We start from the raw sequence: 45,335 nt of genomic DNA on the forward strand, positions 1-45,335 counted from the left end.
GGATCACCTCGGCTTCCGCGAGGCCGTGCGCCGCGTCGAGGCCGCGGGGCTCGGCGGCCCCGCCCGCCGTCTGATCACGGCCACCACCGACGCCGAGGTCATCGCCGCGGTCCGCGAGGCCGACGAGGCCGGAACCCCGCTGCTGATCATCGGCGGCGGCAGCAACCTCGTCATCTCCGACAAGGGCTTCGACGGCACCGCCCTGCGCATCGCCACCACCGGCTTCACCCTCGACGGCACCGCTCTCGAACTGGCCGCCGGCGAGAACTGGTCCGACGCCGTCGCCCGCACCGTGGAAGCCGGCCTCGCCGGCATCGAGTGCCTCGCCGGCATCCCCGGCTCCGCCGGCGCCACCCCCATCCAGAACGTCGGCGCCTACGGCCAGGACGTCTCCCAGACGATCACCGAAGTGATCGCCTACGACCGCCGCACCGGCGAGACCGTGACGATCTCCAACGCCGACTGCGCCTTCTCCTACCGCCACAGCCGCTTCAAGCAGGACCCCGCCCGCTACGTCGTGCTCCGCGTCCGCTTCGCGCTGGAGGACGCGGACGGCCTGTCCGCGCCCATCCGCTACCCCGAGACCGCCCGCGTCCTCGGCGTCGAGGCCGGCGACCGCGTCCCCGCGGCCCGCGCCCGCGAGACGGTCCTCAAGCTGCGCGCCGGCAAGGGCATGGTCCTCGACCCGGAGGACCACGACACGTGGTCGGCGGGCTCGTTCTTCTGCAACCCGATCCTGACCGAGGCGGAGCACGCGGCGTTCCTGGCCCGGGTGGCGGAACGGCTCGGAGCCGAGGTCACGCCGCCCGCCTACCCGGCGGGGGAGGGCTTCGTGAAGACCTCCGCGGCGTGGCTGATCGACAAGGCGGGGTTCACGAAGGGGTACGGGGCGGGGCCGGCGCGCATCTCCACCAAGCACACGCTGGCTCTTACGAACCGGGGTTCGGCCACCACGGAGGATCTCCTCGCTCTCGCCCGGGAGGTCCGGGCCGGTGTTCACGCGGCGTTCGGGGTGACCCTGGTGAACGAGCCGGTCACGGTTGGCGTGGCGCTGTAGCCGCTGGCTGAGGTCTCGTGACCAGGTGCGGGCCGGTGGCTCGGTTGTGCCCACCCGTCCCGCCCTGCGGGACGCCTGCCCACAACCGGGGTGGGGAGAGAGCCATGGCGCGCAGCCTCAGGCCGCGGCCAGCCACTCGTCAATGCGCCGCAGCAGCCCCGCCCGGATCGGTGCCGGCGCAGCCGACCCCCGTACCGACTGTCTCGCCAGCTCCGCCAGCTCCGCGTCCGTGAAGCCGTGGTGCTCCCGCGCCAGCTCGTACTGCGCGGCGAGCCGCGAGCCGAAGAGCAGGGGGTCGTCCGCGCCGAGCGCTATCGGCACGCCGGCGTCCCACAACGTCCGCAGCGGCACGTCGCCCGGCTTCTCGTAGACGCCCAGGGCGACGTTCGAGGACGGGCAGACCTCGCAGGTCACGCCCCGTTCCGCGAGCTTCCGCAGCAGTCGCGGGTCCTCCGCGGCCCGCACGCCGTGCCCGACCCGCGACGCGTGGAGGTCGTCGAGGCAGTCGCGGACGCTGCCCGGGCCGGAGAGCTCGCCGCCGTGCGGCGCGGCCAGGAGCCCGCCCTCACGCGCGATCTCGAACGCACGGTCGAAGTCGCGCGCGAGCCCGCGCCGCTCGTCGTTGGAGAGCCCGAAGCCGACCACGCCCCGGTCGGCGTAGCGCACGGCGAGCCGCGCCAGCGTCCGCGCGTCCAGGGGGTGCTTCATGCGGTTGGCGGCGACGAGCACCCGCATGCCCAGCCCGGTCTCCTTCGAAGCCTCCTCGACCGCATCCAGGATGATCTCCAGAGCGGGGATGAGCCCGCCCAGCCGAGGCGCGTACGACGTCGGGTCGACCTGGATCTCCAGCCACCCGCTTCCGTCCCGGACGTCCTCCTCCGCGGCCTCCCGCACCAGCCGCCGGATGTCGTCGGGCTCCCGCAGGCACGACCGCGCGATGTCGTAGAGCCGCTGGAACCGGAACCAGCCCCGCTCGTCCGTGGCCCGCAATTTCGGCGGCTCGCCGCTGCTCAGCGCCTCGGGGAGGTGCACCCCGTACTTGTCGGCGAGCTCCAGCAGGGTGGAAGGCCGCATCGACCCGGTGAAGTGCAGGTGCAGATGGGCTTTCGGCAGCAGACGGACGTCACGAACACTCTCCATTCGCAGATCCTGCCGCACGCACCACGTCAACCGGAAGGGACTTTCGCTCAACGGACGCCATCGGGCGCCGCCCCGAAAACGCAACCGAAACGAATACGGGCCCCCGGCACAAGCCGGGGACCCGTACGCCGAACGGCGGCAGCGCTCAGTGCCGCGCTCAGTCCCGCGCCTCCGCAAGCAGCTTCTGGATCCGCGAGACGCCCTCGACCAGGTCCTCGTCACCCAGCGCGTAGGACAGCCGCAGGTACCCCGGCGTGCCGAACGCCTCGCCCGGCACCACCGCGACCTCGACCTCCTCCAGGATCAGCGCGGCGAGCTCCACGGACGTGGCGGGCCGCTTGCCGCGGATCTCCTTGCCGAGCAGCTCCTTGACCGACGGGTAGGCGTAGAACGCGCCCTCCGGCTCCGGGCAGAAGACGCCGTCGATCTCGTTGAGCATGCGCACGATCGTGCGGCGGCGGCGGTCGAAGGCGGTCTTCATCTCGTCGACGGCGGACAGGTCGCCGGAGACGGCCGCGATCGCCGCGCGCTGTGCGACGTTGGACACGTTCGACGTGGCGTGCGACTGCAGGTTCGTCGCGGCCTTGATCACGTCCTGCGGGGCGATGACCCACCCGACCCGCCAGCCGGTCATGGCGTACGTCTTGGCGACGCCGTTGACGACGATGCACTTGTCACGCAGCTCCGGCACCACGACCGGCAGCGACGAGAACTCGGCGTCGCCGTACACCAGGTGCTCGTAGATCTCGTCCGTGAGGACCCACAGCCCGTGCTCCGCGGCCCAGCGGCCCACCGCCTCGACCTGCTCGCGCGAGTACACCGCGCCCGTCGGGTTCGACGGGGAGACGAAGAGCAGCACCTTCGTGCGCTCCGTGCGGGCGGCCTCCAGCTGCTCCACCGAGACGCGGTAGCCGGTGGTCTCGTCGGCGACGACCTCGACCGGGACGCCGCCGGCCAGCCGGATGGACTCGGGGTAGGTGGTCCAGTACGGGGCCGGGACGATGACCTCGTCGCCCGGGTCGAGGATCGCGGCGAAGGCCTCGTAGATGGCCTGCTTGCCGCCGTTGGTGACCAGCACCTGCGAGGCCTCGACCTGGTAGCCGGAGTCGCGCAGCGTCTTCGCGGCGATCGCGGCCTTCAGCTCGGGCAGGCCGCCGGCGGGCGTGTAGCGGTGGTTCTTCGGGTCGCGGCAGGCCTCGACCGCGGCCTCGACGATGTAGCCGGGGGTGGGGAAGTCGGGCTCGCCGGCGCCGAAACCGATCACCGGGCGCCCGGCGGCCTTGAGGGCCTTGGCCTTGGCGTCGACGGCGAGGGTCGCGGACTCGGAGATCGAGCCGATGCGGGCGGAGACCCGGCGCTCGGTGGGGGACTGGACGGGGGGCTCGGAAGGAGTCGCAGAGCTCATGGGGGCATCGTTGCAGACGGGGAACGAAGGGGGCACACCCGTTTCACGTACGGCCCGGAGCCGTCCGGACGAGGGTCCGGCGGAGGGCGGAATACGACCTTCCGGACCGGCTCCGGCCACAAGCTGTTCGACGCACGCCCCAGGACCACGTACACTCATCCACCGTTGGCCCTCACCGGCCGCGATCCGGCTCCGCACACACCGTGCGAGCGCCCGGATGCGGTACGTTGGGGAACCACAAAGGGTCGTAGCTCAATTGGTAGAGCACTGGTCTCCAAAACCAGCGGTTGGGGGTTCAAGTCCCTTCGGCCCTGCTACACGCATCGTCACCAGGGTGCGTGCGTGCGTACGTACTGAAATGCACCGCCGTGCGGCTCAACCGGGCGCGGCACGGTCACGACCCGGATTCAGGTGAGGACGTAGTGACGGAAGCCCTTGGCTCCACCGCGACGCCTGAGAGCGGTCGTCCCGAGGACGAGGTGGCCGCCAGGAAGGGCCGCCGTGGCGGGAAGCGCGGGAAGAAGGGCCCCTTCGGCCGCCTCGCGCTCTTCTACCGCCAGATCGTCGCAGAGCTCCGCAAGGTCGTCTGGCCCACCCGGGGCCAGCTGTCGACGTACACCACCGTGGTGATCGTCTTTGTCGTCATCGTCATTGGCCTGGTCACCGTGATTGACTATGGGTTCACCAACGCCGTCAAGTACGTCTTCGGCTGAATCCGCGGGTAGGGCGGCTGCCGTGAGGCGAGCCGCCCCTTTCGCACGTTCCACCCCTTGTAGCCAGGAAGAAGCAGCCACGTGTCTGACCCGAACCTGAACGACGCCGTCGAGCCCGTCGAGGCGGCAGAGGCCGACGTGGATGCCACCGCTGCCTCGGCCGAGGTCGAGGGCGACGACACCCCGCAGGAGATCGTCGAGGGCGCCGACGCCGCCGACGAGCTCGACGCCGAGGAAGCCGCCGCCGGCGAGCCGGCCGAGGAGGCCGCCCTCCACGTCGAGAGCGACAGCGACGAGGCCGCCGAGGGCGACGAGTCCGCCGCCGAGGAGGCCGAGGAGGCCGCCGAGGAGGAGCCCGCCGCCGACCCGGTCGCCGCCCTTCGCGAGGAGCTCCGCGGCCTGCCCGGCGAGTGGTACGTCATCCACACCTACGCCGGTTACGAGAACCGCGTGAAGACCAACCTCGAGCAGCGCGCCGTCTCGCTCAACGTCGAGGACTACATCTTCCAGGCCGAGGTGCCGCAGGAGGAGGTCGTCCAGATCAAGAACGGCGACCGCCGCACCGTCCGCCAGAACAAGCTCCCGGGCTACGTCCTGGTGCGCATGGACCTGACGAACGAGTCCTGGGGCGTCGTCCGCAACACCCCGGGCGTCACCGGCTTCGTCGGCAACGCCTACGACCCCTACCCGCTGACGCTGGACGAGATCGTCAAGATGCTCGCCCCGGAGGCCGAGGAGAAGGCCGCCCGCGAGGCCGCCGAGGCCGAGGGCAAGCCGGCGCCGCAGCGCAAGGTCGAGGTCCAGGTCCTGGACTTCGAGGTGGGCGACTCGGTCACCGTCACCGACGGCCCGTTCGCGACCCTGCAGGCCACGATCAACGAGATCAACGCCGACTCGAAGAAGGTCAAGGGCCTCGTCGAGATCTTCGGCCGCGAGACCCCGGTCGAGCTGAGCTTCGACCAGATCCAGAAGAACTGACGCCTTCGGGCACACCTTCTGGCGTAAACGCCTCCGAACAGGTCAGACCGGCTCCCAGAGCTCGTCTGACCTGTCGGTTTTTGGCCCGGCCACGTTACCCGTTATCGTGGTGCGGTATGCCTGCGCGCAGTGTGCGCCGGCAAAAAAACTCTCACTAGGACCCGGAGAGAGCAATGCCTCCCAAGAAGAAGAAGGTCACGGGGCTTATCAAGCTCCAGATCCAGGCCGGTGCCGCGAACCCGGCTCCGCCGGTCGGCCCCGCGCTGGGTCAGCACGGCGTCAACATCATGGAGTTCTGCAAGGCCTACAACGCCGCGACCGAGTCGCAGCGTGGCATGGTCGTGCCGGTGGAGATCACGGTCTACGAGGACCGCTCCTTCACCTTCGTGACCAAGACTCCGCCGGCCGCGAAGCTGATCCTCAAGGCCGCGGGTGTGGAGAAGGGCTCCGGCGAGCCGCACAAGACCAAGGTCGCCAAGATCACCGAGGCGCAGGTCCGCGAGATCGCCACCACCAAGATGCCCGACCTGAACGCCAACGACCTGGATGCCGCCGCGAAGATCATCGCCGGCACCGCCCGCTCCATGGGCATCACGGTCGAGGGCTGATCAGCCACCCCCAAGCAGTACCCGTGGAAGGGCCGGCGCGGCCCGCACCACGACTCCAATCCTGAGGAGAAGCAGTGAAGCGCAGCAAGACTCTTCGCAACGTGGACGCGAAGATCGACCGGGAGCGTCTGTACGCCCCGCTCGAGGCCGTCCGCCTGGCGAAGGAGACGTCCTCCGTCAAGTTCGACGCGACCGTCGAGGTTGCCATGCGTCTGGGTGTCGACCCGCGCAAGGCCGACCAGATGGTCCGCGGCACCGTGAACCTTCCGCACGGCACCGGTAAGACCGCCCGGGTCCTGGTCTTCGCGACCGGCGACCGTGCCGAGGCCGCGCGTGCCGCGGGTGCCGACATCGTCGGCGCCGACGAGCTGATCGACGAGGTCGCGAAGGGCCGTCTGGACTTCGACGCCGTCGTCGCCACCCCGGACCTCATGGGCAAGGTCGGCCGCCTCGGCCGCGTGCTCGGTCCCCGTGGTCTGATGCCGAACCCGAAGACCGGCACCGTCACCCCGGACACGGCCAAGGCCGTGACCGACATCAAGGGCGGCAAGATCGAGTTCCGCGTCGACAAGCACTCGAACCTGCACTTCATCATCGGCAAGGTCTCCTTCGACGAGGCCAAGCTGGTGGAGAACTACGCCGCCGCGCTTGAGGAGATCACCCGTCTCAAGCCGTCCGCCGCGAAGGGCCGCTACATCAAGAAGGCGACCCTGACCACCACCATGGGCGCCGGCATCCCGCTGGACACCAACCGCACCCGCAACCTCCTGGTGGAGGACGAGACCGTCTGATCCTGACCGGATCACGACGCCTCGGCGCGAGAGCGAACGGGCAGGCCCGCATCTCCTTGTGAGATGCGGGCCTGCCCGCGTTTTACCGGCTGCTTTGACCCGGCTGCGTTTTAACGGGGACTTTGCGCAGGGCGGCCCACTCTGCACCGGTGGTGAACTAGCGTTCACATTGATCGCTTTTGAGCAGAGGGGGGCAAGGACATGCAGAAGTCCGCCTGGAAGCGCCTGAGCGTCTCGGTGACGGCCGTGGCGCTGCTGGCCGGTGTCGCGGCCTGTGGGGGCGACAAGAAGGACGACAAGGCCGCTGAGGGCTCCGCAGGGCCCGGCAAGCCGGCCGCCGCGGGGAAGCCGGCCGAGGCCGTGAACGCGGCCTTCGAGAAGACGCAGTCCGCGAAGTCGGCCAAGTTCGAGATGACCATGAAGATGCCGGGGCTCGGCGGCGAGCCCCTGACCCTCCGGTCGTCCGGTGTCATGGGCTGGAACCCCACCGTCGTGGACCAGCGCATGACCGGGCTGCCCGGCAAGGACGGCGCCGCGGCCGAGACCCGTTCCGTGACGATCGGCACCGCCACGTACACCGACATCGGGCCGGAGGGCGCCGCCAAGAACGACGGGAAGCGCTGGGTGAAGCTCGACCTCGCGGCCATGGCGAAGGAGTCCGGCAACGACTCCAAGGGGCTCCAGCAGCTCCTGGGCGGCGGCCAGGGGCAGAGCCAGGACCCGGCCCAGCAGATGGCGCTCCTGAAGGCCTCTCCCAACGTCAAGCTGGTCGGCGAGGAGACGGTCGCGGGGAAGCGGGCCCAGCACTACAAGGGCACGCTGACCGTGGACGAGGCCCTGAAGTCCAACAAGGGCCTCGAAGGGCTGAGCGAGCAGGACCGGCAGCAGCTGCTCGGCACCGTCAAGCAGATGGGCATCACGCAGTACGACATGGACGTCTGGATCGACTCCGGCGACCTCCCGGTGAAGCTGGACATGACCATGGACACCGGCAAGGGCCGGATGGAGATCAGCGAGACCCTGACCGACTACGGCACGCCCGCCGATGTCCAGGCGCCGCCCGCGGACCAGACGACCGACCTGCTGGAGAAGATCAAGAAGATGAAGGAGTCCGGCGGCGGCATCCCGTCGATGGCCTCCTGATCTCCTCCTCTCCCGGTCTCCCGGCCTTTCTCACCCCGGCCTCACCCGCCGGAACATGCGCCCGGATGCCGATTTGCATCCGGGCGCCCCGTTCACGTACCTTCTTGCAGAAGCCAAAGACCGCTGGTCGTTGCTATGCCTCCTTCGCGGAGGTGTGGTGGCCGAAGGATCCGCTAGCTGCGGGCGACCTGCGCAGGTGATTTGAGGAAGCACTCCCGCGACGACTTCGGGTCGAAGCGGTCGAGTTACGCCCCGAGCGCCTGCGCCGGGGCGTTTCGTTTTGCCCAGGTCCCTTCGCATAGCGGTCCCGAATCACCCGGAAGGAGGCCGAGGCTCATGGCGACGTCCGCCAAGGCTGCTGCGGTTGCCGAGCTGACGGACAAGTTCCGTAGCTCGAACGCCGCTGTGCTGACCGAGTACCGCGGTCTCACCGTGGCGCAGCTCAAGACGCTGCGCCGTTCGCTCGGTGAGAACGCGCAGTACGCCGTGGTGAAGAACACGCTGACCCAGATCGCGGCCCGTGAGGCCGGGATCACGCTGGAGGACCAGCTCTTCGCTGGCCCGACGGCGGTTGCCTTCGTCACCGGTGACCCGGTGGAGTCGGCGAAGGGTCTCCGTGACTTCGCCAAGGAGAACCCCAACCTCATCATCAAGGGCGGTGTCCTTGACGGTAAGGCGCTCTCCGCTGATGAGATCAAGAAGCTTGCGGACCTCGAGTCCCGCGAGGTTCTGCTCAGCAAGCTGGCCGGTGCCATGAAGGGCAAGCAGTCCCAGGCTGCCTCGCTCTTCCAGGCGCTGCCGACGAAGCTCGTCCGCACTGCGGACGCGCTGCGCGCCAAGCTCGCCGAGCAGGGCGGTGCCGAGTAATTCGGCTCGCGCATTGATCGGTGCCGCACAAGGGCGGCGCTGATCGCAGCGGGCCGCACGCCCGCCGACATGTACATCCGGCACCTGCCGATTTAGTGGAAGGACCCGCCATCATGGCGAAGCTGACCCAGGACGAGCTGCTCGCGCAGTTCGAGGAGATGACCCTCATCGAGCTCGCGGCCTTCGTGTCCGCGTTCGAGGAGAAGTTCGACGTCACCGCCGCCGCCGCCGCGCCGGTCGTCGTTGCCGGTGGTGCCGCTGGCGGCGCCGCTGAGGCCGTCGAGGAGAAGGACGAGTTCGACGTCATCCTCACCGCCGCCGGTGACAAGAAGATCCAGGTCATCAAGGTCGTCCGTGAGCTGACCTCCCTGGGCCTGAAGGAGGCCAAGGACCTCGTCGACGGCACCCCGAAGCCGGTCCTCGAGAAGGTCGCCAAGGACGCCGCGGAGAAGGCCGCCGAGGCCCTCAAGGGCGCCGGCGCCTCCGTCGAGGTCAAGTAAGGCCTCGCGAGTCGTCTGACTCTTTTCGCCGGCGGTTGCCGGTAGCAGGCGGGCGATCACCCATGCGGGTGGTCGCCCGTCGGCGTTTCCCCGCCAGGGCTGCGCGGAGCACGTCCCGGGGGCGAGTATGGTGATCTTCGTTGCCCTCCCGGACGGGCCGTGGGCCTTGACGAACGCGACGGGGCGCGCAATTCTCAGGACGCGTCGCCACATCGGTCCACCGTCCGAGGCATGGATCGAAGGCGAACTGGGAAGTCTTGCGTCAGGCGATGCCCTCGGGCGTCCGCCGCACGGCGAGGGACACAACAGGATCCCGGAGGGAGAGATTGGTATCGCACCGGTCTCCGCACATCCGCTCTGGACATCAGTGGGCCAAGTGGCTACACTGACCCTTTGCGCTGCCTGTTAGCTGCTCCCTGCCCGTCACCAGGGGCATGCCCACTATCGAGCACAGCCGATGGAAACCCGCTGACCTGGGATTTCTTTCGATGCACGGAGTGGGGCCGGTACGCGCGTAGTGAGTCCGAGCCCTCGGAAGGACCCCCTCTTGGCCGCCTCGCGCAACGCCTCGACTGCCAATACGAACAACGGCGCCAGCACCGCCCCGCTGCGCATCTCTTTTGCGAAGATCAAGGAGCCCCTCGAGGTTCCGAACCTCCTCGCGCTGCAGACCGAGAGCTTCGACTGGCTGCTCGGCAATGCCGCCTGGAAGGCTCGCGTCGAGGCTGCGCTGGAGTCCGGTCAGGACGTCCCCACCAAGTCCGGTCTGGAGGAGATCTTCGAGGAGATCTCCCCGATCGAGGACTTCAGCGGGTCGATGTCGCTGACCTTCCGCGACCACCGCTTCGAGCCCCCGAAGAACTCGATCGACGAGTGCAAGGAGCGCGACTTCACGTACGCGGCCCCGCTCTTCGTCACGGCCGAGTTCACCAACAACGAGACCGGTGAGATCAAGTCTCAGACGGTCTTCATGGGCGACTTCCCGCTCATGACCAACAAGGGCACCTTCTGCATCAACGGCACCGAGCGTGTCGTCGTCTCGCAGCTGGTCCGCTCGCCCGGCGTCTACTTCGACTCCGCCATCGACAAGACGTCCGACAAGGACATCTTCACGGCCAAGATCATCCCGTCCCGGGGTGCCTGGCTGGAGATGGAGGTCGACAAGCGCGACATGGTCGGCGTCCGCATCGACCGTAAGCGCAAGCAGTCCGTCACCGTCCTCCTGAAGGCGCTCGGCTGGACCACCGAGCAGATCCTCGAGGAGTTCGGCGAGTACGAGTCCATGCGCGCCACCCTGGAGAAGGACCACACCCAGGGCCAGGACGACGCGCTGCTCGACATCTACCGCAAGCTGCGCCCGGGCGAGCCCCCGACGCGTGAGGCCGCGCAGACGCTGCTCGAGAACCTCTACTTCAACCCCAAGCGCTACGACCTCGCGAAGGTCGGCCGCTACAAGGTCAACAAGAAGCTGGGCGCCGACGCCCCGCTCGACGCCGGTGTGCTGACCGTCGACGACATCATCGCGACGATCAAGTACCTGGTGAAGCTGCACGCCGGTGAGCTGGAGACCGTCGGCGAGAACGGCACGGAGATCGTCGTCGAGACCGACGACATCGACCACTTCGGCAACCGTCGTCTGCGCAACGTCGGCGAGCTCATCCAGAACCAGGTCCGTACGGGTCTGGCCCGCATGGAGCGCGTCGTCCGGGAGCGGATGACCACCCAGGACGTCGAGGCGATCACGCCGCAGACCCTGATCAACATCCGGCCGGTCGTCGCCTCCATCAAGGAGTTCTTCGGCACCAGCCAGCTGTCCCAGTTCATGGACCAGACCAACCCGCTGTCGGGTCTGACCCACAAGCGCCGTCTGTCGGCGCTGGGTCCGGGCGGTCTCTCCCGTGAGCGGGCCGGCTTCGAGGTCCGAGACGTCCACCCGTCGCACTACGGCCGCATGTGCCCGATCGAGACGCCCGAAGGCCCGAACATCGGTCTGATCGGCTCGCTCGCCTCCTACGGCCGCGTCAACGCGTTCGGCTTCGTGGAGACCCCCTACCGCAAGGTCGTCGACGGCCAGGTCACCGACGAGGTGCACTACCTGACTGCCGACGAGGAGGACCGCTTCGTCATCGCCCAGGCGAACGCCGCCCTGGGCGAGGACATGCGCTTCGCCGAGGCCCGCGTGCTGGTCCGCCGCCGTGGCGGCGAGATCGACTACATCGCGCCGGACGAGGTCGACTACATGGACGTCTCGCCGCGCCAGATGGTGTCGGTCGCGACCGCCATGATCCCCTTCCTCGAGCACGACGACGCCAACCGCGCGCTCATGGGATCGAACATGATGCGCCAGGCCGTTCCGCTGATCAAGGCCGAGGCGCCGCTGGTCGGCACCGGCATGGAGTACCGCTGCGCGGTCGACGCCGGCGACGTCATCAAGGCCGAGAAGGACGGTGTCGTCCAGGAGGTCTCCGCCGACTACGTGACGGTGGCCAACGACGACGGCACGTACAACACCTACCGCGTCGCGAAGTTCTCGCGCTCCAACCAGGGCACGTCCTTCAACCAGAAGGTCGTCGTCGACGAGGGCGCCCGCGTCGTCGCCGGCCAGGTGCTCGCCGACGGCCCGTCCACCGAGAACGGTGAGATGGCGCTCGGCAAGAACCTGCTCGTGGCGTTCATGCCGTGGGAGGGTCACAACTACGAGGACGCGATCATCCTGTCGCAGCGCCTCGTCCAGGACGACGTCCTCTCCTCGATCCACATCGAGGAGCACGAGGTCGACGCCCGTGACACCAAGCTCGGCCCGGAGGAGATCACCCGGGACATCCCGAACGTCTCCGAGGAGGTCCTCGCCGACCTCGACGAGCGCGGCATCATCCGCATCGGTGCCGAGGTCGTCGCCGGCGACATCCTCGTCGGCAAGGTCACCCCGAAGGGTGAGACCGAGCTGACGCCGGAGGAGCGCCTGCTCCGCGCGATCTTCGGTGAGAAGGCCCGTGAGGTCCGTGACACCTCGCTGAAGGTCCCGCACGGCGAGATCGGCAAGGTCATCGGCGTCCGCGTCTTCGACCGCGAGGAGGGCGACGAGCTTCCCCCGGGCGTGAACCAGCTGGTCCGCGTCTACGTCGCCCAGAAGCGCAAGATCACCGACGGTGACAAGCTCGCCGGCCGTCACGGCAACAAGGGTGTTATCTCCAAGATTCTCCCGGTCGAGGACATGCCGTTCCTCGAGGACGGCACCCCGGTCGACATCATCCTCAACCCGCTCGGTGTCCCGTCCCGAATGAACCCGGGACAGGTCCTCGAGATCCACCTCGGCTGGCTCGCCAGCCGCGGCTGGAAGGTTGAGGGCGACGAGGAGTGGATGAAGCGCCTGCAGGCCATCGGCGCCGACGACGTCGCGCCGGGCACCAACGTCGCGACCCCGGTCTTCGACGGCGCCCGCGAGGACGAGATCGCCGGTCTCTTCGAGTCCACGATCCCCAACCGCGACGGCGAGCGCATGGTGCTCCCCTCCGGTAAGGCCCGGATGTTCGACGGCCGCTCCGGCGAGCCGTTCCCGGACCCGATCTCCGTCGGGTACATGTACATCCTCAAGCTGCACCACCTGGTCGACGACAAGCTGCACGCCCGTTCGACCGGTCCGTACTCCATGATCACCCAGCAGCCGCTGGGTGGTAAGGCTCAGTTCGGTGGCCAGCGCTTCGGTGAGATGGAGGTGTGGGCGCTGGAGGCTTACGGCGCCGCCTACGCCCTCCAGGAGCTGCTGACCATCAAGTCCGACGACGTCACCGGCCGCGTGAAGGTCTACGAGGCCATCGTCAAGGGCGAGAACATCCCCGAGCCCGGCATTCCCGAGTCCTTCAAGGTGCTCATCAAGGAAATGCAGTCCCTCTGCCTCAACGTGGAGGTGCTGTCCTCGGACGGCATGTCCATCGAGATGCGCGACACGGACGAGGACGTCTTCCGCGCTGCGGAAGAGCTCGGTATCGACCTGTCCCGGCGCGAGCCGAGCAGCGTCGAAGAGGTCTGACGGGTCTGACCGGGGCCTCCTCACCGGAGGCCCCGGTCGTCCCCGGACCCTTTCAGACCACTGATGTAGAGCCCGATATCTCGCTGACGCGAGGGGCACGACCCTGAAAGAGGGATTGACGAACAGTGCTCGACGTCAACTTCTTCGACGAGCTGCGGATCGGCCTGGCGACCGCGGACGACATCCGAACCTGGTCCCACGGCGAGGTCAAGAAGCCGGAGACCATCAACTACCGCACCCTGAAGCCCGAAAAGGACGGACTCTTCTGCGAGAAGATCTTCGGTCCGACCCGGGACTGGGAGTGCTACTGCGGCAAGTACAAGCGTGTCCGCTTCAAGGGCATCATCTGTGAGCGCTGTGGCGTCGAGGTCACCCGCGCCAAGGTGCGCCGTGAGCGGATGGGCCACATCGAGCTGGCCGCTCCCGTCACCCACATCTGGTACTTCAAGGGCGTCCCGTCGCGTCTGGGCTACCTGCTCGACCTCGCCCCGAAGGACCTCGAGAAGGTCATCTACTTCGCCGCCTACATGATCACGTGGGTGGACGAGGAGCGCCGCACGCGCGACCTGCCCTCGCTGGAGGCCCACGTCTCCGTCGAGCGCCAGCAGATCGAGCAGCGCCGCGACGCCGACCTGGAGGCCCGCGCCAAGAAGCTCGAGGCCGACCTGGCCGAGCTGGAGGCCGAGGGTGCCAAGGCCGACGTGCGCCGCAAGGTGCGCGAGGGCGCCGAGCGCGAGATGAAGCAGCTGCGCGACCGCGCGCAGCGCGAGATCGACCGCCTCGACGAGGTCTGGAACCGCTTCAAGAACCTCAAGGTCCAGGACCTCGAGGGCGACGAGCTGCTCTACCGCGAGCTGCGCGACCGCTTCGGCACCTACTTCATGGGTGCGATGGGCGCCGCCGCGCTGCAGAAGCGCCTGGAGTCCTTCGACCTGGACGAGGAGGCCGAGCGCCTCCGCGAGATCATCCGCACCGGCAAGGGCCAGAAGAAGACCCGTGCGCTCAAGCGCCTCAAGGTCGTCTCCGCCTTCCTGCAGACCCGCAACAGCCCCAGCGGCATGGTGCTGGACTGCATCCCGGTGATCCCGCCGGACCTGCGTCCGATGGTGCAGCTGGACGGTGGCCGCTTCGCGACCTCCGACCTGAACGACCTGTACCGCCGTGTGATCAACCGCAACAACCGCCTCAAGCGACTCCTTGACCTCGGTGCCCCCGAGATCATCGTGAACAACGAGAAGCGCATGCTTCAGGAGGCCGTCGACGCGCTCTTCGACAACGGCCGTCGTGGTCGCCCGGTCACGGGCCCCGGCAACCGTCCGCTGAAGTCGCTGTCCGACATGCTCAAGGGCAAGCAGGGTCGCTTCCGTCAGAACCTGCTCGGTAAGCGCGTCGACTACTCGGCCCGTTCCGTCATCGTCGTCGGTCCGCAGCTGAAGCTGCACCAGTGCGGTCTGCCCAAGGCCATGGCGCTGGAGCTCTTCAAGCCGTTCGTGATGAAGCGCCTGGTCGACCTGAACCACGCGCAGAACATCAAGTCGGCCAAGCGCATGGTCGAGCGCGGCCGCACCGTGGTGTACGACGTCCTCGAAGAGGTCATCGCCGAGCACCCGGTGCTGCTGAACCGTGCGCCCACCCTGCACCGCCTCGGCATCCAGGCCTTCGAGCCGCAGCTGGTCGAGGGCAAGGCCATCCAGATCCACCCGCTCGTCTGCACCGCGTTCAACGCGGACTTCGACGGTGACCAGATGGCCGTCCACCTGCCGCTCTCCGCGGAGGCGCAGGCCGAGGCCCGCATCCTGATGCTGTCCTCGAACAACATCCTCAAGCCGGCCGACGGCCGTCCGGTCACCATGCCGACCCAGGACATGGTGCTCGGTCTGTTCTTCCTCACCACCGACGAGGAGGAGCGCGAGGTCGTGGGCGAGGGCCGGTCCTTCGGCTCCGTCGCCGAGGCGATCATGGCGTTCGACGCCCGGGAGCTCTCGCTCCAGGCGAAGGTCGACATCCGCTTCCCGATCGGCACCGTCCCGCCGCGCGGCTGGACCCCGCCGGCGGTCGAAGAGGGCGAGCCGGAGTGGCAGCAGGGCGACAGCTTCCGCCTGCGCACCACCCTGGGCCGCGCGCTCTTCAACGAGCTGCTGCCCGAGGACTACCCGTTCGTCGACTACTCGGTGGGCAAGAAGCAGCTCTCCGAGATCGTCAACGACCTGGCCGAGCGCTACCCCAAGGTCATCGTGGCGGCGACGCTCGACAACCTGAAGGCGGCCGGCTTCCACTGGGCGACCCGTTCCGGCGTCACCGTGGCCATCTCCGACGTCGTGGTCCCCGAGGCCAAGAAGGAGATCGTCCGCGGCTACGAGGCCCAGGACGAGAAGGTCCAGAAGCAGTACGAGCGCGGTCTGATCACCAAGGACGAGCGCACGCAGGAGCTCATCGCGATCTGGACCAAGGCGACCAACGAGGTCGCCGAGGCGATGAACGCGAACTTCCCCAAGACGAACCCCATCTTCATGATGGTTGACTCGGGTGCCCGAGGAAACATGATGCAGATGCGGCAGATCGCCGGTATGCGTGGTCTGGTGTCGAACGCGAAGAACGAGACCATTCCGCGACCCATTAAGGCGTCGTTCCGTGAGGGTCTCTCCGTGCTGGAGTACTTCATCTCCACCCACGGTGCCCGTAAGGGTCTCGCGGACACCGCTCTGCGTACCGCCGACTCGGGTTACCTGACCCGTCGTCTCGTGGACGTCTCGCAGGACGTGATCATCCGCGAGGAGGACTGCGGCACCGAGCGCGGTCTGAAGCTGCAGATCGCCTCCCGCGGCGCCGACGGCGTGCTGCGCAAGGCCGACGACGTCGAGACCAGCGTCTACGCCCGCATGCTGGCCGAGGACGTCGTCGTCGACGGCAAGGTCATCGCGCCGGCCAACGTCGACCTCGGTGACGTGCTCATCGACCAGCTCGTTGCCAACGGCGTCGAGACGGTCAAGACCCGTTCGGTCCTCACCTGTGAGTCCGCGGTCGGCACCTGTGCCTACTGCTACGGCCGCTCGCTGGCGACCGGCAAGCTGGTGGACATCGGCGAGGCCGTCGGCATCATCGCCGCCCAGTCCATCGGTGAGCCCGGTACCCAGCTGACGATGCGTACCTTCCACACCGGTGGTGTGGCCGGTGACGACATCACCCAGGGTCTGCCCCGTGTCGTCGAGCTCTTCGAGGCCCGTACGCCCAAGGGTGTCGCCCCGATCTCCGAGGCCGCCGGCCGCGTGCGGATCGAGGAGACCGAGAAGACCAAGAAGATCGTCGTCACCCCGGACGACGGCTCCGAGGAGACCTCGTACGCGATCTCCAAGCGTGCCCGTCTGCTGGTCAGCGAGGGCGAGCACGTCGAGGTGGGCCAGAAGCTCACCGTGGGTGCCACCAACCCGCACGACGTGCTGCGCATCCTGGGCCAGCGCGCCGTCCAGGTCCACCTGGTCGGCGAGGTCCAGAAGGTCTACAACTCGCAGGGCGTGTCGATCCACGACAAGCACATCGAGATCATCATCCGGCAGATGCTGCGCCGCGTGACGATCATCGAGTCCGGCGACGCGGAGCTGCTGCCGGGCGAGCTCGTGGAGCGCTCGCGCTTCGAGGGCGAGAACCGTCGTGTGGTCACCGAGGGCGGTCACCCCGCCTCCGGCCGTCCGCAGCTGATGGGTATCACCAAGGCCTCGCTGGCGACGGAGTCCTGGCTGTCGGCCGCCTCCTTCCAGGAGACGACCCGAGTGCTGACGGACGCGGCGATCAACGCCAAGTCCGACTCGCTCATCGGCCTCAAGGAGAACGTCATCATCGGTAAGCTCATCCCGGCCGGTACGGGCCTGTCCCGCTACCGCAACATCCGGGTGGAGCCCACCGAGGAGGCCAAGGCCGCGATGTACTCGGCCGTCGGTTACGACGACATCGACTACTCGCCCTTCGGCACCGGCTCCGGCCAGGCGGTCCCGCTGGAGGACTACGACTACGGTCCGTACAACCAGTAAGCCGCAAGCGGTACGGCCGCTTCGTCCACAGGGCGGTCACCCCATCGGGGGTGGCCGCCCTGCGGCGTACCGGGGGAGTGCCGGCCGCGTGATTTCACCCATACGCGCGACTCCGGCCTCCCACGGCCCTGGCAAAACGTGACATATGCAGCACATCGGGGTGTCCTCCGCGTGTGCATTTGTTTTGACCGCAGCCCATGCGCTAGGTAGGCTCTGACCTTGTGCCTGGGGTGTCCCTGGGCTCTCGTGCGTGCCCACAGTCCGCGCGGGAGACCGGACCTCTCGGATCTTCTCGGTCCGAAGCGGTCGACGACACCGAATTCCGCGCCCTTTCCACCATCGGCAGGGGTATGCGGCCTTCGACACGCCCGACCGCGTGGGTCGGCGGGTTTCAGGTTAGTTTTATCGAGATCACAGAAACCGGAGAAACGGTGCCTACGATCCAGCAGCTGGTCCGGAAGGGCCGGCAGGACAAGGTCGAGAAGAACAAGACGCCCGCACTCGAGGGTTCGCCCCAGCGCCGCGGCGTCTGCACGCGTGTGTTCACGACCACCCCGAAGAAGCCGAACTCGGCGCTCCGTAAGGTCGCGCGTGTGCGCCTGACCTCCGGCATCGAGGTCACCGCTTACATTCCGGGTGAGGGCCACAACCTGCAGGAGCACTCGATCGTGCTCGTCCGCGGTGGCCGTGTGAAGGACCTGCCGGGCGTTCGCTACAAGATCATCCGTGGCTCGCTCGACACCCAGGGCGTCAAGAACCGCAAGCAGGCTCGCAGCCGCTACGGCGCCAAGAAGGAGAAGTAAGAATGCCTCGTAAGGGCCCCGCCCCGAAGCGCCCGGTCATCATCGACCCGGTTTACGGCTCCCCCCTGGTGACGTCGCTGATCAACAAGATCCTCCTGCACGGCAAGCGCTCCACCGCCGAGCGCATCGTGTACGGCGCCATGGAGGGTCTGCGCGAGAAGACCGGCAACGACCCGGTCATCACCCTCAAGCGCGCTCTCGAGAACGTGAAGCCGGCTCTCGAGGTCAAGTCCCGCCGCGTCGGTGGCGCCACCTACCAGGTGCCGGTCGAGGTCCGTCCGGGCCGCGCCTCCACCCTGGCGCTGCGCTGGCTGGTCGGTTACTCCCGCGCCCGTCGCGAGAAGACCATGACCGAGCGCCTCATGAACGAGCTGCTGGACGCCTCGAACGGTCTCGGCGCCTCGGTCAAGAAGCGTGAGGACACGCACAAGATGGCCGAGTCCAACAAGGCCTTCGCGCACTACCGCTGGTAGTCGCTACCCCCATCGAGAACCGAGAGAAGACTGAGCCATATGGCCACCACTTCGCTTGACCTGGCCAAGGTCCGCAACATCGGGATCATGGCCCACATCGACGCGGGCAAGACGACCACCACCGAGCGGATCCTGTTCTACACCGGCGTTTCGTACAAGATCGGTGAGGTCCACGACGGCGCTGCCACGATGGACTGGATGGAGCAGGAGCAGGAGCGCGGCATCACCATCACGTCCGCCGCGACGACCTGCCACTGGCCGCTCGAGAACGTCGATCACACGATCAACATCATCGACACGCCGGGCCACGTCGACTTCACCGTCGAGGTGGAGCGTTCGCTGCGCGTGCTCGACGGTGCCGTGACCGTGTTCGACGGTGTCGCCGGTGTCGAGCCGCAGTCCGAGACGGTGTGGCGTCAGGCCGACCGTTACGGCGTGCCGCGCATCTGCTTCGTCAACAAGCTCGACCGCACCGGTGCCGAGTTCCACCGCTGCGTCGACATGATCGTGGACCGCCTCGGCGCGACCCCGATCGTCATGCAGCTCCCGATCGGCACCGAGGCCGACTTCAAGGGCGTCGTGGACCTGGTCCGCATGAAGGCCCTGGTCTGGTCCGCCGAGGCCGCCAAGGGCGAGATGTACGACGTCGTCGACATCCCGGACACCCACACCGAGGCTGCCGAGGAGTGGCGCGGCAAGCTGCTCGAGGCCGTCGCCGAGAACGACGAAGAGATGATGGAGCTCTTCCTCGAGGGCACCGAGCCCACCGAGGAGCAGCTGTACGCGGCCATCCGCCGCATCACCATCAACTCCGGCAAGGGTGGCAGCACCACCGTCACCCCGGTGTTCTGTGGTACCGCGTTCAAGAACAAGGGCGTTCAGCCCCTGCTCGACGCCGTGGTCCGCTACCTGCCGTCGCCGCTCGACATCGAGGCCATCGAGGGCCACGCCGTCAACGACGCCGACGAGGTCGTCAGGCGCAAGCCGAGCGACGAGGAGCCGTTCTCCGGTCTTGCCTTCAAGATCATGAGCGACCCGCACCTCGGCAAGCTCACCTTCGTCCGGGTCTACTCGGGCCGCATGGAGGCCGGCACCCAGGTGCAGAACTCCGTGAAGGGCAAGAAGGAGCGCATCGGCAAGATCTACCGGATGCACGCGAACAAGCGTGAGGAGATCGACTCGGTGGGTGCCGGCGACATCGTCGCCGTCATGGGTCTGAAGCAGACCACCACCGGTGAGACCCTCTGCGACGCGTCCAACCCGGTGATCCTGGAGTCGATGGACTTCCCGGCTCCGGTCATCCAGGTCGCCATCGAGCCCAAGTCGAAGGGCGACCAGGAGAAGCTGGGCGTTGCCATCCAGCGCCTCGCCGAGGAGGACCCGTCCTTCCAGGTCCACACGGACGAGGAGACGGGCCAGACCATCATCGCGGGTATGGGCGAGCTGCACCTCGACGTGCTGGTCGACCGTATGAAGCGCGAGTTCAAGGTCGAGGCCAACGTCGGCAAGCCGCAGGTCGCGTACCGCGAGACGATCCGCAAGGCCGTCGAGCGCATCGACTACACCCACAAGAAGCAGACTGGTGGTTCCGGCCAGTTCGCGAAGGTGCAGATCGCGATCGAGCCCCTCGAGGGCGACGGCTACGAGTTCGAGAACAAGGTCACCGGTGGCCGCATCCCGCGGGAGTACATCCCGTCCGTGGACGCGGGTTGCCAGGAGGCCATGGAGTTCGGTGTTCTGGCCGGCTACCCGCTGACCGGCGTCAAGGTGACGCTGCTCGACGGTGCCTTCCACGACGTCGACTCCTCCGAGCTCGCGTTCAAGATCGCCGGCTCCATGGCGTTCAAGGAGGGTGCTCGCAAGGCGTCGCCGGCTCTGCTGGAGCCGATGATGTCGGTCGAGGTCACCACCCCCGAGGACTACATGGGTGACGTCATCGGTGACATCAACTCCCGCCGTGGCCAGATCCAGGCCATGGAGGACCGTCACGGCGCCAAGCTCGTCAAGGGCCTGGTTCCGCTGTCGGAGATGTTCGGCTACGTCGGCGACCTCCGCAGCAAGACTTCGGGTCGCGCAAGCTACTCGATGCAGTTCGACTCCTACGCCGAGGTTCCGCGGAACGTCGCCGAGGAGATCATCGCGAAGGCCAAGGGCGAGTAACGAGCTCCGTCTCCACAGACGAGGCTCACGCCTTAGGCTTGACACCGACTGTCGGGGCATACCACGGCAAACCGTGAGGTTTCGCTGTGGATGCCCCGGTGGACGGCACCCCAGCAAAGATCCCTGGCGCCGACCCAATCCAGGCGTACAGAACCACTCCACAGGAGGACCCCAGTGGCGAAGGCGAAGTTCGAGCGGACTAAGCCGCACGTCAACATCGGCACCATCGGTCACGTCGACCACGGTAAGACGACCCTTACCGCGGCGATCACCAAGGTGCTGCACGACGCGTACCCGGACCTGAACCCCTTCACGCCGTTCGACGAGATCGACAAGGCGCCGGAGGAGCGTCAGCGCGGTATCACCATCTCCATCGCGCACGTCGAGTACCAGACCGAGGCGCGTCACTACGCCCACGTCGACTGCCCGGGTCACGCGGACTACATCAAGAACATGATCACCGGTGCCGCCCAGATGGACGGCGCGATCCTCGTGGTCGCCGCGACCGACGGTCCGATGCCGCAGACCAAGGAGCACGTGCTCCTGGCCCGCCAGTCCGGCGTTCCGTACATCGTTGTCGCCCTGAACAAGGCCGACATGGTGGACGACGAGGAGATCCTGGAGCTCGTCGAGCTCGAGGTCCGTGAGCTCCTCAACGAGTACGAGTTCGACGGCGACAACGCTCCGGTCGTCAAGGTCTCGGCGCTGAAGGCGCTCGAGGGCGACAAGGAGTGGGGCGAGAAGCTCCTCGGCCTGATGAAGGCTGTCGACGAGAACATCCCGCAGCCCGAGCGTGACGTCGACAAGCCGTTCCTGATGCCGATCGAGGACGTCTTCACGATCACCGGTCGTGGCACCGTCGTCACCGGTCGTATCGAGCGTGGTGTCCTGAAGGTCAACGAGACCGTCGACATCATCGGCATCAAGACCGAGAAGACCTCGACCACCGTCACCGGTATCGAGATGTTCCGCAAGCTGCTCGACGAGGGCCAGGCCGGTGAGAACGTCGGTCTGCTGCTCCGCGGCATCAAGCGCGAGGACGTCGAGCGCGGCCAGTGCATCATCAAGCCGGGTTCGGTCACCCCGCACACCGAGTTCGAGGCCACGGCGTACATCCTCTCCAAGGACGAGGGCGGCCGCCACACCCCGTTCTTCAACAACTACCGTCCGCAGTTCTACTTCCGTACGACTGACGTGACCGGTGTTGTGACCCTCAAGGAGGGCACGGAGATGGTCATGCCCGGCGACAACGCCGAGATGTCCGTCTCCCTCATCCAGCCCGTCGCGATGGAGGAGGGCCTGCGCTTCACCATCCGTGAGGGTGGCCGCACCGTCGGCGCCGGCCAGGTCACCAAGATCAACAAGTAAGTTCTCGCTTGCTTGAAGGTCTAAAGACCTGAAGAAGGCCCGCACATCTTCGGATGTGCGGGCCTTCTCGCGTTCGCGCCGCGCTGCCGTGTCGTGCGCGCGGGTTTTTCAGCCGTACGGATGAACCGGATGAACTAGGTGTGCGGCATCTCCGGCCGCCAGAGCCACGGGGTCGCGTCCGGGCTCATCCCCGCGACGCACAGCCGGTGGCCGGCGTCGGTGGTCATCGAGGAGGTGCCCACGGGCACGAGGGCGGCGTCCGAGCGCACCGTCTCGAAGTCTCCGGAGGCGTCGGTGAGCTGTATCTCGCCGTTCACCGCCCGCCCGAGCGCCAGGACCGCGTCCCGGCCGCCGCGGGCGGCCAGGGTGTGCGCGGCGAGCGGCCCGTAGCCGGCGAAGTCCTGCAGCTCGGTGCTGCGGACCTCGCCCGTGCCGTCGGACCCCGGCGTGAAGACGTGGGCGGCCGGCTGGACGGCCGCGGGGGAGCGGTAGACGAGGGTCAGGGCGCCCTCCGGGCCGAGGGCCGCACCAGGGAGCCCGCCCGGCTGCGGCAGGCCCTTCAGGGGCACGTGGCGGACCGGCTTGCCGGGGGCCTCCTGCGTCCAGTGGTGGACGGTGTCGCGGCCGGTGCCGAAGACGTGGACGCGCTTGTCCGCGTCCAGCACGGCGACCAGGCCGTCCTGGATCTCCTGGCCGTGCAGGCTCTGCCACTTCCCCCAGGTGCCGTCGGCCTCGCGCACCCGGCTGGAGACGCCCTTGCCGGCGTTGCGGACGAAGAGGTGGACGCGCCCGTCGGGGGCGGCGACGGCGGCCGGCATGCCGACGCGGCGGCCGCGGTCGGGCCGGTGCTCGGGGTTGCCGAGGCCCTTCCAGGCGTTGAAGCCGCCGCCGGGGGAGCGCTCCTCCAGGACGACGATCTCGCGGGTGTCGGGGTGCCCCTGCCCGGCGAGGGCGGAGAAGCGCAGGGCGAACAGCAGCCGGCGGCCGGCGGAGTCCTGGACGGCCGCCAGGGCGGGCGCGAGCGGGCCGCCGCCCAGGTTGGCCGGCTCGCCCCAGCGGCCGCTGCCGGGCCGGGTCTCCTGCCAGCGCACGGCCTGGGTGCCCAGCACGCCGAAGGCCTCCAGCCGGCCGCGCTTGTCGGTGCCGAGGAGGGTGGTCGGGCCCGTGTAGCGGTAGTGGGTGGAGCGGATCCAGCCCTTGCGGTTCTTCAGCGGGCGGTCGCCGCCCTGGCCGTAGTCGCCGCAGCCGGCGGGGTTGCCGCACTCCCACGAGGGGTCGCCGCCGTACGCCTCGACCAGGCGGTGCTTCTGCTCGATCACCTCGGGCGGCAGGTTGTGCGGCCAGCGCTGGTTGTAGTAGCCGCGGAAGGCCGTGGTCACGAAGCGGGGCGGGTGGCCGTCGCGCTCGGTGGTGTCGGCTACCCACTGCGAGAGCGCCTTCCAGGTGAAGAGCGCGGTGGGGGTGTGGTCGCGGTGGTCGGAGCAGGCCCCGTAGTCGTTGTCCTTGGGGTGGGTGGCGTCGTGGACCTGGTAGTCGGGGTCCGGGTCCATGGTGTGGATCACCGTGGGCCGGAACCGGTCCATGATCGTGGCCAGGGTGTCCACGAGCGTGGCGTGCCGGTAGGTGCTGGAGACCGTGCACGGCGAGCCCGTGGCGACGAGCGACTGCATCTCGCCCTCCGGCCGCTCCCACAGCAGGGGCAGCCGCATCTCGCCGGCCGAGAGCATGGCGATGTTGAGGAAGATCAGCTGGGCTCTGCGGTCGCCGTTGGCGAGCTCGTTCGTCTCCGCCTTGACGCCGTTGCCCAGGTCCAGGACGGACTTCTTCCAGCCCGTGAACCGGTCGAGGCCGATCATCTCGGCGTAGGCCTGGCGCAGGCCCTGGTGGCGCGCGGAGGAGTAGGCGGCCTTGTCGGGCTCGCCCTTGGGCATGCCCTCGACCCAGTTCTGCCCGACGGCCTCGCCGGCCGTGACGTAGACCGAGACGACGGGGACCCCGGCGCGCACGATGTGCTCGGCGTCGGGGTTCATAAAGTAGAGATCGTCGTCGGGGTGCGCCATGACCTGCAGCAACAGGGATTTGCCGGCGTTGTTGAACGACTGCGTGGCGCTGGGGTCCACCGCTCTCGCGGAGCCGGGGGAGGCCTTGGGCTTCTTCCTCCCGCCCTCCCCGCTGCACCCCGCCGCGACGGCCGCGGTCGTCGCGGCCAGCCCGGCGAGGGCGGCCCGGCGGGATATCACCATGCGCTGTGAGATGTTCAACTACATGACTCCGTCCCGTTGTGCAGCACGCAGTTCCCTGCCCCTGCTGCCCCAGCGTGATAGGGGACGATCGAGGGGGCGCGGCGGTTGCCCGGCCCTCGGCAAACCCCGGCAAAAGCCGGATTTCCCGGGCCACCGGCGGCCTGTGCGTGAGTGACCCGGGGGACCGGAGCGGCGGTCGAGGTGTAAGAGCCATAGTGTCCCGTATGTCGGCGGGGTGGTTTGACAACTGAGCCGCCCGGGGTACGGTCTTTGGCTTCGATTGGCGCCTCCTCGGCCGCATATGGCACACTGTTCAGGTTGCTCGGTTGAGTGCCGATGCTGCGCGCCTCCCGCCGGGAGGACTGGAAGCGAGTCCCGCAGTACTCGTCGCCTCTTATGAGGGGCGGAAGTACGGGAATCTTCCGGGAAGTGTCAGCGGGGCCCCAGCCAGGCACTCGGTGGGTGTCTTTCCCCCACAACCCCCTTCACCAGGGAATTTCCTTAGGGAAATCTGCTGGAAGGGGCGCGACACGCCCGACCGCGTGGGTCGGAGGTGGAGCGGGGAGGGACGGCGTTCGGAGGCGATTTCCGGGCGCAGCCGGCCGAGTCCCAGAGCGTTACGAGAGACAGGACTACGAAGTAGCCATGGCGGGACAGAAGATCCGCATCCGGCTCAAGGCCTACGACCACGAGGTCATCGACTCCTCGGCGAAGAAGATCGTCGAGACGGTGACCCGCACTGGTGCGTCGGTCGCGGGCCCGGTGCCGCTGCCCACTGAGAAGAACGTGTACTGCGTCATCAAGTCGCCGCACAAGTACAAGGACTCGCGCGAGCACTTCGAGATGCGCACGCACAAGCGCCTCATCGACATCCTCGACCCCACGCCGAAGACGGTTGACTCGCTGATGCGTCTCGACCTGCCGGCCGGCGTCGACATCGAGATCAAGCTCTGAGGTGACGCGCGAGATGGCTAAGCAGATCAAGGGCGTCCTGGGCGAGAAGCTCGGCATGACGCAGGTCTGGGACGAGAACAACCGTGTCGTCCCGGTCACCGTTGTCAAGGCCGGTCCCTGCGTCGTGACGCAGGTCCGCACCAACGACGCCGACGGCTACGAGTCGGTCCAGATCGCCTTCGGCGAGATCGACCCGCGCAAGGTGAACAAGCCCCTCAAGGGCCACTTCGCCAAGGCCGACGTGACCCCCCGCCGCCACCTGGTGGAGATCCGCACCTCCGACGCCGCCGAGTACACCCTCGGCCAGGAGATCACCGCGGACGTGTTCGAGGCCGGCGTCAAGGTTGACGTCACGGGCAAGAGCAAGGGCAAGGGCTTCGCCGGTGTCATGAAGCGCCACAACTTCCGTGGCCTCGGCGCCGGGCACGGCACCCAGCGCAAGCACCGCTCCCCCGGTTCCATCGGTGGCTGCGCCACCCCGGGCCGTGTGTTCAAGGGCCTCCGCATGGCGGGCCGCATGGGCAACGAGCGGGTCACCACCCAGAACCTGACCGTCCACGCCGTTGACGCGGAGAAGGGCCTGCTCCTGATCAAGGGCGCGGTTCCTGGTCCGAACGGCGGCCTCGTCCTGGTCCGTACCGCGGCCAAGGGGGCCTGAGGTAACCGATGAGCACCATTGACATCCTTTCGCCGGCAGGCGACAAGGCCGGGACCGTCGAGCTCCCCGCGGAGATCTTCGACGCGAAGGTCAGCGTTCCGCTGATCCACCAGGTCGTCGTCGCGCAGCTGGCCGCTGCCCGTCAGGGCACGCACAAGACCAAGACCCGTGGCGAGGTCCGCGGCGGTGGCAAGAAGCCGTACCGCCAGAAGGGCACCGGTCGCGCCCGTCAGGGTTCGACCCGCGCGCCGCAGTTCGCCGGTGGTGGCGTCGTGCACGGTCCCGTGCCGCGTGACTACTCGCAGCGCACCCCGAAGAAGATGAAGGCCGCCGCCCTGCGCGGTGCCCTCTCGGACCGCGCGCGTCACTCCCGCATCCACGTCGTCTCCGGCGTGGTCGAGGGTGCGGTTTCCACCAAGGCCGCCAAGACCCTGTTCGGCAAGATCTCGGAGCGCAAGAACCTGCTCCTGGTCGCCGACCGGTCCGACGAGGCCGCGTGGCTCTCCGCCCGCAACCTGCCCCAGGTCCACATCCTGGAGCCGGGCCAGCTGAACACGTACGACGTGCTCGTCTCCGACGACGTGGTCTTCACCAAGGCCGCCTTCGAGTCCTTCGTGTCTGGCCCCAAGGCCGCTGAGACCGAAGGGAGCGAGGCCTGATGACTGAGGCCGTCGTCACCAGCAAGACGTTCTCGGACCCGCGCGACCTCCTGGTCAAGCCGGTCGTCTCCGAGAAGAGCTACGCGCTGCTGGACGAGAACAAGTACACGTTCATCGTCGACCCGCGCGCCAACAAGACCCAGATCAAGCAGGCCGTCGAGGCGGTCTTCTCGGTCAAGGTCACCGGGGTCAACACGATCAACCGCCAGGGCAAGCGCAAGCGCACCCGCACCGGTTTCGGCAAGCGCGCCAACACCAAGCGCGCCATCGTGACCCTCGCCGAGGGCGACCGTATCGACATCTTCGGCGGCCCGGTCTCCTAACGGAGTCCGAGTCGTCCGGAATCGGACGAGGACTGAGAAATGGGTATCCGCAAGTACAAGCCGACGACCCCGGGCCGTCGTGGCTCCAGCGTCGCCGACTTTGTCGAGATCACGCGGTCCACGCCGGAGAAGTCGCTGGTCCGCCCGCTGCACAGCAAGGGCGGCCGTAACAACGCCGGTCGTGTGACCGTTCGCCACCAGGGCGGTGGCCACAAGCGCGCCTACCGCGTGATCGACTTCCGTCGTCACGACAAGGACGGCGTGCCGGCCAAGGTCGCTCACATCGAGTACGACCCGAACCGCACCGCGCGCATCGCGCTCCTGCACTACGCAGACGGCGAGAAGCGCTACATCATCGCCCCGGCCAAGCTGAACCAGGGCGACCGGATTGAGAACGGCCCGGGCGCCGACATCAAGCCGGGCAACAACCTCCCGCTCCGCAACATCCCGGTCGGTACCACGATCCACGCGATCGAGCTCCGTCCCGGTGGTGGCGCCAAGTTCGCCCGCTCTGCCGGTTCCTCCGTGCAGCTGCTGGCGAAGGAGGGCCAGTACGCCCACCTGCGTATGCCGTCCGGCGAGGTCCGCCTGGTCGACGTCCGCTGCCGCGCCACGGTCGGCGAGGTCGGCAACGCCGAGCAGTCGAACATCAACTGGGGCAAGGCCGGCCGCATGCGCTGGAAGGGCGTCCGCCCGACCGTCCGCGGTGTCGCGATGAACCCGGTTGACCACCCGCACGGTGGTGGTGAGGGCAAGACCTCCGGTGGTCGCCACCCGGTCTCCCCGTGGGGTCAGAAGGAGGGTCGTACTCGTTCTCCCAAGAAGGCGAGCAACAAGTACATCGTCCGCCGCCGCAAGACGAACAAGAAGCGCTAGGAGCGGGTTTAGATGCCGCGTAGTCTCAAGAAGGGACCCTTCGTCGACGACCACCTCATCAAGAAGGTGGACGCTCAGAACGAAGCCGGTACCAAGAACGTCATCAAGACCTGGTCCCGCCGCTCCATGATCGTGCCGGCCATGCTCGGCCACACGCTCGCGGTGCACAACGGCAAGACGCACGTCCCGGTGTTCGTCACCGAGTCGATGGTCGGCCACAAGCTCGGCGAGTTCTCGCCGACCCGCACCTTCCGCGGCCACGTCAAGGACGACCGCAAGTCGAAGCGCCGCTAAGCGGGGTGCGAACGACTATGACTGACACCGAAGGGACAACCATGGAAGCCAGGGCCCAGGCGCGGTACATCCGCGTCACGCCCATGAAGGCCCGCCGCGTGGTGGACCTCATCCGTGGCATGGACGCCACGGAGGCTCAGGCGGTCCTGCGTTTCGCCCCGCAGGCCGCGAGCGTGCCGGTCGGCAAGGTGCTGGACAGCGCCATCGCCAACGCCGCGCACAACTACGACCACACCGACGTCGACAGCCTCTACATCTCCGAGGCCTACGTCGACGAGGGCCCGACCCTGAAGCGGTTCCGTCCGCGCGCCCAGGGTCGCGCCTACCGGATCCGCAAGCGGACCAGCCACATCACCGTGGTCGTCAGCAGCAAGGAAGGAACCCGGTAATGGGCCAGAAGGTTAACCCGCACGGGTTCCGGCTCGGTGTGACCACGGACTTCAAGTCCCGCTGGTACGCCGACAAGCTGTACAAGGACTACGTCAAGGAAGACGTTGCCATTCGTCGCATGATGACGAAGGGCATGGAGCGCGCCGGTATCTCGAAGGTTGAGATCGAGCGCACCCGCGACCGCGTCCGCGTTGACATCCACACCGCTCGTCCGGGCATCGTCATCGGCCGCCGCGGCGCCGAGGCCGACCGCATCCGCGGTGAGCTGGAGAAGCTGACCGGCAAGCAGGTCCAGCTGAACATCCTCGAGGTCAAGAACCCCGAGGTCGACGCCCAGCTGGTGGCCCAGGCCGTCGCCGAGCAGCTGTCCTCCCGCGTCTCCTTCCGTCGCGCCATGCGCAAGAGCATGCAGTCGACGATGAAGGCCGGCGCCAAGGGCATCAAGATCCAGTGCGGTGGCCGTCTCGGCGGCGCCGAGATGTCCCGCTCGGAGTTCTACCGCGAGGGCCGTGTGCCCCTGCACACGCTCCGCGCGAACGTCGACTACGGCTTCTTCGAGGCCAAGACCACCTTCGGCCGCATCGGCGTGAAGGTCTGGATCTACAAGGGCGACGTCAAGAACATCGCCGAGGTCCGCGCCGAGAACGCCGCCGCGCGTGCGGGCAACCGCCCGTCCCGTGGCGCCGGCGACCGTCCGGCCCGTGGTGGCCGTGGCGGCGAGCGCGGTGGCCGCGGCCGCAAGCCGCAGCAGGCTGCCGAGGCCCCCAAGGCCGAGGCCACCGCTGCTCCGGCTGAGACCACCGGAACGGAGGCCTGACCGACATGCTGATCCCTCGCAGGGTCAAGCACCGCAAGCAGCACCACCCCAAGCGGAACGGCATGGCCAAGGGTGGTACCGAGCTCGCCTTCGGTGAGTACGGCATTCAGGCCCTGACCCCGGCCTATGTGACGAACCGGCAGATCGAGTCCGCTCGTATCGCCATGACCCGTCACATCAAGCGTGGCGGCAAGGTGTGGATCAACATCTACCCGGACCGTCCGCTCACGAAGAAGCCCGCCGAGACCCGCATGGGTTCCGGTAAGGGTTCCCCGGAGTGGTGGGTCGCGAACGTCAAGCCCGGTCGGGTGATGTTCGAGCTGTCCTTCCCGAACGAGAAGGTTGCGCGTGAGGCGCTCACCCGAGCCGCCCACAAGCTTCCGATGAAGTGCCGCATTGTTCGGCGCGAGGCAGGTGAGTCGTGATGGCTGCCGGTACCAAGGCGACCGAGCTGCGTGAGCTGAACAACGAGGACCTCGTTGCCAAGCTCCGTGAGGCCAAGGAAGAGCTGTTCAACCTCCGCTTCCAGGCGGCGACCGGACAGCTTGAGAACCACGGCCGGCTGAAGGCCGTCCGCAAGGACATCGCCCGGATCTACACCCTGATGCGGGAGCGCGAGCTCGGCATCGAGACGGTGGAGAACGCCTGATGAGCGAGAAGAACGTGACTGAGAAGACCGAGCGCGGTTTCCGCAAGACCCGTGAGGGTCTGGTCGTCAGCGACAAGATGGACAAGACCGTCGTCGTCGCCGTCGAGGACCGTGTCAAGCACGCGCTGTACGGCAAGGTCATCCGCCGTACCAACAAGCTCAAGGCGCACGACGAGCAGAACGCCGCCGGTGTCGGCGACCGCGTCCTCCTGATGGAGACCCGGCCGCTGTCCGCCACCAAGCGCTGGCGCGTCGTCGAGATCCTCGAGAAGGCCAAGTAATTCCTGAGGGGAATCCCTCAGGACAGTTCCGCCAGGCTCGGCAGGGGCTCCTCGGAGCCCCTGCCGGGAACCGGCAGACAATCAGGAGATAGACGTGATCCAGCAGGAGTCGCGACTGCGCGTCGCCGACAACACTGGTGCCAAGGAGATCCTTTGCATCCGTGTTCTCGGTGGCTCGGGTCGCCGCTACGCGGGCATCGGTGACGTGATCGTCGCCACCGTGAAGGACGCGATCCCCGGCGGCAACGTGAAGAAGGGTGACGTCGTCAAGGCCGTCATCGTTCGCACCGTCAAGGAGCGCCGCCGTCCGGACGGCTCGTACATCCGCTTCGACGAGAACGCGGCCGTCATCCTCAAGAACGACGGTGACCCCCGCGGCACCCGTATCTTCGGCCCCGTGGGCCGAGAGCTGCGCGAGAAGAAGTTCATGAAGATCGTCTCGCTCGCGCCGGAGGTGCTGTAACCGATGAAGATCAAGAAGGGCGACCTGGTTCAGGTCATCACCGGCAAGGACAAGGGCAAGCAGGGCAAGGTCATCCAGGCCTTCCCCGCTGAGGACCGTGTTCTCGTCGAGGGTGTCAACCGGGTCAAGAAGCACACCAAGGCCGGCCAGACCGCCCGTGGTTCCAAGACCGGTGGCATTGTCACGACCGAGGCCCCGATTCACGTGAGCAACGTCCAGCTCATCGTGGAGAAGGACGGCAAGAAGGTCGTCACGCGCGTCGGCTACCGCTTCGACGAGAACGGCAACAAGATCCGCGTTGCCAAGCGGACGGGTGAGGACATCTGATGGCTACCACTCCGCGTCTCAAGACGAAGTACCGCGAGGAGATCCAGGGCAAGCTGCGTGAGGAGTTCTCCTACGAGAACGTCATGCAGGTCCCCGGCCTCACGAAGATCGTGGTCAACATGGGTGTGGGCGACGCCGCCCGCGACTCCAAGCTGATCGAGGGCGCCATCCGCGACCTCACCACGATCACCGGCCAGAAGCCGGCCGTCACCAAGGCTCGCAAGTCCATCGCGCAGTTCAAGCTGCGTGAGGGCCAGCCGATCGGTGCCCACGTCACCCTCCGTGGCGACCGCATGTGGGAGTTCCTGGACCGCACCCTGTCGCTCGCGCTCCCGCGCATCCGCGACTTCCGTGGTCTGTCCCCGAAGCAGTTCGACGGTCGGGGTAACTACACCTTCGGTCTCACGGAGCAGGTCATGTTCCACGAGATCGACCAGGACAAGATCGACCGCGTCCGGGGTATGGACATCACCGTGGTGACCACGGCGACCAACGACGACGAGGGCCGCGCCCTCCTTCGTCACCTCGGCTTCCCCTTCAAGGAGGCGTAAGCGAGATGGCGAAGAAGTCTCTGATTGCCAAGGCTGCTCGCAAGCCCAAGTTCGGTGTGCGTGCGTACACCCGCTGCCAGCGCTGCGGCCGCCCGCACTCCGTGTACCGCAAGTTCGGCCTCTGCCGCGTGTGCCTTCGTGAGATGGCTCACCGTGGCGAGCTGCCGGGCGTGACCAAGAGCTCCTGGTAACAACCCACTTGGGTTGACCAGGGCTCTCGGTAAGCATCAAGGACGGTGGGGCCCGATCCTTCGGCTCGCGTAGAGTTGAAGGGTTGGGTGCCCGCCGCCCATGACCGTCTTACTACGCCGTAGGTCCCCGCGCCGCACCCGCCCCGACCCAGTTCGGGGAGAGGGATGGCGCAGATAGGAAACCCCGGCGAGAGAGGCCGAAGGCCAAACATGACCATGACCGATCCGATCGCAGACATGCTGACCCGTCTGCGGAACGCGAACTCGGCTTACCACGACTCCGTGGCCATGCCCCACAGCAAGATCAAGGCGCACATCGCCGAGATCCTGCAGCAGGAGGGCTACATCGCCGGCTGGAAGGTCGAGGACGCCGAGGTCGGCAAGAGCCTCGTCATCGACCTGAAGTTCGGTCCGAACCGCGAGCGCTCCATCGCCGGGATCAAGCGGATCTCGAAGCCGGGCCTGCGGGTCTACGCAAAGTCCACCAACCTGCCGAAGGTCCTCGGCGGCCTGGGCGTGGCGATCATCTCCACGTCCCACGGTCTCCTGACCGGCCAGCAGGCCAGCAAGAAGGGCGTGGGTGGGGAAGTCCTCGCCTACGTCTGGTAACCAGGGAACGGAGGAATAGCCAATGTCGCGTATTGGACGGCTGCCCATCCAGGTTCCCGCTGGTGTGGACGTCACCATCGATGGCCGTACGGTGCACGTGAAGGGCCCCAAGGGTTCCCTCACGCACGCTGTCGCCGCGCCCATCGAGATCGCTAAGGCCGAGGACGGCACCCTTGTCGTCTCTCGTCCGAACGACGAGCGTCAGAACAAGGCCCTGCACGGCCTGTCCCGCACGCTGGTGGCGAACATGATCACCGGCGTGACCCAGGGCTACAGCAAGGCTCTTGAGATCAGCGGTGTCGGTTACCGCGTCCAGGCGAAGGGCTCCAACCTGGAGTTCTCCCTGGGCTACAGCCACCCGATCCTGGTCGAGGCCCCGGAGGGCATCACCTTCAAGGTGGAGTCCCCCACCAAGCTGAGCGTCGAGGGCATCGACAAGCAGAAGGTCGGCGAGGTCGCCGCCAACATCCGCAAGCTTCGCAAGCCCGACCCCTACAAGGCCAAGGGTGTGAAGTACGCGGGTGAGGTCATCCGCCGCAAGGTCGGAAAGGCTGGTAAGTAAGCCATGGCATACGGTGTGAAGATCGCCAAGGGCGACGCGTACAAGCGCGCTGCCAAGGCGCGCCGCCACATCCGCATCCGCAAGAACCTGTCGGGTACGGCCGAGCGCCCGCGTCTCGTCGTGACGCGCTCGAACCGTGGCATCACCGCTCAGGTCATCGACGACCTCAAGGGCCACACCCTGGCGTCGGCCTCCCACCTGGACGCTTCGATCCGTGGTGGCGAGGGCGACAAGAGCGCCGTGGCGAAGAAGGTCGGCGCCCTGGTCGCCGAGCGTGCCAAGGCCGCCGGTGTCGAGGCCGTCGTGTTCGACCGCGGTGGCAACCAGTACGCCGGGCGCATCGCCGCTCTGGCGGACGCCGCCCGCGAAGCCGGGCTGAAGTTCTAAGCCCCGGTTCCGGAGCTAGCGGACGTAACAGAGAGAGGTAAATCCAATGGCTGGACCCCAGCGCCGCGGAAGCGGTGCCGGTGGCGGCGAGCGGCGGGACCGGAAGGGCCGTGACGGTGGCGCTGCCGCCGAGAAGACCGCGTACGTTGAGCGCGTAGTCGCGATCAACCGCGTCGCCAAGGTTGTCAAGGGTGGTCGTCGCTTCAGCTTCACCGCGCTGGTCGTGGTGGGCGACGGTGACGGCACCGTGGGTGTCGGTTACGGCAAGGCCAAGGAAGTTCCGGCTGCCATCGCCAAGGGCGTGGAAGAGGCCAAGAAGAACTTCTTCAAGGTCCCCCGTATCCAGGGCACCATCCCGCACCCGATCCAGGGCGAGAAGGCCGCGGGCGTCGTCCTGCTCAAGCCGGCTTCCCCCGGTACCGGTGTTATCGCCGGTGGCCCGGTGCGTGCCGTGCTCGAGTGCGCCGGCGTTCACGACATCCTGTCGAAGTCGCTCGGTTCGTCGAACCCGATCAACATCGTGCACGCCACGGTGGAGGCCCTCAAGGGACTGTCCCGTCCCGAGGAGATCGCCGCCCGTCGTGGTCTGCCGCTGGAGGACGTTGCTCCCGCCGCTCTGCTGCGGGCGCGTGCAGGGGTGGGTGCGTAATGGCTCGCCTCAAGGTCACGCAGGTCAAGTCCTACATCGGCAGCAAGCAGAACCACCGCGACACCCTGCGTTCGCTCGGGCTCAAGCGCCTGAACGACGTGGTTGTCAAGGAGGACCGTCCCGAGATCCGCGGCATGGTGCACACCGTCCGCCACCTCGTGACGGTCGAGGAGGTCGACTGACATGGCGGAGCAGAACCCGCTGAAGGTCCACAACCTCCGTCCCGCCCCCGGCGCCAAGACCGCCAAGACCCGTGTCGGTCGTGGTGAGGCGTCGAAGGGTAAGACGGCCGGTCGTGGTACCAAGGGCACCAAGGCCCGCTACCAGGTTCCGGAGCGCTTCGAGGGTGGGCAGATGCCCCTCCACATGCGCCTCCCGAAGCTGAAGGGCTTCAAGAACCCCTTCCGCACCGAGTTCCAGGTCGTGAACCTGGACAAGCTGGCCGCGCTCTACCCGCAGGGTGGCGAGGTCACGGTGGCCGACCTGGTCGCCAAGGGCGCGGTGCGCAAGAACCAGCTCGTCAAGGTCCTGGGCCAGGGCGAGATCTCCGTGGCGCTGCAGGTGACGGTCGACGCCGTCTCCGCCTCCGCCAAGGAGAAGATCGCCGCTGCCGGCGGCACCGTCACCGAGCTCGTCTGAGCTCGTTGAACTGACAACCGGGGATGTCCCAAAAGGGGCATCCCCGGTTGGTCGTTCCAAGGGGGGCACGGTCGCCGGTAAGGTGGCGTGCACTGTTAATCTCCGCGCGGCCCCTGTGCCCGCGGATTTTGGCTGATAAGTATTCGTCGATCCTCAAGACCGTCACCTCTCGCGTGGCTGCGTGAGAGGCGCAGGAGGCACCGTGCTCACCGCGTTCGCCCGGGCGTTCAAGACGCCCGACCTGCGCAAGAAGCTGCTGTTCACGCTGGGCATCATGGTGCTCTTCCGGCTCGGTGCTCATGTGCCGGTGCCGGGCGTCGACTACCGCAATGTCCAGATGTGCATGGACCAGACCAAGAGCGGTCAGGGCCTCTTCGGCCTCGTGAACATGTTCAGCGGTGGCGCGCTGCTGCAGATCACGATCTTTGCGCTCGGGATCATGCCGTACATCACGGCGAGCATCATCCTGCAGCTCCTGACCGTCGTGATTCCACGGCTGGAAGCCCTCAAGAAGGAGGGCCAGTCGGGGCAGGCAAAGATCACGCAGTACACGCGTTATCTGACCGTGGCTCTTGCCGTCCTCCAGGGCACCGGCCTGGTGGCCACTGCCCGCAGCGGTGCCTTGTTCGGGGGCTGCACCGTCGGGAACCAGATCGTTCCCAACCAGTCGATCTTCACGACCGTCGTCATGGTCATCACCATGACCGCCGGCACCTGTCTGATCATGTGGCTCGGTGAGCTCATCACCGACCGCGGCATCGGCAACGGCATGTCGATCCTGATGTTCACCTCCATCGCCGCCGGCTTCCCGACCGCCCTCTGGGCGATCAAGCTGCAGGGCAGCCTGATGGGCGGCTGGCTGGAGTTCTCGCTGGTCATCCTCTGCGGCCTGGCGATGGTCGCGCTCGTGGTCTTCGTCGAGCAGGCCCAGCGCCGGATCCCCGTGCAGTACGCCAAGCGCATGATCGGCCGTCGTTCCTACGGCGGCACGTCCACCTACATCCCGCTCAAGGTGAACCAGGCGGGTGTGATTCCCGTCATCTTCGCCTCGTCGCTGCTCTACATTCCGGCCCTGCTCGTGCAGTTCACCGGCTCCAAGGCCGACTGGGCGGAATGGATCCAGCGCAACCTGGTCAAGGGTGACCACCCGATCTACATGGTCACCTACTTCCTGCTGATCGTGTTCTTCGCGTTCTTCTACGTCGCCATCTCCTTCAACCCCGAAGAAGTTGCCGACAACATGAAGAAGTATGGTGGGTTCATCCCGGGTATCCGGGCCGGTCGTCCCACCGCGGAGTACCTGAGCTACGTGCTGAACCGCATCACGTGGCCGGGCTCTCTCTACCTGGGCCTGATCGCCCTGGTGCCCACGGTGGCACTGGTCACACTCAACGCAAACCAGAACTTCCCGTTCGGGGGAACCAGCATCCTGATCATCGTGGGTGTCGGTCTGGAGACTGTGAAGCAGATCGAGAGCCAGCTTCAGCAGCGCAACTACGAAGGGTTCCTCCGCTGATGCGAATCGTCCTCGTCGGGCCGCCCGGCGCCGGCAAGGGTACGCAGGCCGCGTACCTCGCCAAGAACCTCGCGATCCCGCACATCTCGACGGGCGACCTCTTCCGGGCGAACATCAGCCAGGGCACGCCCCTGGGGCAGAAGGCCCAGGAGTACATGCGGGCCGGCCAACTCGTGCCGGACGAGGTCACCATCGGCATGGCCAAGGACCGCATGGACCAGGCGGACGCCGCCGGCGGCTTCCTGCTCGACGGCTTCCCGCGGAACCTGGCCCAGGCGGAGGCGCTGGACGCCATCCTCAAGGCCGACGACCTCAAGCTGGACGCCGTCCTGGACCTGGAGGTCCCGGAGGACGAGGTGGTCAAGCGGATCGCCGGCCGCCGGATGTGCCGCAAGGACAGCAGCCACATCTTCCACGTGATCTACAACCCGCCGGCCGCGGAGGGCGTCTGCGACGCCTGCGGCGGCGAGCTGTACCAGCGCGAGGACGACAGCGAGGAGACCGTCCGCCGCCGGCTGGAGGTCTACCACAGCGAGACCGAGCCGATCATCGACTACTACAAGGCCCAGGGCCTCGTGGTGACGATCTCGGCCCTCGGCAAGGTCAACGAGGTCACGGAGCGCGCGATGGCGGCTCTCTCCAGCGACTGAGCCTTTTGCAGCCATGAGCCACGGCCGCGGCGCCCCGCAGGGGCACCGCGGCCGTAGTGTTGTTACCCGAGTCGGACCGCAGTCCCCAGAAAGGCACCCCATGGTCGAGATCAAGACCCCCGAGCAGATCGCGAAGATGCGCGAGGCGGGGCTGGTCGTCGCCGCCATCCACGCGGCCACCCGGGAGGCGGCCGTGCCCGGTGCCACGACCAAGGACCTGGACGAGGTCGCCCGCAAGGTCATCGCCGAGCACGGCGCCAAGTCGAACTTCCTCGGCTACGGCGGCTTCCCCGCCACGATCTGCACCTCGGTGAACGAGGTCGTCGTCCACGGCATCCCGGACGAGAAGACGGTCCTCAAGGACGGGGACATCATCTCGATCGACGCGGGCGCCATCGTGGACGGCTGGCACGGCGACGCCGCCTTCACGGCCTTCGTGGGCACCGGTCACGCTCCCGAGCTGATCGAGCTCTCCCGGGTGACCGAGGAGTCCATGTGGGCCGGCATCGCCGCCGTGAAGAACGGCAACCGCCTGGTGGACATCTCCAAGGCCATCGAGGGCTACATCCGCCGCCAGCCCCGCCCGGCCACCGGCAAGTACGGGATCATCGAGGACTACGGCGGCCACGGCATCGGCTCCGAGATGCACATGGATCCGCACCTGCTGAACTACGTCTCCCGCAAGCGCGGCAAGGGCCCCAAGCTGGTCCCGGGCTTCTGCATCGCCATCGAGCCCATGGTGAGCCTCGGCACGGCCCGTACGCACGTCCTGGAGGACGACTGGACGGTCCTCACGGACGACATGTCCTGGTCCTCCCACTGGGAGCACTCCGTCGCTCTGACGGAGGAGGGGCCGCTGGTCCTGACGGCGGTCGACGGCGGTAAGGCGAAGCTGGCGGAATACGGCGTCACGGCGGCCCCGGACCCGCTGGCCTGACCTCCGCTTAAGGATCACTGCGGCGGGGCAGTCACCCCTGGATTAGTCTTTCGGGTTGCCCTGACGTAGACTGACGCGTCGGCTCTCGTGTATCCGCATGCCTTCGTGCCGTTGGTACGCACATACGAGAGTTGATCAAGGTAGCCGATTCGAAAGGCGAAGCGTGGCCAAGAAGCAAGGTGCCATCGAGATCGAGGGCACCGTGATCGAGTCTCTGCCGAACGCGATGTTCAAGGTGGAGCTCCAGAACGGTCACAAGGTCCTCGCGCACATCAGCGGCAAGATGCGGATGCACTACATCCGCATCCTTCCGGATGACCGGGTCGTCGTGGAGCTCTCTCCGTACGACCTGACGCGTGGCCGGATCGTCTACCGCTACAAGTAGATCTTGTCGGCGCCCCACGCCCGTGGGGTGACGGCACTGACCCGGAGAACCTCACACCCATGAAGGTCAAGCCGAGCGTCAAGAAGATCTGCGACAAGTGCAAGGTGATCCGCCGCCACGGCCGGGTCATGGTCATCTGCGACAACCTGCGCCACAAGCAGCGCCAGGGCTGACGCAGAACCTGCACTCCGCAGTTTCTTCGCGCGACGCGAGCAAAAAACGTACATACGCAGAGCCCGTCCGGTGATCGATCACCGACGGCACCTCCGGTGGGGGCCGGGGACCCGGGACGTACCTAGTACGGCGACCGGGAGCGGCTCTGTGTCAGACCCCCGAGAACATCTGGAGCCATTGAATGGCACGCGTTTCCGGTGTTGACATCCCGCGCGACAAGCGCGTGGAGATCGCACTCACCTACGTCTTCGGTATCGGCCGTACCCAGTCGCAGACGATCCTCGCCGCGACCGGTGTGAACCCGAACACCCGCGTTCGTGACCTGGTCGAGGAGGACCTGGTCAAGATCCGCGAGTACGTGGACGCCAACCTCAAGACCGAGGGTGACCTCCGTCGCGAGATCCAGGCCGACATCCGCCGCAAGGTTGAGATCGGCTGCTACCAGGGTCTGCGTCACCGCCGTGGCCTGCCCGTTCACGGTCAGCGCACCAGCACGAACGCTCGTACCCGCAAGGGCCCGCGTCGCGCCATCGCCGGCAAGAAGAAGCCGGGCAAGAAGTAGTCCGCAGCGGACGCCGCGGGTTTTCGGGGGACCACCCCCGGAACCCCCGCAATCCAGCGGTCTTCGCTGTAGGACCGACCACCTCCCTCCATCAGGAGTAAGACATGCCCCCCAAGGGTCGTCAGGGCGCTGCCAAGAAGGTGCGCCGCAAGGAAAAGAAGAACGTCGCTCACGGCCACGCGCACATCAAGAGCACGTTCAACAACACCATCGTTTCGATCACCGACCCCACGGGCAACGTGATCTCCTGGGCCTCCGCCGGCCACGTCGGCTTCAAGGGCTCGCGCAAGTCCACCCCCTTCGCCGCGCAGATGGCCGCCGAGTCGGCCGCGCGTCGCGCGCAGGAGCACGGCATGCGCAAGGTTGACGTCTTCGTCAAGGGCCCGGGCTCCGGTCGTGAGACCGCCATCCGTTCGCTCCAGGCGACGGGCCTCGAGGTCGGCTCCATCCAGGACGTCACCCCGACCCCGCACAACGGCTGCCGCCCCCCGAAGCGTCGCCGCGTCTGACGCTGCGCGGCTTCGGCTGCTGCCTTGAGGGTGTGGGCGGCACGGCTCCTTCGAGCCGTGCCGCCCGTACCCTTGTAGTACCTCAGGACATCAAATAGTGGGTGTCCATGACTGAAGGATTCATCGCATGCTGATCGCTCAGCGCCCCTCGCTGACCGAAGAGGTCGTCGACGAGTTCCGCTCGCGGTTCGTGATCGAGCCGCTCGAGCCGGGCTTCGGCTACACCCTCGGCAACTCCCTGCGTCGTACGCTCCTCTCCTCGATCCCGGGTGCGGCGGTCACGTCCATCCGCATCGACGGCGTTCTGCACGAGTTCACCACCGTGCCGGGCGTCAAGGAGGACGTCACCGACCTCATCCTGAACATCAAGCAGCTGGTCGTCTCCTCGGAGCACGACGAGCCGGTCGTGATGTACCTGCGCAAGCAGGGCCCGGGTCTGGTCACCGCCGCCGACATCGCCCCGCCGGCCGGCGTCGAGGTGCACAACCCCGACCTGGTCCTGGCGACCCTGAACGCCAAGGGCAAGCTGGAGATGGAGCTGACCGTCGAGCGCGGTCGCGGCTACGTCTCCGCCGTCCAGAACAAGCAGGTGGGCCAGGAGATCGGCCGTATCCCGGTCGACTCCATCTACTCGCCGGTCCTCAAGGTCACCTACAAGGTCGAGGCGACCCGAGTCGAGCAGCGCACCGACTTCGACAAGCTGATCGTCGACGTCGAGACCAAGCAGGCCATGCGCCCGCGCGACGCCATGGCGTCCGCCGGTAAGACCCTGGTCGAGCTGTTCGGTCTGGCCCGCGAGCTCAACATCGACGCCGAGGGCATCGACATGGGCCCGTCCCCGACGGACGCCGCCCTTGCCGCCGACCTGGCGCTGCCGATCGAGGAGCTGGAGCTCACGGTCCGCTCCTACAACTGCCTCAAGCGCGAGGGCATCCACTCCGTGGGTGAGCTCGTCGCCCGCTCCGAGGCCGACCTGCTCGACATCCGCAACTTCGGTGCGAAGTCGATCGACGAGGTCAAGGCGAAGCTGGCCGGCATGGGCCTGGCCCTCAAGGACAGCCCGCCCGGATTCGACCCGACCGCCGCCGCCGACGCGTTTGGCGCGGACGACGACGCGGACGCCGGGTTCGTCGAGACCGAGCAGTACTGATCGGTTTTGGCTGCAGGCCCGCTTCGGCTGGTCGCGCAGTTCCCCGCGCCCCTTACGGGGCGCGGGCCCTCCAGGGCTTGCCCTGGATCTCCGACGGGCAACCGCCCGCTCGGATACTGACTCCGGTACCTGATACGGCCGGGGCAGACACCTAGGAGAAACACCATGCCGCGTCCCACCAAGGGTGCCCGTCTGGGCGGCGGTGCCGCGCACGAGAAGCTGATGCTGGCGAACCTCGCCAAGTCGCTCTTCGAGCACGGCCGCATCACGACGACCGAGGCCAAGGCCCGCCGCCTGCGTCCGGTCGCCGAGCGCCTGATCACCAAGGCGAAGAAGGGCGACATCCACAACCGTCGCCAGGTGCTGCAGACGATCACGGACAAGGGCATCGTGCACGTGCTCTTCACCGAGATCGCTCCGCGCTTCGCCGAGCGTCCGGGTGGCTACACCCGCATCACCAAGATCGGTAACCGCCGTGGCGACAACGCGCCCATGGCCGTGATCGAGCTGGTCGAGGGCGAGATCGCCAAGAAGGCGACCGTCGCCGAGGCCGAGGCCGCCACCAAGCGTGCGGTCAAGGAGGCCGAGGCCGCTGCCGAGGCTCCGGCCGAGGAGTCGAAGGACGCCTGACATCGCTGATGCGTGTCAGTGACGGGCCCGCCCCTTTCCCGGGGGGGGGCCCGTCCCGCATTTCTGAGAGGAACCCCTGGTGAGTGACGAGGTGGCACCCGGCCACGTACGGGTGCGGCTGGACCTGTCGTACGACGGCAAGGACTTCTCCGGCTGGGCCAAGCAGCGCGAGGGCCAGCGCACGGTGCAGGGCGAGCTGGAGGACGCGATCCGGACCGTGACCCGGTCCAAGGAGACGTACGAGCTGACGGTCGCGGGCCGTACCGACGCCGGGGTGCACGCGCGGGGCCAGGTCGCGCACGTCGACCTGCCGGCCGAGGTGTGGGCCGAGCACGAGGAGAAGCTGCTGCGGCGGCTCGCCGGCCGGCTGCCCCACGACGTACGGGTGTGGAAGGTCGCCGAGGCGCCGGCCGGGTTCAACGCGCGCTTCTCCGCGATCTGGCGGCGCTACGCCTACCGGGTGACGGACCATCACGGCGGCGTCGACCCGCTGCTGCGGGGTCATGTGCTCTGGCACGACTGGCCGTTGGACGTCGACGCCATGAACGAGGCGTCGAAGGCGCTGATCGGCGAGCACGACTTCGCCGCGTACTGCAAGCGGCGCGAGGGCGCGACGACGATCCGCACGCTGCAGCAGCTGAGCTGGGAGCGGGACGCGTCCGGCGTGATCACGGCGACCGTACGGGCGGACGCGTTCTGCCACAACATGGTGCGGTCGCTGGTGGGCGCGCTGCTGTTCGTCGGGGACGGGCACCGGCCGGTGGACTGGCCGGGGAAGGTCCTGGCGGCGCGGGTGCGGGATTCTGCCGTGCATGTGGTGCGGCCGCACGGGCTGACGCTGGAAGAGGTGGGTTACCCCGCCGATTCCGAGCTGGCGGCGCGGAATCTTGCCGCTCGGAACAAGAGGTCGCTGCCCGGCCCGGGCTGCTGCTGAAGCACATCGATGGCGGGGCAGGCCTGACGGCTTGCCCCGCCATCGTTGCTATGCGGCCGGGCAGCTGACCGCCAGGTCGCTGTTGACCGTGAAGTACGGCTTGATGCCGTCGATCTTCGGGTACAGGTCCGTCTTGTTGCGGTCGACGATGTCGCCGATGAGGCGGGCCACCTTGACCGGCTCGCCGTCGGGGGTCAGGCGCAGGGCCAGGTCCCACACGGTGTTCTCCTCGCCGGTGCCGCGGGCGTGCCGCAGGTCGGCGTAGGGGACGGTGACGCGGAAGGTCGTGCTGTCGACGGCGGTGACCTGGGCGGTCACCCGCTCGGCGGTGTCCGTGCGCGGGGTGGCGACGAGGACCGGCTCGGCGCCGTCGGCGAAGGCGGCGCCGTGCAGGGTGCCCTCGACGGTGAAGGCGGTCTCGTCCTGGCGGAGGGTGCGGGCCTCGGCGTGGACGGGGCGGTTCCAGGCGCGCAGGGCGAGGAAGCCGTCGACGGTCGGGTAGGGCACCCACCAGGTGAACGGGGCGTCGGGCAGCGGCTCCAGCTCGACCAGGCCGCGGCCTTCGGCGAGGTGGGACACGACGCGGCGGCGGGCGCCGTCGTCGCCGCGGACGACGTGGAGGTCCCAGCGGCCCTCGCCGAGGCGGAGCTGCTTGCGGTCGAGGACGGCCGTGTAGGGGGCCTGCGGGCCGGCCGGGGGCTGGAGGGGCACGCTGACCGGCTTGCCCTCCTTGCGGCGGGTGACCGTGAGGGAGAGCTTCTCGCCGGAGAGGCCCTTGCGGTCGACGGAGACGTGGATGTTGCCCTCGGCGTCGACGCGGCAGGAGGCGGTGCAGCGCAGCGGCTTGCGGACGATCTCCTTGATCGCGGCCTTCACCGGCGGGGTGGACGGCTTGGCGACGCCGCGGCGCAGCGGGCGCAGCAGCTTGCCGGCCGTACGGCGCAGCATCTTGGACAGGGGCACCGGGGCGGGCTTGGCGGCGGCCGTGGTGCCGGAGCCCGCGGGGGCGGCTGCGGGGGCGGAGCCGTCGCGGGGGCCGCCGAGGCTGTCGATGAGCTCCTCGTAGCGGCGGGCGATGGCGTCGGGGTGGTAGCGCTCGGCGGAGACGAGGGCGTTCTTGCCCATGGTGTGCCGCAGCTCGTCGTCCTCGATGAGCTTGAGGAGGCCCTTGGCGATGGCGTCGCTGTCGAGGTTGGTGACGAGGAGGCCGTCGTGGCCGTCCTTGATGATCTCGCCGGGGCCGTGCGGGCAGTCGGTGGCGACGACGGGGACGCCGCAGTTCATGGCTTCCACGATCGTCATGCCGAAGGACTCCTCGCGGGAGGTCACGGCGGCGATGGAGCCCTTGGCCCACTCGGTCTCGATGGGGGAGTGGGCGCCCATCAGGGTGATGTGGTCGGCGAGGCCGAGCTGGTCGATCTGCTCGCGGAGCTTGGCCTGCTGGGGGCCGCGGCCGTAGATGCGCAGCTTCCAGTCGGGGCGGGTGGCGGCGACGGTGGCCCACGCCTTGACGAGGAGGTCGTAGCGCTTGACGGGGATGAGGCGGCCGGCGGCGACGACGAGCTTGGCGTTGCCGTCGGAGGGCTCGACCTCGGAGGCGGGGACGCCGTTGGGCAGCGCGACGAGCTTGGTTTTGATGCCGGGGAAGTGCTCGCGGTGGGTCGCGGCGTCGGCGTCGGAGACGGCGGTGTGGGCGTCGAGGCGGGGGATCGCGCGGTCCTGGGCGGCGCGGATGTTCGGCTCGTGGGTGCCGTAGATCCGGTGCTCCTGGCCGATGCGCAGGTAGCGGTCCTGCCCGAACTCGGCCAGGTACATGACGAGGCCGGGGCGGGTGGCGATGACGACGTCGGCGTCGGTGCGGGCGAGGTGCTCGGCGACGCGCTTGTCGGTGAGGGCGCTGAAGTGGGCGCCCTTGGCCTCGACGGGCGGGATGTGGGCGCTGTCCTGCTCCAGGAGCGGGTTGTCCCGGTCGGCGCCGGTCTCGGCGCGGGTGTCGATCAGGTGGACCAGCTTCACCTTGCGGTGCAGGGGGAGCTTGGGCGTGCCGCCCGTCCTGTGGATGGACACGATCTCCACGTCGTGCCGGGCGGCGAGCGCGCCGGCGACGTTGAAGGTGGAGCGGATCGTGCCGCCGATGCCGTAGGCGTTCTGCAAAAGGAAAGAGATCTTCATGGCGGTGTGTGCGCGGCGCGAGCGGGCGGCGCGTCCGTCCTTCCCCCTGGCCTGGGTGTACGGGTCTCCCCTCGGCCGGACGCCTCGCCGGCCCGGTCCGATCCGTCGGTTAAGACCGTTGGGAGGGATTTCGGTTGCCTGTGCAGGCTACATTGTGGCTTGAGTCACGTCGTTTACGTCAAGGGTGAGATCGTTCTCCGGGTCGAAGACGGGGCGGACGGCGACGGTGCCGCGCACGGGGTGCTGAAGGGTGCGCGCGGGGTGGACGTCGGTGCGTTTGCGGTCGACGTCGTCGCCGGTGAGACGCCCGAGGGGGATGTGCGGTTCCGCGGGTGCGGGGCGCACGACGAGCCGCCGGACGTCGTGTGCGGTGCCGCGGCGGGCGAAGAGCAGCTCGTAGGGGACGGTGCACCTCAGCTGCCTCTCGCCGAGGACGGTGAGCGGCACCTCCACGTCGTACGAGCTGTCCTCGGGCGACAGGAGCACGAGGCGTGCGGCGGAGGTGAGGGGCGCCGCCGTGCCGTGCACGGTGGCGGTGACGGTGAGGGAGTCCTCGCCGACGGCGATCGCGTCGAGTTCGGCGTGCGCCGGGCGGCGCCAGGTGCGCAGGGTCAGGGAGCCGGCGGCGGTGACGTAGGGCACCCATGCGGTGACGTGGCCTTCGGCGTCGCGGCCGAGGGGCAGGGTCAGCAGGCGGGCGGTCTCGACCAGGTCGGCGGCGACGCGGGCGCGCTTGCGGTCGTCGGCGCGCTCGACGAAGAAGTCCCAGCGGCCCTCGGCGAGCGTGGTGGCGGCCCGGTCGAGGGTGGCGGTGAGCGGGCCCTTGCCGGTCGCGGGGCGGGTGAGGGGCAGCTCGATGCGCTCGCCCTCCGCGGTGCCGTCGGTGCCGCGCAGGCGGGCGGTGAGCGTCAGCCGCTCGCCCGTGACGCCCGCCTGGGGCAGCCGTACGGCCAGGCCGCCGCCGGCGGTGGCGCGGGCGGAGGCGCGGGGGCGCAGCGGCTTCAGGGGTGCGGGCTGCGGCGGCTCGTGCGGCGTGGCTGCGGGCCGGGACGGGCGGAGCGCTCCGGCGGCTTCGGCGGCCTTGCGGCGCAGCGGGCGTACGAGGCGGGCCGCGGTGCGGCGCAGGGCGGCGG

Annotated in this window: 49 protein-coding genes, 1 tRNA gene and 1 pseudogene; 46 read left to right on the top strand and 5 right to left on the bottom strand. The window is 68.0% G+C overall.

What is annotated here, in order from left to right; genetic code table 11:
• Positions 1-25 precede the first annotated feature (25 nt).
• On the top strand, positions 26-1,057 hold the full coding sequence (locus tag ACSNOH_RS10950) for a UDP-N-acetylmuramate dehydrogenase (protein ID WP_436721097.1): 1,032 nt from the start codon (positions 26-28) through the stop codon (positions 1,055-1,057).
• A gap of 117 nt (positions 1,058-1,174) precedes the next feature.
• On the opposite strand, the gene ACSNOH_RS10955 is transcribed toward ACSNOH_RS10950, so the two are convergent.
• Both ACSNOH_RS10955 and ACSNOH_RS10960 read right to left on the bottom strand, forming a co-directional pair.
• Complete coding sequence (locus ACSNOH_RS10955) at positions 1,175-2,197, bottom strand: adenosine deaminase (protein ID WP_436721072.1); 1,023 nt, start codon at positions 2,195-2,197, stop codon at positions 1,175-1,177.
• A 157-nt stretch (positions 2,198-2,354) separates the two neighbouring features.
• Positions 2,355-3,602, bottom strand: coding sequence for a pyridoxal phosphate-dependent aminotransferase (locus tag ACSNOH_RS10960; RefSeq protein WP_436721073.1), 1,248 nt, complete (start codon positions 3,600-3,602; stop codon positions 2,355-2,357).
• Positions 3,603-3,843: 241 nt separating this feature from the next.
• On the opposite strand from ACSNOH_RS10960, the gene ACSNOH_RS10965 reads away from it, so the two are divergent.
• The 14 genes from ACSNOH_RS10965 (at position 3,844) to tuf (ending at position 22,061) form a co-directional block, all read left to right on the top strand.
• Positions 3,844-3,916 (top strand) — tRNA-Trp (locus ACSNOH_RS10965).
• A gap of 108 nt (positions 3,917-4,024) precedes the next feature.
• On the top strand, positions 4,025-4,315 hold the full coding sequence (secE, locus tag ACSNOH_RS10970) for a preprotein translocase subunit SecE (RefSeq protein WP_106677933.1): 291 nt from the start codon (positions 4,025-4,027) through the stop codon (positions 4,313-4,315).
• An 81-nt stretch (positions 4,316-4,396) separates the two neighbouring features.
• Complete coding sequence (gene nusG / locus ACSNOH_RS10975) at positions 4,397-5,293, top strand: transcription termination/antitermination protein NusG (protein ID WP_436721074.1); 897 nt, start codon at positions 4,397-4,399, stop codon at positions 5,291-5,293.
• A 173-nt stretch (positions 5,294-5,466) separates the two neighbouring features.
• Complete coding sequence (gene rplK / locus ACSNOH_RS10980; protein ID WP_344435224.1) at positions 5,467-5,901, top strand: 50S ribosomal protein L11; 435 nt, start codon at positions 5,467-5,469, stop codon at positions 5,899-5,901.
• A 74-nt stretch (positions 5,902-5,975) separates the two neighbouring features.
• Complete coding sequence (gene rplA / locus ACSNOH_RS10985) at positions 5,976-6,692, top strand: 50S ribosomal protein L1 (RefSeq protein WP_436721075.1); 717 nt, start codon at positions 5,976-5,978, stop codon at positions 6,690-6,692.
• Positions 6,693-6,893: 201 nt separating this feature from the next.
• Entirely contained in the window at positions 6,894-7,835 is a 942-nt protein-coding gene (locus ACSNOH_RS10990; protein ID WP_436721076.1) for a hypothetical protein, read from the top strand.
• A gap of 336 nt (positions 7,836-8,171) precedes the next feature.
• Positions 8,172-8,702 (top strand): 50S ribosomal protein L10, encoded by a 531-nt coding sequence (rplJ, locus tag ACSNOH_RS10995; RefSeq protein WP_058046835.1) that lies wholly within the window; start codon positions 8,172-8,174, stop codon positions 8,700-8,702.
• Positions 8,703-8,815: 113 nt separating this feature from the next.
• Complete coding sequence (gene rplL, locus ACSNOH_RS11000) at positions 8,816-9,202, top strand: 50S ribosomal protein L7/L12 (protein ID WP_436721077.1); 387 nt, start codon at positions 8,816-8,818, stop codon at positions 9,200-9,202.
• Between the two features lie 547 nt (positions 9,203-9,749).
• Entirely contained in the window at positions 9,750-13,232 is a 3,483-nt protein-coding gene (gene rpoB / locus ACSNOH_RS11005) for a DNA-directed RNA polymerase subunit beta (RefSeq protein ID WP_436721078.1), read from the top strand.
• Positions 13,233-13,357: 125 nt separating this feature from the next.
• Positions 13,358-17,257, top strand: coding sequence for a DNA-directed RNA polymerase subunit beta' (locus ACSNOH_RS11010; RefSeq protein WP_436721079.1), 3,900 nt, complete (start codon positions 13,358-13,360; stop codon positions 17,255-17,257).
• Positions 17,258-17,688: 431 nt separating this feature from the next.
• Complete coding sequence (rpsL, locus tag ACSNOH_RS11015; protein WP_003948652.1) at positions 17,689-18,060, top strand: 30S ribosomal protein S12; 372 nt, start codon at positions 17,689-17,691, stop codon at positions 18,058-18,060.
• 2 nt (positions 18,061-18,062) lie between these two features.
• Positions 18,063-18,533 (top strand): 30S ribosomal protein S7, encoded by a 471-nt coding sequence (gene rpsG, locus ACSNOH_RS11020; RefSeq protein ID WP_004950419.1) that lies wholly within the window; start codon positions 18,063-18,065, stop codon positions 18,531-18,533.
• Positions 18,534-18,572: 39 nt separating this feature from the next.
• A complete protein-coding gene (gene fusA, locus ACSNOH_RS11025; RefSeq protein ID WP_436721080.1) occupies positions 18,573-20,693 on the top strand; it encodes an elongation factor G in 2,121 nt (706 codons plus the stop codon).
• A gap of 174 nt (positions 20,694-20,867) precedes the next feature.
• Entirely contained in the window at positions 20,868-22,061 is a 1,194-nt protein-coding gene (gene tuf, locus ACSNOH_RS11030; RefSeq protein WP_436721081.1) for an elongation factor Tu, read from the top strand.
• Between the two features lie 134 nt (positions 22,062-22,195).
• Here the strand turns inward: tuf and ACSNOH_RS11035 are convergent, their stop codons facing one another.
• Positions 22,196-24,322, bottom strand: coding sequence for a PIG-L family deacetylase (locus ACSNOH_RS11035; protein ID WP_436721082.1), 2,127 nt, complete (start codon positions 24,320-24,322; stop codon positions 22,196-22,198).
• A 627-nt stretch (positions 24,323-24,949) separates the two neighbouring features.
• Here ACSNOH_RS11035 and rpsJ point away from each other — a divergent pair.
• The 31 genes from rpsJ to truA all read left to right on the top strand — a co-directional run bounded on the left by rpsJ (position 24,950) and on the right by truA (position 42,030).
• Positions 24,950-25,258, top strand: a complete 309-nt coding sequence (rpsJ, locus tag ACSNOH_RS11040; RefSeq protein WP_003948644.1) for a 30S ribosomal protein S10 — start codon at positions 24,950-24,952, stop codon at positions 25,256-25,258.
• A 13-nt stretch (positions 25,259-25,271) separates the two neighbouring features.
• A complete protein-coding gene (gene rplC / locus ACSNOH_RS11045; protein WP_004950432.1) occupies positions 25,272-25,916 on the top strand; it encodes a 50S ribosomal protein L3 in 645 nt (214 codons plus the stop codon).
• Positions 25,917-25,924: 8 nt separating this feature from the next.
• The gene (rplD, locus tag ACSNOH_RS11050) at positions 25,925-26,575 is read left to right on the top strand and encodes a 50S ribosomal protein L4 (RefSeq protein ID WP_436721083.1); all 651 of its coding nucleotides are present in this window, start codon (positions 25,925-25,927) and stop codon (positions 26,573-26,575) included.
• A complete protein-coding gene (gene rplW / locus ACSNOH_RS11055; protein ID WP_004950438.1) occupies positions 26,575-26,898 on the top strand; it encodes a 50S ribosomal protein L23 in 324 nt (107 codons plus the stop codon). Before rplD ends, rplW begins: the two co-directional genes overlap by 1 nt.
• Before the next feature lie 39 nt (positions 26,899-26,937).
• Positions 26,938-27,774, top strand: coding sequence for a 50S ribosomal protein L2 (gene rplB, locus ACSNOH_RS11060; RefSeq protein ID WP_120756560.1), 837 nt, complete (start codon positions 26,938-26,940; stop codon positions 27,772-27,774).
• A 12-nt stretch (positions 27,775-27,786) separates the two neighbouring features.
• Positions 27,787-28,068, top strand: a complete 282-nt coding sequence (gene rpsS, locus ACSNOH_RS11065) for a 30S ribosomal protein S19 (protein ID WP_030368412.1) — start codon at positions 27,787-27,789, stop codon at positions 28,066-28,068.
• Positions 28,069-28,109: 41 nt separating this feature from the next.
• The gene (rplV, locus tag ACSNOH_RS11070) at positions 28,110-28,457 is read left to right on the top strand and encodes a 50S ribosomal protein L22 (protein WP_028420772.1); all 348 of its coding nucleotides are present in this window, start codon (positions 28,110-28,112) and stop codon (positions 28,455-28,457) included.
• Complete coding sequence (gene rpsC, locus ACSNOH_RS11075) at positions 28,457-29,275, top strand: 30S ribosomal protein S3 (RefSeq protein WP_390317209.1); 819 nt, start codon at positions 28,457-28,459, stop codon at positions 29,273-29,275. The genes rplV and rpsC overlap by 1 nt, the downstream gene beginning before the upstream one ends.
• Before the next feature lie 5 nt (positions 29,276-29,280).
• Positions 29,281-29,700 (top strand): 50S ribosomal protein L16, encoded by a 420-nt coding sequence (rplP, locus tag ACSNOH_RS11080; protein WP_004950450.1) that lies wholly within the window; start codon positions 29,281-29,283, stop codon positions 29,698-29,700.
• On the top strand, positions 29,700-29,924 hold the full coding sequence (gene rpmC, locus ACSNOH_RS11085) for a 50S ribosomal protein L29 (RefSeq protein WP_384101756.1): 225 nt from the start codon (positions 29,700-29,702) through the stop codon (positions 29,922-29,924). Before rplP ends, rpmC begins: the two co-directional genes overlap by 1 nt.
• Complete coding sequence (gene rpsQ, locus ACSNOH_RS11090; RefSeq protein WP_109281737.1) at positions 29,924-30,205, top strand: 30S ribosomal protein S17; 282 nt, start codon at positions 29,924-29,926, stop codon at positions 30,203-30,205. Before rpmC ends, rpsQ begins: the two co-directional genes overlap by 1 nt.
• 94 nt (positions 30,206-30,299) lie before the next feature.
• The gene (rplN, locus tag ACSNOH_RS11095) at positions 30,300-30,668 is read left to right on the top strand and encodes a 50S ribosomal protein L14 (protein WP_087927567.1); all 369 of its coding nucleotides are present in this window, start codon (positions 30,300-30,302) and stop codon (positions 30,666-30,668) included.
• Between the two features lie 3 nt (positions 30,669-30,671).
• The gene (gene rplX, locus ACSNOH_RS11100; RefSeq protein WP_436721084.1) at positions 30,672-30,995 is read left to right on the top strand and encodes a 50S ribosomal protein L24; all 324 of its coding nucleotides are present in this window, start codon (positions 30,672-30,674) and stop codon (positions 30,993-30,995) included.
• The gene (gene rplE, locus ACSNOH_RS11105) at positions 30,995-31,546 is read left to right on the top strand and encodes a 50S ribosomal protein L5 (RefSeq protein WP_436721085.1); all 552 of its coding nucleotides are present in this window, start codon (positions 30,995-30,997) and stop codon (positions 31,544-31,546) included. Before rplX ends, rplE begins: the two co-directional genes overlap by 1 nt.
• Positions 31,547-31,551: 5 nt before the next feature.
• The gene (locus ACSNOH_RS11110) at positions 31,552-31,737 is read left to right on the top strand and encodes a type Z 30S ribosomal protein S14 (RefSeq protein WP_030368403.1); all 186 of its coding nucleotides are present in this window, start codon (positions 31,552-31,554) and stop codon (positions 31,735-31,737) included.
• A gap of 210 nt (positions 31,738-31,947) precedes the next feature.
• Positions 31,948-32,346: a 30S ribosomal protein S8 gene (gene rpsH / locus ACSNOH_RS11115; RefSeq protein WP_058046822.1), complete on the top strand. Its 399-nt coding sequence runs from the start codon at positions 31,948-31,950 to the stop codon at positions 32,344-32,346.
• Between the two features lie 22 nt (positions 32,347-32,368).
• Positions 32,369-32,908: a 50S ribosomal protein L6 gene (gene rplF / locus ACSNOH_RS11120; RefSeq protein ID WP_436721086.1), complete on the top strand. Its 540-nt coding sequence runs from the start codon at positions 32,369-32,371 to the stop codon at positions 32,906-32,908.
• 3 nt (positions 32,909-32,911) lie between these two features.
• Positions 32,912-33,295, top strand: coding sequence for a 50S ribosomal protein L18 (rplR, locus tag ACSNOH_RS11125; RefSeq protein WP_436721087.1), 384 nt, complete (start codon positions 32,912-32,914; stop codon positions 33,293-33,295).
• Between the two features lie 46 nt (positions 33,296-33,341).
• Positions 33,342-33,944 carry a 30S ribosomal protein S5 gene (gene rpsE / locus ACSNOH_RS11130; RefSeq protein WP_436721088.1) on the top strand — a complete coding sequence of 201 codons (603 nt, stop codon included), beginning with the start codon at positions 33,342-33,344 and terminating at the stop codon, positions 33,942-33,944.
• The gene (gene rpmD / locus ACSNOH_RS11135) at positions 33,944-34,126 is read left to right on the top strand and encodes a 50S ribosomal protein L30 (protein WP_018558884.1); all 183 of its coding nucleotides are present in this window, start codon (positions 33,944-33,946) and stop codon (positions 34,124-34,126) included. The genes rpsE and rpmD overlap by 1 nt, the downstream gene beginning before the upstream one ends.
• A 1-nt stretch (position 34,127) precedes the next feature.
• Complete coding sequence (rplO, locus tag ACSNOH_RS11140; RefSeq protein WP_436721089.1) at positions 34,128-34,583, top strand: 50S ribosomal protein L15; 456 nt, start codon at positions 34,128-34,130, stop codon at positions 34,581-34,583.
• 202 nt (positions 34,584-34,785) lie between these two features.
• Positions 34,786-36,099 carry a preprotein translocase subunit SecY gene (gene secY, locus ACSNOH_RS11145; RefSeq protein ID WP_436721090.1) on the top strand — a complete coding sequence of 438 codons (1,314 nt, stop codon included), beginning with the start codon at positions 34,786-34,788 and terminating at the stop codon, positions 36,097-36,099.
• Positions 36,099-36,749 carry an adenylate kinase gene (locus ACSNOH_RS11150; RefSeq protein ID WP_436721091.1) on the top strand — a complete coding sequence of 217 codons (651 nt, stop codon included), beginning with the start codon at positions 36,099-36,101 and terminating at the stop codon, positions 36,747-36,749. Before secY ends, ACSNOH_RS11150 begins: the two co-directional genes overlap by 1 nt.
• A gap of 100 nt (positions 36,750-36,849) precedes the next feature.
• Positions 36,850-37,686, top strand: coding sequence for a type I methionyl aminopeptidase (map, locus tag ACSNOH_RS11155; RefSeq protein WP_436721092.1), 837 nt, complete (start codon positions 36,850-36,852; stop codon positions 37,684-37,686).
• A gap of 163 nt (positions 37,687-37,849) precedes the next feature.
• The gene (gene infA / locus ACSNOH_RS11160; RefSeq protein WP_003956442.1) at positions 37,850-38,071 is read left to right on the top strand and encodes a translation initiation factor IF-1; all 222 of its coding nucleotides are present in this window, start codon (positions 37,850-37,852) and stop codon (positions 38,069-38,071) included.
• 59 nt (positions 38,072-38,130) lie between these two features.
• Positions 38,131-38,244, top strand: coding sequence for a 50S ribosomal protein L36 (gene rpmJ / locus ACSNOH_RS11165; RefSeq protein WP_003956441.1), 114 nt, complete (start codon positions 38,131-38,133; stop codon positions 38,242-38,244).
• A gap of 182 nt (positions 38,245-38,426) precedes the next feature.
• The gene (rpsM, locus tag ACSNOH_RS11170) at positions 38,427-38,807 is read left to right on the top strand and encodes a 30S ribosomal protein S13 (protein ID WP_436721093.1); all 381 of its coding nucleotides are present in this window, start codon (positions 38,427-38,429) and stop codon (positions 38,805-38,807) included.
• A gap of 104 nt (positions 38,808-38,911) precedes the next feature.
• Positions 38,912-39,316 (top strand): 30S ribosomal protein S11, encoded by a 405-nt coding sequence (rpsK, locus tag ACSNOH_RS11175; RefSeq protein ID WP_003948617.1) that lies wholly within the window; start codon positions 38,912-38,914, stop codon positions 39,314-39,316.
• Between the two features lie 127 nt (positions 39,317-39,443).
• Positions 39,444-40,466 (top strand): DNA-directed RNA polymerase subunit alpha, encoded by a 1,023-nt coding sequence (locus ACSNOH_RS11180; RefSeq protein ID WP_004946635.1) that lies wholly within the window; start codon positions 39,444-39,446, stop codon positions 40,464-40,466.
• Between the two features lie 165 nt (positions 40,467-40,631).
• On the top strand, positions 40,632-41,096 hold the full coding sequence (gene rplQ / locus ACSNOH_RS11185; protein WP_436721094.1) for a 50S ribosomal protein L17: 465 nt from the start codon (positions 40,632-40,634) through the stop codon (positions 41,094-41,096).
• A 79-nt stretch (positions 41,097-41,175) separates the two neighbouring features.
• Entirely contained in the window at positions 41,176-42,030 is an 855-nt protein-coding gene (truA, locus tag ACSNOH_RS11190; RefSeq protein ID WP_436721095.1) for a tRNA pseudouridine(38-40) synthase TruA, read from the top strand.
• 48 nt (positions 42,031-42,078) lie between these two features.
• On the opposite strand, the gene ACSNOH_RS11195 is transcribed toward truA, so the two are convergent.
• Positions 42,079-44,202 (bottom strand): glycosyltransferase family 4 protein, encoded by a 2,124-nt coding sequence (locus ACSNOH_RS11195; RefSeq protein ID WP_436721096.1) that lies wholly within the window; start codon positions 44,200-44,202, stop codon positions 42,079-42,081.
• Between the two features lie 147 nt (positions 44,203-44,349).
• A pseudogene (locus tag ACSNOH_RS11200) lies at positions 44,350-45,335 on the bottom strand (glycosyltransferase family 4 protein); the annotation flags it as partial.

The sequence above is a fragment of the Streptomyces sp. URMC 127 genome, from assembly GCF_051386535.1.
Taxonomy (GTDB): Bacteria; Actinomycetota; Actinomycetes; order Streptomycetales; family Streptomycetaceae; genus Streptomyces.

What these genes read in the sequence shown, in the direction of transcription:
- ACSNOH_RS10955 (WP_436721072.1), bottom strand. Translation starts at nt 2,197, where the DNA reads ATGGAGAGTGTTCGTGACGTCCGTCTGCTGCCGAAAGCCCATCTGCAC.
- ACSNOH_RS10960 (WP_436721073.1), bottom strand. Translation starts at nt 3,602, where the DNA reads ATGAGCTCTGCGACTCCTTCCGAGCCCCCCGTCCAGTCCCCCACCGAG.
- rplK (WP_344435224.1), top strand. Translation starts at nt 5,467, where the DNA reads ATGCCTCCCAAGAAGAAGAAGGTCACGGGGCTTATCAAGCTCCAGATC.
- ACSNOH_RS10990 (WP_436721076.1), top strand. Translation starts at nt 6,894, where the DNA reads ATGCAGAAGTCCGCCTGGAAGCGCCTGAGCGTCTCGGTGACGGCCGTG.
- rplJ (WP_058046835.1), top strand. Translation starts at nt 8,172, where the DNA reads ATGGCGACGTCCGCCAAGGCTGCTGCGGTTGCCGAGCTGACGGACAAG.
- rplL (WP_436721077.1), top strand. Translation starts at nt 8,816, where the DNA reads ATGGCGAAGCTGACCCAGGACGAGCTGCTCGCGCAGTTCGAGGAGATG.
- rpsG (WP_004950419.1), top strand. Translation starts at nt 18,063, where the DNA reads ATGCCTCGTAAGGGCCCCGCCCCGAAGCGCCCGGTCATCATCGACCCG.
- fusA (WP_436721080.1), top strand. Translation starts at nt 18,573, where the DNA reads ATGGCCACCACTTCGCTTGACCTGGCCAAGGTCCGCAACATCGGGATC.
- rpsJ (WP_003948644.1), top strand. Translation starts at nt 24,950, where the DNA reads ATGGCGGGACAGAAGATCCGCATCCGGCTCAAGGCCTACGACCACGAG.
- rplC (WP_004950432.1), top strand. Translation starts at nt 25,272, where the DNA reads ATGGCTAAGCAGATCAAGGGCGTCCTGGGCGAGAAGCTCGGCATGACG.
- rplD (WP_436721083.1), top strand. Translation starts at nt 25,925, where the DNA reads ATGAGCACCATTGACATCCTTTCGCCGGCAGGCGACAAGGCCGGGACC.
- rplW (WP_004950438.1), top strand. Translation starts at nt 26,575, where the DNA reads ATGACTGAGGCCGTCGTCACCAGCAAGACGTTCTCGGACCCGCGCGAC.
- rplB (WP_120756560.1), top strand. Translation starts at nt 26,938, where the DNA reads ATGGGTATCCGCAAGTACAAGCCGACGACCCCGGGCCGTCGTGGCTCC.
- rpsS (WP_030368412.1), top strand. Translation starts at nt 27,787, where the DNA reads ATGCCGCGTAGTCTCAAGAAGGGACCCTTCGTCGACGACCACCTCATC.
- rplV (WP_028420772.1), top strand. Translation starts at nt 28,110, where the DNA reads ATGGAAGCCAGGGCCCAGGCGCGGTACATCCGCGTCACGCCCATGAAG.
- rpsC (WP_390317209.1), top strand. Translation starts at nt 28,457, where the DNA reads ATGGGCCAGAAGGTTAACCCGCACGGGTTCCGGCTCGGTGTGACCACG.
- rplP (WP_004950450.1), top strand. Translation starts at nt 29,281, where the DNA reads ATGCTGATCCCTCGCAGGGTCAAGCACCGCAAGCAGCACCACCCCAAG.
- rpmC (WP_384101756.1), top strand. Translation starts at nt 29,700, where the DNA reads ATGGCTGCCGGTACCAAGGCGACCGAGCTGCGTGAGCTGAACAACGAG.
- rpsQ (WP_109281737.1), top strand. Translation starts at nt 29,924, where the DNA reads ATGAGCGAGAAGAACGTGACTGAGAAGACCGAGCGCGGTTTCCGCAAG.
- rplX (WP_436721084.1), top strand. Translation starts at nt 30,672, where the DNA reads ATGAAGATCAAGAAGGGCGACCTGGTTCAGGTCATCACCGGCAAGGAC.
- rplE (WP_436721085.1), top strand. Translation starts at nt 30,995, where the DNA reads ATGGCTACCACTCCGCGTCTCAAGACGAAGTACCGCGAGGAGATCCAG.
- ACSNOH_RS11110 (WP_030368403.1), top strand. Translation starts at nt 31,552, where the DNA reads ATGGCGAAGAAGTCTCTGATTGCCAAGGCTGCTCGCAAGCCCAAGTTC.
- rpsH (WP_058046822.1), top strand. Translation starts at nt 31,948, where the DNA reads ATGACCATGACCGATCCGATCGCAGACATGCTGACCCGTCTGCGGAAC.
- rplF (WP_436721086.1), top strand. Translation starts at nt 32,369, where the DNA reads ATGTCGCGTATTGGACGGCTGCCCATCCAGGTTCCCGCTGGTGTGGAC.
- rplR (WP_436721087.1), top strand. Translation starts at nt 32,912, where the DNA reads ATGGCATACGGTGTGAAGATCGCCAAGGGCGACGCGTACAAGCGCGCT.
- rpsE (WP_436721088.1), top strand. Translation starts at nt 33,342, where the DNA reads ATGGCTGGACCCCAGCGCCGCGGAAGCGGTGCCGGTGGCGGCGAGCGG.
- rpmD (WP_018558884.1), top strand. Translation starts at nt 33,944, where the DNA reads ATGGCTCGCCTCAAGGTCACGCAGGTCAAGTCCTACATCGGCAGCAAG.
- rplO (WP_436721089.1), top strand. Translation starts at nt 34,128, where the DNA reads ATGGCGGAGCAGAACCCGCTGAAGGTCCACAACCTCCGTCCCGCCCCC.
- ACSNOH_RS11150 (WP_436721091.1), top strand. Translation starts at nt 36,099, where the DNA reads ATGCGAATCGTCCTCGTCGGGCCGCCCGGCGCCGGCAAGGGTACGCAG.
- map (WP_436721092.1), top strand. Translation starts at nt 36,850, where the DNA reads ATGGTCGAGATCAAGACCCCCGAGCAGATCGCGAAGATGCGCGAGGCG.
- rpmJ (WP_003956441.1), top strand. Translation starts at nt 38,131, where the DNA reads ATGAAGGTCAAGCCGAGCGTCAAGAAGATCTGCGACAAGTGCAAGGTG.
- rpsM (WP_436721093.1), top strand. Translation starts at nt 38,427, where the DNA reads ATGGCACGCGTTTCCGGTGTTGACATCCCGCGCGACAAGCGCGTGGAG.
- rpsK (WP_003948617.1), top strand. Translation starts at nt 38,912, where the DNA reads ATGCCCCCCAAGGGTCGTCAGGGCGCTGCCAAGAAGGTGCGCCGCAAG.
- ACSNOH_RS11180 (WP_004946635.1), top strand. Translation starts at nt 39,444, where the DNA reads ATGCTGATCGCTCAGCGCCCCTCGCTGACCGAAGAGGTCGTCGACGAG.
- rplQ (WP_436721094.1), top strand. Translation starts at nt 40,632, where the DNA reads ATGCCGCGTCCCACCAAGGGTGCCCGTCTGGGCGGCGGTGCCGCGCAC.
- ACSNOH_RS11195 (WP_436721096.1), bottom strand. Translation starts at nt 44,202, where the DNA reads ATGAAGATCTCTTTCCTTTTGCAGAACGCCTACGGCATCGGCGGCACG.